The sequence below is a fragment of the Mesorhizobium sp. IMUNJ 23232 genome (assembly GCF_044326205.1).
GTDB lineage: Bacteria > Pseudomonadota > Alphaproteobacteria > Rhizobiales > Rhizobiaceae > Kumtagia.
On the sequence record NZ_JBIRCY010000009.1, the window covers coordinates 111,175 to 168,532 of the forward strand.

Sequence of the window (57,358 nt, forward strand, 5' to 3'; positions counted from 1 at the left end):
CGCGTTGAACTGGCGGTTGTCGTTGGCGCGGATCACCGGCCGGATCATGATCATCGAGGCGCCGGTGGTGCCGACAACTGACGCCAGCAGCGCGCCGATCACCAGCAGGCCGGCGTTGGTGAGCGGCGTGCCGTGGATGTTGCCGGCGACCAATATGCCGCCGGCGATGGTGAACAGCGCGAACAACAGGATGATGAAGGAGAGATATTCGAGCAGCAGCGTGTGCAGCAGCGCTTCGGCCGAGACATGCCAGCCCTGCGTGGCGATCAGCGGCAGCACCACAAGTGCTGCCCAGCCGGCGGTGATCTTGCCGTAGTGGTGTTCCCACAGATGCGGATAGAGCAGCGGGCCGGTGGCGATGGACAGCAGCAGTCCAACGAAGGGCAGCGCCCACAGCAACGACATGGAGGCGCCCGGCAGGCCTTCCGCCGCGAAAGACGCAGTGGGGCAGAGCAGGGCGGCCGTCAGCGTGGCGCGCAGCAAGGATCGCATGAGGTTCCCATCGTCTTTTTGGCCGGCGGTGTGGCGAGCCGCATATTTTGCCGCGAAGCGCTGGTTAGCCGATAGCGTTGTGGAGACGCGGGGGCAACGGGTGAGATTGAACCTTGCTGCTTGCTGTTGGATCGATCAAGGGTGCTTGGCGATGGTCATTCTCCACAAGCCCCCACTTGCAATTTCTAACACTTAGCTGTCGCTGACGGGCTTCGCCCTGCTCCAGCTAAGGTGTTGAAATTGCTTTCTCTCCCGCAAGGGGAGAGATATCGCGCTGCGCCGTTTCTGCCAGCCTCCACCGTTCGCGATTTCCCGCTCGGCGGCGGCAGCTCCTAACCCCTCCGGGAGGGGGAGAATGGATTTTCACGATCTTAGCGGAGCGCCGAGCCGGCAGGCGAGGAACACGCGAAGCTGAGTCGTAGAATCCAAGAAAGAAGGTTCTGCGCCGGTCCCGGCTGCCTCAATTCGTCTTCAACTGCTGTCCGACCTTGTTCTCGGCGATCCAGCGGGCGGCGAGCACCAGGGCGCCCATGCTGAACTCCTTGCCGTGCCTGGCCACCATCTCCTCCGAGATTTTGGCGAGCCGTTCGAAGAAGGCGTCCTTGCTCTGTTCCTCGGGGCTGGGTTCGGTCTGCATCCTGTCCTCCTATTTGTCGCGGTTCATTTGAAGAGCTGGTCGGGGAAGGTGGCGACCGCCGCCGTGCCGTCGGCGCAGCCGATCGCCAGATGTCGGCCATCCGCCGACCAGGCGAGCACGGTGACCGCGCCGCCCAGCGGCCTCACGACGAGTTCGTCGCGCGATCCGGCCTTGGCGACGACGATCCTCCCGTTGGCCGAGCCGGCGGCGACCAGCGGTTTTGCCGGATGCGCGGCAACGGCCTCGATCGGCACCAGTCCGGCATGACCGGTCTCCAGCGCGCCGCCGGTTTTTCCGTCAAGCGGCAGGGCGGATGTCGACCAGCCGGCGATGCGGAAGGCGCCGGAGGCGAACAGCGCTTTCGCCGGCGCGCTCCAGGCAATGTCGCGCACCGGCGCGGCAAAGCCCGGGACGATGCTGCAATTGCCGTCGGCGACGGAAACCAGCGCCAGGCCGCTGGTTTCGAGGCCGCAGGCAAGCCAAGCTCCGTCCAGGCTCCAGCCAAGCGCGATGGGGCGCGCCGGCAGCGGCAGGTCGCGCGGCGCGCCGCTGCCCTGGGTAGGATGGATGGACAGGCCATCGCCAAAACCCAGCGCCAGCCGCCGCCCGTCGGGTGACAGCGCCAGCACCGACAGCGGCTTGTCGAGGTCGAGGCGGCGCGTGTCGGATGCGCCGCGCCACAGGACGGCGTCGCGCTCGCAGCCAGCGGCAATGATGCCGACCTGTGCGGCGCGGTCGAGCGCGATGACCGGGCCACTTGTCTTGAACACGGGCTCGCCGATGTCGCCGGCGGTGCTGACCGGCAGCACATCGCCGCTGGCCGCGCCAACCAGGAAACCGGAGCGCGGCTGGGCAGCCAGCGGGGCGGCGGCGTCGCCAAAGGCGGTGGTGATGATCAGTGGTGCCGGCGGCCTTTCGCGCGGGCGGATCGTCGTCTGGCCGAGGTCGCCGCTCACCCGGAGGCGCACTTCCGGCGGCTCGCGGTCCTCGGCGGCGGCGATTGCGATGGTGCCGTCCGCGCAGGCGAAGGCGACCGAAAAGCCATCGCCGCTGAAGCAGAGGCCCGCCACCGGCGATTGGCACTGCCAATTGCGAGCCAGGAGGTCGAACAGGCTCAGGTTGCGCATCGACTGCTGGTTCATGGGTGTCCCTCCTCAGGCGCCGGACGCGGCGATTTCCCTGTCGACCGCCTCGACTTGTTTCTCGACGGCCTCGATGCGCTCCTCGCAGTCGGCGCGTTTTACCATTGTCGCCTCGACCGCCTGTTCCGCCTCATGCAAGTCCCGCACCAGTTGCTCGCTCGAGCCGTTGCGGCCGATTTCGAGCTCGATGCGCAGCAGATCCATTTCGAGGCCGGCCAGGATCTGGTTGTGCTTTTGCATTTCCGCCGTCAGGCCAGAGACCTCGGCGACCAGCTTAAGCCGCCGGGCAAGGAGAGCATCTCGTTCGGCGCGGGCGTTCATGAAAACCTCCGCTCAGTCCTTCTCCGCCGGCGCCGGCGGCCGTTCGAAGGCGGCGAGCAGCTTCGGCAACCCGCCGGCCTGCGAGCGGAATTGTTTTTCGGCCGTATCTATATGGCTCTTCAGCTGGTCCCAGATGTCGACGCGGATCATCGGGTCGCCGGTCAGCCGCTCGATCTCCTCGACGCGGAACTGGTGGGACAGCGACACGCCGGAAAACACGAAGTCGCGCAGCAGGATGGCGTGGTTCTCTATGAACAGGTGGATCATCGGATGCGTCTCGCCGGTCACGCCGGAGGCTTCGAGTTCGGCGCGGATGAAATCCTGGAAATGGCTTTGCAACCGATACTGGCTCTCGCCCATGAAACGCATGACGAAGACGAGGTCGCGCGGCATCAGGCGCACGAGATCCTCGCTGACGCCTTCGGCGCCGCCGGGAATCGGCCCGGATGGCGTCTGGTCCTTGCTGCCCTGGCTCATGGCTTGCTCCCGACTACGGCTGGCGGAATGGATACTTAAATAGACTAAAAAGAAAAGCGGTCAAATATTGTCGAGGCTCGAAATATATTGCATATGCGAGATAACTGTTCGCATTTGCGAGATAGAGCGTAAATATTACAGGCGTAAGTTACATCTGTAAAAGAACGTTACACTTGCCTGCTCACCAACATGTCCACGGACGCTCTTCAGGGGCACCCGTCCCGGAACCAAGCCTGCTTTTCGAATTGGCACGGCCTTTGCATTGTCTATCGGCACAAGAAGCCCATCGCGCCAGGCGCGGTGCCAGAAGAACGAAGGAACGGAGGAAGCAGGGAGAGCCCGCTTCGGTACGCCCGACGCATATGCGGACGGCTTGCCGCGGACGTCTGCGAACAATCTCCAGAACCTTTGCCGTGATCCACTTGAATGGCCGGACCATGGGTCGCGCCTTGTGGCGCAACGCGTTGCCGTGCCGCTCGCTTTTTCACTGGCGGCGTCTGCGCCGCCTCATGCCGGGACCGATGGGTTTCCGGTCAAACCTGGTGGAGGCTTATGACTATGACGTCGTTGACGCTCAACAAGATTACCTCGCAGCGCGGCATCTCCGTGGGCGAGGCGACCAAGAAGATTTCCGACCTCGGTTGGAATCCGACCTATGTCCAGGAAGCGATGACGTTTCCGACCGACTACAAGATCAACAAGGCGCCGCGCGACCCGATGAAGCAGGTCCTGCGGTCCTATTTCCCGATGCAGGAGGAAAAGGACAACCGCGTCTACGGCGCGCTGGACGCGGCCCTTCGAGGCGACATGTTCCGCAATGTCGAGCCGCGCTGGGTGGAATGGATGAAGCTGTTCCTGGCCATCATCCCCTTCCCGGAAATCTCCGCCGCCCGCTCGATGGCCATGGTCGCCCGTCTCGCCCCCGGCGAGGACCTGCGCACCGGCTTCACCATGCAGATGGTCGATGAGTTCCGCCATTCCACGATCCAGATGAATCTGAAGAAGTGGTACATGGAGAACTACATCGATCCGGCCGGCTTCGACATCACCGAAGAGGCGTTCGGTAAATGCTACGCCACCACCATCGGCCGCCAGTTCGGTGAAGGTTTCATCACCGGCGACACGATGACCGCCGCCTGCATGTACCTGACCGTGGTCGCCGAAACCGCCTTCACCAACACGCTGTTCGTCGCCATGCCGTCGGAAGCCGCCCGCAATGGCGACTACGCGCTGCCGACCGTGTTCCTGTCGGTGCAGTCGGACGAGAGCCGCCATATCGGCAACGGCCACTCGCTGCTGATGGCGGCGCTGAAGGAGCCGGAAAACCACCTGCTGCTCGAGCGCGACCTGCGCTACGCCTTCTGGCAGAACCACGCCATCGTCGATGCGGCCATCGGCACCTTCATCGAATACGGCACCACCAACCGCGACAAGAACAAGGAATCCTACGCGGAGATGTGGCACCGCTGGATCTATGAGGACTACTATCGCACCTACATGCTGCCGCTGGAGAAATACGGCATCAAGGTGCATCACGACGACGTCCAGGCGGCGTGGGAGCGCATCACCAAGAAGAACTACGTCCACAAGGTCGGCCAGTTCTTCGCGGTCGGCTGGCCGGTCAATTTCTGGCGCATCGAGGCCCAGACCGACAAGGACTTCGAGTGGTTCGAGCACAAGTATCCGGGCTGGTATGCCGAGTTCGGCGAGTTCTGGAAATGGTACGCGAAACTCAGCCACAAGGGCGAGAAGGTGCTGCTGTTCAACAGCGACGTCGGCTACGTCTATCCGCATCGCTGCTGGTCGTGCCTGGTGCCTTGCCTGATCCGCGAGGACATCGTCACCGGCGAGATCGACGGGCAGCTCTACACCTTCGCCCACGAGCTCGACCGCTGGACCGTCATGGAAGCCTTCGCCGATGAGTACCAGGGCCGTCCGACCCCGGCCATGGGCCGCTTCAGCGGCAAACGCGAGTGGGAGACGCTGTATGACGGCTGGGATCTGGCCGACGCCATCGTCGACCTGAACTTCGTGCGCAACGACGGCAAGACGCTGGTGCCGCAGCCGCACCTGCGCTTCGACGACAAGGAGATGTGGACGCTGGACGACGTGCGCGGCAACACGCTGGGCTCGCCGCTCAACGCGCTGCGCGCCATGTCGCCGGCCGATCGCGAGAAGCACCTGGCAGAGTACCGCGCGGGCTTCACGATCAACCCCTGCAACTAGACCCCTCGCCGGGCGCGGAGGCCAAAAACCTCCGCGCTCACAATCCGAGCCGAGCCCTTCCTTCCCGCGCGGAAGGAAGCCGGCGAAGCATTGGGAGGTTTTTTCCAAGATGAGCGACGCTCACAAAGTTCGCCTGGAGCCGGTCGGCGTGGAGTTCGAGGTGGCGCATGGCGAGACCGTGCTGAACGCCGCGTTCCGGCAAGGCATCGCGCTGCCGCATGGCTGCAAGGAAGGGCAGTGCTCGGCCTGCAAATGCGTGCTGCTCGACGGCGAGGTCGACATGCTCAAATATTCGACCTTCGCCCTCAACGACATGGAGAAGGACAGCGGTCACATCCTTCTCTGCCGCTCGATCGCCTATTCCGACATGGAGGTCGAGCTCCTCAACTACGACGAGGAGGTTTTGGCGAAATCGATCGCGGTCAAGACCTTCAAGGGACGCATCGCAGCGATTGAAAGGCTGACGCATGACATTCGCGGCATCCAAATCGACCTCAACTCCCCGATCAAATTCTGGGCCGGCCAATATGTCGACATCACGGTCACCACGGAAAAAGGGGAGACGATTACGCGCTCGTTCTCCATGGCAAATACGCCGGACCAAACCCAAAGCCTTTCCTTCATCATCAAGAAGTACCCCGAAGGAAAGTTTTCCGGCGAGCTCGACTCCGGAGGCATCCGGGTCGGAGCCGAGGTCACCGTCGTCGGACCCTATGGAACCTGCTTCCGGCGAGAGGACCGGCAGGGACCCCTCGTCCTCGTAGGGGCGGGGTCGGGCATGTCGCCGATCTGGTCGATCCTCAACGATCACCTGAAAAGCGCCGAGCAGCGGCCGGTGTATTTCTTCTACGGCGCCCGCACGCCGGCCGACCTCTTCTACCTCGACCGCATCGCCGAGCTTACCGGCCGGCACGAGGACGTGACGTTCATCCCGGTGCTCTCGCACGTCAATGGCGAGGCCTGGGACGGCGAGCGCGGCTTCGTGCATGAGCGCGTCGACGCAAAACTCAAGCAGCTCGCGATCGACGGGGAGGGCGACGTCTACGCCTGCGGTCCGCCGCCGATGATCGACGCGCTGCAGCCGGTCCTGTTCATGAACGGCTTCGAGACCGAACGCATCTTCTTCGACAAGTTCACGACTTCGTCCGGCGGCGGGACGCCGGGCCACTGACGCCCGCGCCGCGGGAAATTTTCGCCAGCAACTGCAACAAGGGAGTGAAGACCATGCCAGCAACGTCGAGTTCAGTGGGATCGGGAGCCGCCGGCGCGGCGATCTTCGCCGATTCGGACAGCCGCAAATACCGCTACTTCAGCCCGCGCGGCCAGCGCGCCACCCACTACGAGGACGTCACGGTCGACGTGCAGCCGGATCCGGAGCGCTACCTGATCCAGAACTGGATCATCTCCTTCGCCAACGGCAAGGGCGCCTATGTCAAGGACAATACGGCGGCGCTGAGCTCCAACTGGCACGCCTTCCGCGCCCCCGACCAGGAGTGGGAGCGCACCCATTACCAGCGCCAGTCGAAGATCGAGACGATGGTGCAGAGCGTTATCGCCAACGGCCGCAAGTCCGGCGCGCCGAAAAGCTTCGACAAGGTCTGGGCAAAGATCCTGCAGACGCATCTCGGCGCCTGGAAACATGCCGAATTCGGCCTGGGCACCTCGCTGATGCAGGCGCAGCGCTACGGCTACACCCAGATGATCAACAACGCGACGCTGACCAACAGCTCCTACAAGCTCAGGCTGGCGCAGGACATCACGCTCTACCTCGCCGAGATCGGCTTGGACATCCCGGGCTGGAACGACGAGCTCGGCAAGAAGGCCTGGCTGGAGGACGGCGCCTGGCAGGGCACGCGCGAGGCGGTCGAGACCATCATGGGCACAGCCGACTATCTCGAGCAGTATTTCGCCATCAACATCGTGTTCGAGCCGCTGGTCGGCGAGCTGTTCCGCTCCGGTTTCCTGATGCAGGTCGCCGCCGCCAACCACGACTTCATCACGCCGCCTGTGATCTCCGCCGCCGAGGCCGACTACGAGCGCAACCTCGCCAACACGATCGACCTGATCTACCTGCTGGCGCATGACGAGAAGCATGCCTCGCACAACCAGAAGCTGTTCAAGGCCTGGCTGAAGAAGCATCGCGCGCTTGCCGACAAGGCGGCCCAGGGCCTGCAGCCGATCTGGTCGATGCCGCACTCCAAGCCGGTCGCCTTCAGTGACGTGCGGGCGCAGTCGCAGGAGCGCATCGGCCAGATCATCGGCGAACTCGGCCTCGACGGCTGATCCCCAAACCATTTCAGGAGATACGCATATGTCACTGACAGCACGCGACGCCTCGCACGACAACATCTTCAAGTCGATGAAGGACATCACCTTCGAACAGACGATCTCGGACCAGTGCGGGGTCACCATGAACGACTCGGTCGAGGCCCGCGCCATCGCCGAGTTCATGGGCAAGAAGCCGAACGTCACCGTCACCTACCAGCCGGCGCTGATCCGCATCGACGGCCACGGCAAGCTGATCTTCAAGATGGATGAGATCAGCGAATATCTCGGCCGCGACATGACCGCCGAGATCTTCGAGGTCAACACCTCCACCCACTACGGCCGCATGGTGCGGGTCGACGACAACACCGTCATCCTGTTCGGCAACATGGACGACGTCTTCGAATACATCTGAGTTCCTCCCGGGGCTCCATGCCGGCGCGCCGACGACCCGGCGCGCCGGTCCGATCAACGCAAGCAATGCCGAGGGAACCATGTTCATCACACCGGAAGGCAAGGAAATCTTCGTCGTCGACGGCCACACCCATTTCTGGGACGGCAGCCCGGCGAACCAGCGCAACATTCACGGCAAGCAGTTCATCGAGTGCTTCTACGCCTACCATACGGGGCTGAGCCCGAAGGAGCAGCTCTGGCCGAAGGACAAGTTCGAGAAATACAGTGCCGACGATCTTTATCGCGACCTGTTCATCGACGGTCCCGACGACGTGGCGATCGTGCAGTCGACCTATCTGAAGGACTTTTATACCAACGGCTTCAACACGATCGAGCGCAACGCCGAGGCGGCGAAACGCTACCCCGAGCGGTTCATCGTCAACGGCTCGTTCGACCCGCGCGACGGCGAGAAGGCGCTGGAATACATCCACTTCCTGAAGGAGACCTACGACGTCAAGGGCGTGAAGATGTACACGGCCGAGTGGAACGGCGCTTCCAAGGGCTGGAAGCTGACCGATCCCGATGCCTACAAATGCTTCGAGCTGTGCGAGAAGCTGGGCATCCGGAACATCCACGTCCACAAGGGCCCGACGATCATCCCGCTCAGCAAGGATGCGTTCGACGTCCATGACGTGGATTACGCGGCGACCGATTTCCAGGGGCTGAACTGGATCATCGAGCATTGCGGCCTGCCACGCCTCGACGATTTCTGCTGGATCGCCACACAGGAGACCAACGTCTATGGCGGGCTGGCGGTGGCGCTGCCCTTCATCCATGCGCGCCCGCGCTATTTCGGCGAGGTCATCTCCGAGCTGCTGTTCTGGATCGGCCCGGAGAAGATCCTGTTCGGCTCCGACTATGCGATCTGGACGCCGCGCTGGCTGGTCGAAAAATTCTGGGCCTACCAGATTCCGGAGGACATCGCCGCCGAGCGCGGCGTGCAACTGACCGACGAGATCAAGGAAAAAATCCTCGGCCTCAACGCCGCACGCCTCTACAACATCGACATAGCGGCGAAGAAGGCGGCGCTTGCCGCCGCGCCGTTCAGCATCGCCGCGGAGTAGGGCGATGGGCGCCGCCGGACTATCGGTCCCCAGCAGCCGCCAGGCAGAAGTCTGGCGGCGCCTTGCGGAGGTCAACGACCCGGAACTCGACGAGCCGGTGACCGAGATGGGTTTCATCGAGCGCGTCGATGTCGGCGCCGATGGCAGCGTGGATGTCGACTTCCGCCTGCCCACCTACTGGTGCTCGCCGAACTTCGCCTTCCTGATGCTGGACGGCGTGCGCAAGGCGCTGGATGCGCTGTCCTGGGCGCCAGCCTATCGGGTGAAACTGCACGACCACATGTTTGCCGACGAAGTCAATCGCGGCATCGAGGCGGGCAGGAGTTTCGGCGACATCTTTGCCGGGCTGGCGGCCGACCATGATATCGGCGCGCTGCGCGAGACCTTTCGCATGAAGGCGTTCAAGCGCAGGCAGGAAGCGGTGCTCGTCGGCCTGCGCGCGCAGGGCCTGACGGACCGAGAGATCCTCGGCATGGACCTGACCGCGCTGGACGTCGCGCGGTTCGGGTCCAACGAGGCGGAGAAGCAGAAACCCCGCTACCGCGCTGCGCTGCTGGAGCGCTTTCCGGCGCGCCGGCCGGCCGAGGCCGCCTTCGTCACCTGGGAGGGTGGTCGCATACCGGACACCGCGCTCGGCGCCTACCTCGCCGAACTGAGGAGCGTGCGCATCAACATGGAGTTCAACGGCGCGCTGTGCCGTGGCCTGAAGCAGACGCGGTACAAGGAAGTCGAGATGATCGACGGCGAACCGACGCTTGTCGACTTCATCCTCGACCGCGTGCCGGAGCGGGCCGCGCCGGGCGCCTGACGCAGATTTTTCGCAACGGCCTCCGCTGAACGAGGCCCCCAAGAGACTGTTCGGAAATGGGTCAGGCGGATTTGCAACCGGCCTCATCCATCTCCAGCAAGCCTCGTCACAACCCGCCCGTAAGGCGGAAGGAGGAACCCTCATGCCCAAGATAATGCTCCACAATTCGCAGGCCCGCAGGGCGCTCGCCCGCGGTGTCGGCCGGCTTGCCGCCGCGGTCGAACCGACGCTCGGCCCGAAAGGCATGAACGCCATGATCGACAGGCCGATCGGCACGCCGATGGTGACGCGCGACGGCGTCAGCATCGCCTCCGAGATCGAGCTTTCCGACCGCTTCGAGAACATGGGTGCGCAGGTGGTGCGCGAGGTCTCGATGCAGACCAACGAGGTCGCCGGTGACGGTACGACCACGGCGATCGTGCTCGCCAACGCGCTGATCCAGGCCGGCATCGCCGCCAACGAGCGCGGCGCCAAGTCGGTGGAACTCTGCAAGGGCATCGAGCTTGCCGTCGCCGCCGTCGTCGGTGCGCTGAAGGCTTCCGCCAAGCCGGCGAAGGGCAATGGCGTGCTGGCCGCCGTCGCCAACATCGCGGCGACCGACTCGAAACTTGGCGCGCTGGTGGCGGAGGCGCATGAGCGCGTCGGCGCCGACGGCGTGATCACCACCGATTTCAGCGTCACCACCGAGACGACGCTCGACGTGGTCGAGGGCATGTCGTTCGACCGGGGTTATCTCTCCCACCACATGGTCACCGATCAGGAGAAGATGGAGGCCGTGCTCGAGCGGCCGCTGATCCTGATGACGGACCTGAAGATCAAGGAGCCGGAAGCGCTTGATGCCGCGCGCCGCATCGCCGGAGAGGCCGGCCGGCCGCTGCTGATCGTGGCGGAGGAGATGTCGCCGGACGTGGTGGTGACCCTGCTCGGAAAGCAGGGGCCGGGCAAATATCTCGTCGTCCATCCGCCGGAGTATGGTCATTGGCGGAAGGCGATGATGGAGGATCTGGCCATCATCACCGGCGGCCGGGTGATCGCCCGCGACCTCGGCGGCCGGCTGGAGGAGATTACCGCCGACGATCTCGGCTCGGCCGAGCGGGTGCGCACCAGCGCGTCCCACACCTCAGTGATTCGCGGCGGCGGCGACCCGGCGGCGATCGCCGCGCGCCGCGCCCAGGTGCAGCGCCAATACGAGAATGCGCCACCCAATATCGAGCAGGACAAGCTGCGCGAGCGTCTGGCGAAACTCTCCGGCGGCACGGCGATCCTCTATGCCGGCGGCGTCACGCCGGTCGAGCAGAAGCGCACCATCCAGCTCATCGAGGATTCGCTGAACGCGGTGCGCGCGGCCTCCGAGGAGGGCGTCGTCGCCGGCGGCGGCTCGGCTCTCGCGCAGATCGCGCCGGCACTGGACAGAGTGGCGGCCGGCGTCGACGGCGACGTGGCTGAGGGCGTGCGGCTGGTGCGATCGGTGCTGGCGCAGCCGCTGCGGCGCATCGCGGCAAATGCCGGCGCCGATCCGGAGGCCGTGGTGGCCGAGGTTACCCGCGTCAATGGCGGCTATGGCTACAACGCCTCGGCCGGCACCTACCAGAACATGTTCGAGGCCGGCATCGTCGACCCGGTGCGCGTCACCTACACCGCGCTCGCCAACGCCGCGTCGGTAGCGACGCTGATCCTCACCACCGAGACGCTGATCGGCGACCTTGCCGACGACGAGGTCGACCCGACCGTCGGCCCGGCGCTCGGCGGCGGCGCCGAAAAGCTCGGCCGCGCCTGACACGACGAACGGTTTCCACGCAGGACAAGGAACAGGACGATGAAAGCTGCCCGTCTCTACGAATACGACCCCAAGATGAACATCCAGCTTAAGATCGAGGATGTTCCCTCGCCGACCATCACCGCCCCGGACGAGGTGATCGTCCGGGTGGGTGCCGCGGGGCTCTGCCGAACCGACCTTCACATCATCGAAGGCGTTTGGAAGCCGGCTATGGACCCCAACGGCACGCTGCTGCCCTACATTATGGGCCATGAGAACGCCGGCTGGGTCGAGGAGGTCGGCAGCGGTGTGAAATCAGTGAAGCGCGGCGATGCGGTGATCTGCCATCCGTTCCGCTCCTGCGGCATCTGCCTGAACTGCCGCCACGGCGAGGACATGTATTGCGACAACGGCATGTTCCCCGGCCTGGGCATGAATGGCGGCTTCGCCGAATATTTCATCACCAGCGAGCGCTCGCTGATCAAACTCAACGCCAACATCACGCCGATCGAGGTGGCGCCGCTGGCCGACGCCGGCATCACCGCCTACCGCGCCGCCAAGCGCGCCGCGAAAATGCTCCGGCCGGGCAGCTATTGCGTGCTGCTCGGCATCGGCGGCCTCGGTCACATTGCGCTGCAGTCGCTGCACGCCATCTCCGGCTGCCGTATCATCGCCGTCGACCGCGAGCCGGCCGCGCAACTTCTGGCCAAGGATCTCGGCGCCGATTTCGTGCTGGACGGCGGGCCGAACGTCATCGAGGAGGTCAAGCAGATCACCGGCGGCGGCGCCCATGTCGTCATCGACTTCGTCGGCGAGCTCGGCGTCGAGAACATCTGCTGGAAGATGGTGCGCAAGGGCGGTCAGCTTTTCGTCGTCGGCTATGGCGGGCAGGTCAACGTGCCGACCGCGCATCTCGTCATCGAGGAGATCAACATCGGCGGCAGCCTGGTCGGCAATTTCACCGAGCTGGTCGAGTTGATGGAGCTGAACGCCGACGGCAAGGTGAAGATGCACTACACCGAATACAACCTCGCCAGCATCAACACCGCGCTCGACGATTTCAAGAACCGGCGGTTTACGGGGCGCGGGGTGATCGTTCCCTGAGCGGTGCACTCATCGGCGGATCTTCACGCACTTGCGAAAGGTCTCTTCAAGCGAAGACGAAATCTCCAACCGTTAGCGAACTCGCGTCCACGCCACGCAGGATAATCTGCTTGATGCCGAGCCCGTAATCTACCGAGATCAATGCATGGCCGGCTGCGTTCTCGTTGATGCTGACCTGGCTTTCCTCGATGGCCTCAAATCGCAACTGGTCATGCCGCACCGAAAAGTCGCGTATCGTGTCGACACCAATGTCGCTCGGCACGCGCAGTAGGCCAAAGATGAACGTGTCACGCCCTGCACCGCCCAGTAAGCGGTCAGATCCCGCGCCGCTGCGAATTTGGTCGTCGCCAGCTCCTCCGTCGACGTGCGCGTCTCCGTCGTTCCAGATCGTGTCGCGCCCATTTCCGCCGATGAGACGGTCAGCACCTCCTCCACCGTCGATGCTGTCGTCCCCGGCTCCGCCATCAAGGATATCGGCATTGAATTCGGCGCCAGTCAGCGTGTCATTGCCGGCATCCCCAAAAGCGGTGCCTCCACCGCCTCTCGTCGCGAAGCTGATGATGTCGTTCCCGCTATCTCCGTGGAGTATCGCGTCTGCGCTGACCTCGGCCCGCAAGACGTCATTGCCGCTTCCGCCAAAACCCACGCCGTTCGAGAAGCGACTAAAGACAATCTCGTCGTCGCCCGCATCACCAAAAAGGCGATCGAAACCGTCATAGCGGAAGATGGCAACGAGCGTATCGTTCCCTTGGCCACCGGACATGTAAGTGGTGCCGCCCGATTGGTCGCTACGCAGGTAGTCGTTGCCGGCGCCGCCATAGAGCTCATCGCTACCGCCGCCGGTGAATAGCTGATCATCGCCGCCATTGCCGAAGATCGTATCGTTTCCAGCTGTACCCGTCAGACTTTCGGATTCAAATGTGCCGACGATCTCCAACTCTGCCTCCAAATCCTCTCAACAGCAACCGTAGGTTGCTGTATGATGGCAAGGGTAGCGGACAAGTGTACCAATGGCAACAGCAAATAAGGAGTAGCCGGACTAAACAAACCGGCCGACTGCTGTTTTCGTGGAGCGGCCGCCAGTGCCAAAACCAAGGCGCTGTGGATGTCACGCCGACGACGCGGACTTCGTCTCCGTCACCCGCCTTGACCGCCTTGCTCGATCGACACGCGACCTGAGCGTCGGAGCGCGGGAAAACGCCATTTGCAGGACGGCCGCACGGATTTTCAAACGGTCTCTTACCGATCCGCCGGCTGGCAAGTTCAAAGCGTCCGACTCTAGACGAACCCCCGCCGGATGCCGTAGCGGTCGAGCTTGCGATAGAGCGTAGGCCTTGAAATTCCGAGCCTTTGCGCAACGCGGCTGAGATTGCCGCCTTCCGCGGCAAGCGCGTTCTTCATCATCTGCCGTTCGGCGTCGACCAGCGTGCCTTCCAGCTTTTCGCCAGTGACGTCGCCCACATAATTCGGCGGGGCTTCCGGCTTGGAACCGGACGGTGTGATCTCGGCGGGCAGGTCGCGCAGCCCGACGTTGCGGCCATGCGCCAGCACATGCAGCCGCTCGACAAGGTTCTTCAGTTCGCGGACATTTCCCGGCCAGCGATAGGCCAGCAGCGCATCCAGCGCTTCGTTGGAAAAGACCAGCGGTTCGCCGCCTGTCAGCGCGGCGATCCGCTGGTTGAAGTGCTCGGCCAGCAGCATCACATCGTCGCCCCGCTCCCGCAGAGGTGGCACTTTGATCGACACCGCGCCGATCCGGTAATAGAGATCGCTGCGGAATCGCCCGGACGCGACTTCCTGTTTCAGGTCGCGATTGGTCGATGCGATCAGCCGTACGTCGACCGGCCGGCCACGGCTGTCGCCGATGCGCCGGACCACGCGTTCTTCCAGGACCCGCAGCAGGAAAGGCTGTATTTCCAGCGGCATCTCGCCGATCTCGTCGAGACTGAGCACCCCGCCATTGGCCAGTTCGAATATGCCCGGCTTGCCATCGCGGGAGGCCCCGGTGAAGGCGCCGGCGACATGGCCGAACAACTCGCTGCCGAACAGTTCCCTTGTGATCGCCCCGCAATTCATGGCGATGAACGGATCGTTCGCCCCGCGCCGGCTTCCGGCATGCACCAGCCGCGCGAACAGTTCCTTGCCGACGCCCGTCTCGCCCTCGATCAGCAGCGACGTGACGCTGTTGGAGCGGGCGACGCGGCTGGCGATGTCGACGGCAGCCAGCAGCGCCTCGCTTTCGCCGACGATCAACGCCGCGGCATCGCGAATCGCCTTGCTGTCCTCCCTGCTCGCCACCGTGACGGTCGCCGGCCCCGATGGAAACACCAGCGCCGCGCCGCCGAGGCTTCCGTCGAGCTTGAGCGGCGTGATGTGGCAGGACCGCAGATGCGGCGGCAGCGCCTTGGCAAGGTCGGCTTCGGAACCCGACGACGGGAGGTTGAGGAGCCAGCGGCCACGGCCCGGCTCCATCGGGCCGTCCATCATGTCGGTCGTTTCGCCGTCCGGCACGTTGTTGCAGAAGATCGCCCGGCCGCGATGGTCGACGATGACCAGCCCGTCCTTGCGGCGATAATTGGGAGCAGACGAGATGAAGGCCTCGAGCAGGCGGGTCCGCCGTTCCTGCTGCTGCTCGGCGAGCGCTTTTTCGATCTGCCGGGCGGTGGCGGCGACAAGCGCGGTGTTGTGCGGCCGGAAAATCGGCGAATAGCCCGACAGGTCGACGACGCCGATGATCTTGCCGTCGAGCGGGTCGCGGATCGGCGCGCCGGCGCAGGTCCACGACTTGATGCCGGCGCAGAAATGTTCGGCCGCATGAACGAAGATCGGCTCTCCCGTCCATAGCGCCGTGCCGATGCCGTTGGTTCCGACCGCGTCCTCGTTCCATTTGCCGCCGATGGCTAGATGGATGTCCATGCCGTCATGCAGGGTCTTCTTGTCGCCGATGGCGTCGATCAGCACGCCGTCGCTGTCGGCCAGTACCAGCATGGCGCCGGTGCCGTCCAGCAACTGGCCGAGCGAAGCGAAGGACCGCTGCGCCGCCGCCAGCAGTTCGGCGTTGGTGCGGGTCAGGTATTCGATCTCGTCGCGGTCGCTGTTCAGCGGCGCCTCTATGCCTTGCGCATTGATGCCGCCCGAGGCGCTGCGCGACCAGGAATCATGGATCAGAGAGCGCACATGCACGGGGTCGCGGGCACATTTCGGCTCGTCGGCCAGGAAATTTTCCCAGGCCCGCATAGTCGCGCGTTCGTCATAGTCGATAGTGTCCAGAACCGGGTGGCCGGCAGGAAACGGGGTACGAACCGGAAGGCCATCGATCTTCATCTGATTGGGCCGATCTCACGTTTCATTCAGACATTCTGCAACCTTCGAGGCATGTCAATGCTGTATGCGATCGCGGGCCGAACCTCTCGAATGGCGCGTCTCGCGAGATACGTCAGGCGATGCCGAGTTTTTCGCCGATCTCGGCGGCAAGCTGTTCTTCGGTCCGGGCCGCATCGAGGCGCACACCGTCCAATGCGACGAGCGCTTCGGCCACGGTTTCCTCGACGGGGGCGAAGAAGCCGTTCTGCTTCGTGGCGAGCACGAACACCTCCCCGCCATCCCTTTGGCGGATGTCGCCGATATGGTGGAGCTGACGGCCGGTATTGCGGTCGACCGAGATCACCCTGCCGTTCATGGTGACACGGATCGACGGGTCGGCCTCGCCGGCGACCGGCGAACCGCCACCGACATGGATGATCAATCCCTCGGCCTTCGGCTGCTGGCGCGGTTTTCGCGAGGCGGAATAACCGCCACCGCTGATCTGGTCGGCGATGCGCTCGATGGTCGGGCGGTTCTGTTCGATCAGCCGCTTGACGGCCGCGTCTTCGCGCCTCGGGCCGTCCCGCCTGGAAATGATCTCGACCATGAATCCTCCCAGATTCTCCGGCCAACCCGCCACGGTTCCGGTCTTTCCGGTTCGTCCAGGCAAGGCTGTTGGGCCAGTATCCTTAATGGATAGACCAGAAGCAATCGCCGGGGGTGGTAGGTGGCTGCTACATGGGAGCCATGATGGCGGGGGAATGCGGGGAAGGCCAGGCTTCGCCCCGTCAGCCGGCTCTTCGGACCCGGCGCCGCCCAAAACCTCAGGCCAGCGTGACGCCGGCCTCGCGCATCCGTTCGGTCATGGCTTCGAGCGAGCCGCCGAGATCGATCGCCCGGCAGGCATCGAGCCTGACCGTCACGTCGAAGCCGAGGCGCACGGCGTCCAGCGCCGAATAGGCGACGCAGAAATCCGTCGCCAGTCCCACCAGCGTCAGCGTGCCGATGCCGCGTTCGCGCAGATAGCCGGCAAGTCCGGTCGGCGTCGCCCGATCGTTCTCGAAGAAAGCGGAATAGCTGTCGATGTCGCGGCGAAACCCTTTTCGCACGACGAGTTCGGCCTTGGTCCATCTCAGCGCCGGGTGGAAGGCGGCGCCGCCGGTGCCTTGAATGCAGTGGTCAGGCCACAGAGTCTGCTCGCCATAGGACATCTGGACCGAATGGAACGGCTCGCGGCCCGGATGCATCGAGGCAAAGCTGGAATGCTGGTCGGGATGCCAATCCTGCGTCAGCACGACGTGATCGAATGTGGCGATCAGCTCGTTGACCAATGGCAGAATCTTGTGGCCGTCCACGACGGCCAGCGCGCCGCCTGGACAGAAATCGTTTTGCACGTCGACCACCACCAGCGCTTCCTGGCTCATGTCCCCTCCGGTAACCAGCAGACAGCCTGATGCGCCCCGCACCCCAAGCTCTGGCGAGACTCGGCGGAAACAGGGGGCGGCGTCAACCCTGCGGGAGGGGATTCGCCGCCAGCCTCCTGACGTTTATGTGAATTGTCATCGAGCGACCGTTTCCCATCGCCGCCTTTGACAATCTCCGTGGTGCTGATATCGTTTGCATACGAATGAATTTCGCCGGTCCTTCCGCCGGAAAGGCATTGCGTGACCCGCTACGCGAAACCCAAAACGGTTGGGGAGGCCTTGGGCCTCCTGAAGGAGGACCGTTGGCGGTTGCTGGCCGGCGGGACGGATTTTTATCCCGCGCAAGGCGCGCGGCCGTTCCGCGACAACGTCCTCGACATCAACGCCCTGGCGGAACTGCGCGGCATCGCGGAGACGCCCGGTCATTGGGTTTTTGGTGCGCGCACCACCTGGACGGATGTCGTGCGCGCAAATCTGCCGCCGGCCTTCGACGCACTTCGGCAGGCGGCGTGCGAGGTCGGATCGGTGCAGATCCAGAATGTCGGCACGGTCGCCGGCAATCTCTGCAACGCCTCGCCTGCCGCCGACGGCGTGCCGCCGCTGTTGACACTTGACGCCGAGGTGGAACTGCGTTCACTGGGTGACGTGCGGCAACTGCCCTTGCCCGATTTCATCCTCGGCAATCGCAAGACGGCGCGGCGCGACGACGAGTTGCTGACGGCAATCCGCGTGCCGAAACAATCCGCTTCCGGCAGATCGGCTTTCCTCAAGCTGGGCGCCCGGCGCTACTTGGTGATTTCCATCGCCATGGCGGCAGCGCGTATCGAACTGGGCGCCGACGGGACCGTGGCACGCGCCGCGATTGCAGTCGGCTCCTGCTCGGCGGTGGCGCGGCGGCTGGCTGGACTGGAAGCGGCGCTGGCGGGACGGCGGCCGGGTGCGGAATTTTCGGAGGCGGTTCGCGTGGCGCCGCTGCCGGAACTGTCGCCGATCGACGACGTGCGCGGCACCGCCGAATACCGCCTCGAGGCGGCGCGCGAGATCATTTCCCGCGCCTTGATGGAGGCGGCCGGGCCTGAATTCTCCGGGGCGAGGGCGGCATGAACGTGGATCGCGCCGAGATCGCCTTCGAGGTCAATGGCCGGCCCGTATCCGTCTCCGTGCCGCCGCTGCGGCGGCTGTCTGCTGTTCTGCGCGACGATCTGCGGCTTACGGGCACCAAGGTGGGCTGCGACGCCGGCGACTGCGGCGCCTGCACGGTGCTGCTCGACGGCGAGCCGGTATGCTCGTGCCTGGTGCCGGCGGGCGGCGTCGATGGAGCCGCGGTGCGCACCGTCGAGGGATTGGCGAACGGCAAATTGTCGGCGCTCCAGGCCTCGTTCCTGGAACACGGTGCGGCGCAATGCGGCATCTGCACCCCCGCGCTTCTGGTCACCGCCACTGCGCTGCTGGAGCGCAACCCGTCGCCCAGTGAGGACGAGGTTCGCGATGCACTTGGCGGCATCCTTTGCCGCTGCACGGGATATCGGAAGATCGTCGCGGCGGTCATGGCGGCGGGGAGGGCGGGTTCGTCGGGGGATGCGTCCGAAATAGCATCGCATATGTTTGAAATGTCGCGCGAGGCACCCCCCTCTGTCCTGCCGGACATCTCCCCCTCAAGGGGGGAGATTGAGCCGGCCGCTTGCCTTTCGCTAATCGGTAATGTCGCAAGAGAGGAAGCGGGGCCGAAGCTGCCAATCTCCCCCTTTGAGGGGGAGATGTCCGACAGGGCAGAGGGGGGTGCCTCGCATCAAACGTTTGGCCTATTGTCCCCGACGCAAGGCTGCTTGAATGGAACAATAGCCACATCCACGAACGCGATACGCCTCGGCCACGCCGTCGGCGCGTCGCCGATCCGCCTCGACGGCATTCCCAAAGTGACCGGTGCGGAAGCCTATGGCGCGGATGGTTTTCCGGCCGACGCCCTGTGGGTCGCGGTCGTTCGCTCCCCGCATTATCACGCGCGGTTTTCGCTGGGTGATACCGACGGTTTCGTCAAAGCCCGTCCCGGCATCACCGCCGTGTTCACCGCGCGCGACATACCGGGCGAGAACCGGTTCGGCACCATCCCGGTGTTCGCCGACCAGCCGGCGCTGGCTGAAGATTTCGTGCGCTTCCGTGGCGAGGCGGTGGCGCTCGTCGCCGGCGAACGTGAGGCCATTGTCGATCTCGACCTTTCGGAATTTCCAGTCGCCTGGGAGCCGCTGCCGCATATGCTCGAACCCTGTGCGGCAAAGACCGGCGCGCTGATCCATGAAAGCCGTACCGACAACGTCTTGACCACCGGCCTGGTCGAGCGCGGCGACCCGGACGCGGCAATCGCGGCGGCTTCCATCACGGCGACGCGGCGCATCGAGACCTCCTATGTCGAACACGCCTATATCGAGCCGGAAGCCGGCTTCGCGGTGATGGATGACGACACGCTGGTGGTGACCGCTTGCACGCAGGCGCCCTATCTCGACCGGGACGACGTTGCGAAGGTGCTGGGCCTCAGCCCGCAAAAGGTGCGGATCGTGCCGACCGCGACCGGCGGCGGCTTCGGTTCAAAACTCGACATGTCGGTGCAGCCGCTGATTGGCCTGGTGGCGCTGAAGACGGGTCGCCCGGCCGCGCTTGCCTACACACGTTACGAATCGATGATTTCGACGACGAAACGCCATCCGGCCATCATGGAGGCGACGGTGGGCGCTGACGCCGAAGGGCGCGTCACCGCCATGGTGTTTTCAGGCGAGTTCAACACCGGCGCCTATGCAAGCTGGGGGCCGACGGTGGCCAATCGCGTGCCGGTTCACGCTTCGGGGCCTTATCTGACGCCCAACTATCGTGCCACAAGCGCAGCCATCCATACACACGGGCCGATTTCCGGCGCCTTCCGCGGTTTCGGCGTGCCGCAATCGACGATACTGCAGGAAGCGCTTTATGACGACCTGGCGGAAAATCTCGGCCAGGACCGGCTGGCCTTCCGGCTCAAAAATGCGCTGCGCGACGATGCGACGACGGTGACCGGGCAGGTGCTGGAGCGTGGCGTCGGCATCGCCGCCTGTCTCGAAGCCTTGCAGCCGCATTGGCATCGTGCGCTGGCCGAGGCTGAGGCGTTCAACCAAAGCGAAGGCACGACAAGGCGCGGCGTCGGCGTGGCGTCCTGCTGCTACGGCTGCGGCAACACTTCGCTGCCCAATCCCTCGACCATCCGCATCGGCCTGTCGCCGGATGGCGCGGTGGTGCTGCACCAGGGCGCGGTCGATATCGGCCAGGGCTCGAACACGGTGATCGCCCAGATCGCCGCCGACGCGCTCGGCCTGCCGCTTGAGAAGATCCAACTGCGCAGCGCCGACACCGGCATCACGCCGGACGCCGGCAAGACGTCCGCCTCACGCCAGACTTTTGTGACCGGCAAGGCAGCGGAAAGGGCAGCACTCGCACTACGTGAAAAAATCCTGCGCTTTGCCAATGTGTCGGCAGCGGCACGGCTTAGGCTCGACGGATCATGCCTGCTGATCCAGGAAGGCGCCGCCACTCGGCACATCGACCTTGCAAAACTGTCGCCCGACCAGGGCGGGCTGGTCTTCGCGGCGGAGGAGACCTACGACCCACCGACGCTGCCGCTCGACGAGAAAGGGCAGGGCAAACCCTACGCCGTCTATGGCTGGGGAGCCCAGATCGCCGAACTCGAGGTCGATCTGAAGCTCGGCACCGTGCGGCTGACAAAAATCACCGCCGCGCACGATGTCGGCAGAGCGATCAACCCGCTGCTGGTCGAGGGCCAGATCGAGGGCGGCATTGCACAGGGCATCGGCATGGCGCTGATGGAGGAATATATCCCCGGCCGCACCGAGAATCTGCACGACTATCTGATCCCCACCTTCGGCGACGTGCCGCCGATCGAGAGCATTCTGGTCGAGGTGCCCGATCCGGAAGGCCCGTTCGGCGCCAAAGGGCTGGGCGAGCATGTGCTGATCCCGACCGCGCCGGCGATCCTGAATGCCATCCGCCATGCGACGGGCGTTATGGTGGACAAGGTTCCCGCCACCCCGAGCCGGCTCAGGGCGGCGATACGGGAGAGGGAGGGACGATGATGGGACGGCATCGCGGCAGTCGCTCCTCTCCCCGTTCACGGGGAGAGGATGCCGGCAGGCAGGTGAGGGGCGGCGGAAACGTTGCGGCGTCAGCGCTGCCTCTCATCCGGCCCTTCGGGCCACCTTCTCCCCGTGAACGGGGAGAAGGGAAGGGGCTCGCCCCATGAGCGAACTCGCCGAACGCTTCGACACCCACGATCCCGGCGCAAAACAGGTGGCGGAGAAGATCCGCTGCGATGCCTGTCCGGTCATGTGCTACATCGCCGAGGGCCGCACTGGCGCTTGCGACCGCTACGGCAATTTCGGCGGAAAGATCGTGCGCTGCGACCCGCTGACCATTCTGGAGCATGCCGCCGAAAGCGGCGCGGCAGTGGTGCCGTTCGGCGCGGAGCGCGCGCCATGGAACGGCGAACTGGTCAATACCGGCCACCGCTTCCTCACCGCGATCGGCGCCGGCACCACCTATCCCGACTACAAGCCGGCCCCCTTCATCGTCAGCCAGGAGGTCGAGGGGGTGGACTTGGTGACGGTCGTCACCGAGGGCATCTTCTCCTACTGCGGCGTCAAGATAAAGATCGACACCGACCGCCATATCGGCCCGGAGACGGCGACGGTTCGTAGCGAGGGCGAGGCGGTGGGCCACGTCACCACCGGCGAATACGGCTCGCAGATGCTGTCGCTTGGCGGCGTGCATCATTTGACCGGCGGCTCCAAGCAGGAGGGCCGCGCCACCTGCGACGCCATGCTCAATCTGTGCAACCGCAGGCCGGTCGAACTCAGCATCGACGGCGGCGCGACCGTGGTGGTCGAGGCCGGCAAGGCGCCGGTGATCGACGGCAAGGTCGAGCACCGCATGCGCGTCGGCTGCGGTTCGGCGACCATCGGCATGTTCGCCACGCAATGGCGCGGACTGGTCGACGAGGTGGTGGTGGTCGACGACCACATCACCGGCGTCGTCTCCGAACATCAGGCCGGAAAGGTCTTGGGCTGGGAGGACACCGGCATAAAGATCCTCGGCCGCCGCTCGACGCCCGGCCGTTATTTCAAGGTGTCGGAGCCCGGCCTCGGCTGGGGCGGCACGACGATCTCCGATCCGCTGTCGATCCTTGGCGACTGGAACGTCAAAAAGGGCGCGCGACCGGGCCTGTCGTTGCTGATGGTGTCGACCACCGGTGAACAGTTCGCTTATTTCGAACTCGACGAGGCGCTGAAGCCGGTCGAAAAGCCGTTCCCGGAGCGGCTGCGCAAATCGGTCGGGCTGATCGAGGACAACTGTGAGCCGGCGCTGTGCACGGTCCTGTTCGTCGGCGGGGCGGGCGGTAGCTTGCGCGCTGGCGTGACGGAAAACCCGGTCAACCTGACCCGCTCGGTGCAAGGGCTGAAGACCTATGTGACGGTTGGCGGCGCGCCGGTCTATGTCTGGCCGGGCGGCGGCATCACGCTCATGGTCGACGTCATGCGTGTGCCGGAGGGCGCGTTCGGCTACGTGCCGACGCCTGCGCTGGTCGCGCCGATCGAGTTCACGCTGCGCCGCGACGACTATATCCGGCTGGGCGGATACGAGGCCGAGATTCGTAGCGTCGAGGACGTATTGGCGAAGGGCGGCGAATATTTCAACGACCGTCGCAAGTCGGTTGCTCCGCGCAACAATCCGTGGCCGCCGCTGGCGCAGTTGCATCGCGCAGGGTCCGCCTGATGCAGGCGGCGCAGGCAAACTGGCTGCCCGATGGAAAGCGGCTGCATCTCAACCACGGGCCGATCGACCTGATCGTCGAGGCTTTTGGCGCGCCGGATGAGGTCCAGACGGCCTATGAACAGGCGATGGCTCGATTCGAGACCGTGCTCGGCGAACTGGTCGAGGAACTTCCGGAATTGCGCCGCCCAGCAAGCCTTGGCCGTCCGCGCGATTTTTCCGTCGCGACCGCACGCCGCATGGAGGCGGCAGTGGTTCCGCTGGCTGAAAAGTTCCTCACCCCGATGGCGGCGGTGGCGGGATCGGTAGCCGACGAAATACTGGAGGCGCTGATTGCCGGGCGCAGGCTGGACCGCGCCTATGTCAACAATGGCGGCGACATCGCGCTGCATCTGGCGGCGGGGCAGGAGCTTTCGATCGCCGTCGCCGGGACGGGCCATGGGTTTGCGGATCGGCTCAAAGTCCGCGCCGGGGATCCGGTGCGGGGCATCGCCACGTCAGGCTGGCGCGGCCGCAGCTTTTCGCTGGGCATCGCCGATGCCGTCACCGTGCTGGCACGCACTGGCGCACAGGCCGACGCGGCTGCGACGGTGATCGCCAACGCCGTCGACCTGCCGGGGCATGAGGCCATTGCACGCCGGCCGGCGCGGGAGCTTGCGCCGGACAATGATCTTGGCGAGCGGCTGGTGACGGTCAATGTCGGGACGTTGACCGAAATCGAGGTCGGTTCTGCTCTGGATGCCGGCTTTGCAGTTGCCGAGGATTTGTGGGAGCGGGGTTTTATCGAGGCGGCAGCGCTGTTCCTGGCGGGAGAGAGCAGGATTTGCGGCGACGGCTTTGCGGGTCGTCGGGGCGACGTAGCGCCAAATCCTTCGGCTCCAAGTCCGTTCTTGTTGCCCGCGCAAATGCAAATGACTTCAAAGGAAATCCTGCATGCCTGACTTCCCCATCCGCAAGGTGGCAGTGATCACCGAGGAGATTTTCCACGATGGCGGCCCGGTCGTGCAACAGCCGCGTCTTCGCGCTGCTGCGCTGGCGGTCGTAAAAAACCCCTTTGCCGGCCGCTATGCCGAAGAACTTCAGCCGGCAATGGAGGGTCTGAAGCCGCTCGGACTGCTGCTCACCGACCGGCTGATCGAGGCGCTGGGCAGTGACTTCAAGGCGATCGATTCCTACGGCAAGGGTGCGATCGTCGGCACGGCGGGCGAGATCGAGCATGGCGCGCTGTGGCATGTGCCGGGAGGCTACGCCATGCGCGAAAGATTGGGCGGCGCCAAGGCGATCGTGCCGTCGGCGATGAAGGTCGGCGGCTTCGGCGCGTCGCTCGACGTGCCGCTCGGCCACACCAACGCCGCCTATGTGCGCAGCCATTTCGACGCGATCACGGTCTGCGCGGTCGACGGACCGCGCCCGGACGAGATCGTCTTCGCGCTCGCCATGGCGATCGGCGGCCGCGTTCATGACCGCATGGGCGGGCTGGCGGCGGCCGACATAAAAGTCTGGGACGGCCAGCGATGAGCCGGGACGAGAACGTGCTGAAGCTGGTTGCGGCCGACGAGCCGGTGCCAGACGGCTACCGGCTCCAGGACCAGATCGGCTTCATCCTGCGCCGTGCCCACCAGCGCCATGTCGCGATCTTCGCCGCGCGCATCGCCGACCTGACGCCGCCGCAATTTGCGGCACTCGCGCGATTGCGCGACGCCGGCGAGACCTCGCAGAACCAGTTGGGCACGCTCATCGCCATGGACGCGGCGACCGTCAAGGGCGTCATCGACCGGCTGTCGGCGCGTGGCCTGGTCGAACTCGGCAAGCACGATGCAGACAAACGCCGGCTGATGGTGCGCCTTACCGATGAGGGCCGGCGCGTGGTCGAGGAATTGATCCCGCAGGCGGAGAAGATCACCGCCGAGACGCTGGCGCCGCTCTCGGCTAGGGAGGCGGCAACGCTGGTCCGCCTGCTGGCCAGGATCGCCTGACCGGGGGGGGATCCGTCGGGGTGCTTGCAACTTTCCTCCGAGGCAACGCCGGACTCACGTGCAATTGCGGCCTGCGGCTTTCAATTTGCTGAATTCGACGCGGATATGGCCACCGAGGCCGTGGCCCTCGCGTGAGTCCGCAATCGAAGAGCCGGTAATTTCCTGCGCCCGCTCGGCCTGCGGCCGGGCGCCACGCGGGCCCTCGCTGGCGGAGCCGGACCGCGCTCCCACACCGTTGCGCTCGCGCAGCGAATCCGCGTCGAGCTGGCTCCGGTAGATGGCGTTGAGGATGTCGCAGGCGGAGCGGGCGCGCGTTTCCTCGCGTCCGCGCAAAGGCCCGCCACCCAGCGTGGCCGGTGTGTTCTGGACGGAATCCCATACGGCCCATTGACCGGAAGGCTCCCGCTTGCAGAAGAATCTCGGCTCGTCCTTGTCCACGCCGCCATTCTCCGCTTGGGCATCGGCGGCTGGAGGAATTCCAGCCACGATACACCTATGACGTGTGTTTGTTTCGATCCGATTTCGGTCGGCGCAAAAAATGTTTCGCGCTTGTTTCGGGCAGGGCCGCCCATGTCGACCCGGACGATGGCGTTCAGGCGTGGCCGCCCTCCGTCGTCTCGGCAGGCTTCTTGCGCCGGAACAGCGTGTTGGTGCGCTCGCCGAGCAGGCCGAACAGCACGTAGAGGCCGGGAATGACCAGGATGCCGACGCAAGTGGCGGCAAGCATGCCGGCGACGACGGTGGCGCCCAGCGAGACGCGGCTGGCCGCACCCGCGCCGGTGGCGATCACCAGCGGCACCGAGCCGAGGATGAAGGCCAATGCCGTCATCAGCACGGCGCGGAAGCGCATGTGCCCGCCCTCGATCGCGGCTTCCACGATGTGCTTGCCGGATTCGTGGCTTTCCTTGGCGAACTCGACGATCAGGATGGCGTTTTTCGCCGCCAGACCGATCAGAAGCACAAGCCCGATCTGCGCATAGATGTTCAGGCCGAGCCCCATCGCCTTGATGCCGAGCACCGCGCCGAGCACGGCCACCGTCACCGAGGTGATGACCGCGAAGGGGATGGTCCAGCTTTCATACTGGCCGACGAGGAAGAGGTAGCCGAACAGGATCGCCAGCGCGAAGACCACGATCGTCTGGTTGCTGACCAGCGCCTCCTGGTAGGACAGGCTGGACCATTCGAAGGCGTAGCCGGCCGGCAGCGACTTCGCGGCGACCTCGGCCAGCGCGTCCATCGCCTGGCCGGACGATACGCCAGGCGCCGGCGTGCCGTTGATGTTGGCGTTAGTGAACTGGTTGTAGCGGGTGAGCAGCGTCGGCTGCAGGGTCGTAGTGGCGGTGGCGAAGGCGCGCACCGGCACCATCACCCCGGTGGAACTGCGGACATAGAGTGTCAATATGTCCTCAGGAGTCCGCCGGAATTGCTGGTCCGCCGCGACATTGACCTGGTAGACTTGGCCCAGAATGTTGAAATTGTTGACAAACGCGGAGCCGAGCTGCGCCTGCAGCGTGTTGAAGATGGTCGAGATCGGGATGTTCAGCCGCTCGGCGCGCACCCGGTCGATATCGAGGAAGATGCCCGGCACCTCGGACGAGAAGGTCGAGTAGGCCGAGCCGATCGACGGATCGGCGTTGGCCGCGACGATAAAGGAACGCATGACCTGCGCGAGGTCCTGCGGCGATTGCCCCCCAAGCGCCTCCAGGCGGAAGTCGAAACCGTCCGCGTTGCCGACGCCGGGGATCGCCGGCGGCGGGAAGGCGATGACGTTGGCTTCGGACAGTCCCGCAAATTGGCGGCTGAGGTTTGTATAGATGCCGCGCATGCCAGTCTCCGGCGTCTTGCGCTCGTCCCACGGCTTCATGACGATCAACGCCAGGCCGGCGTTAGGCTGCGAGGCGCCGGTGAGCAGGCTGTAGCCCGACACCGTGACGACGTTGGCGACGCCGTCGATGCTTCGCCCGATGTCCTTGACCCTGTCGAGCACCGCCTGGGTACGCGGCAGGGAGGCGGCGTCCGGCAGTTGCACGTTGACGAACAGGATGCCCTGGTCCTCGTTGGGGATGAAGGCGGTCGGGGTCTTTGTGAACATCCAGTAGGCTGCGCCGCCGACCAGCACCACCAGCAGGCCGGCGACGAGCGAGCGGCGCGCCAGGAAGCCGGTTATGCTGGTATAGCCGTTGCGGGTGCCGTCCAGCCCGATGTTGAACCAGCGGAACGGCCCCCGCGCCGGCTTGGGATGCCGCAGCAGAACGGCGCACAGCGCCGGGCTGAGCGTCAGCGCGTTGATCGCCGAGATGGTGACCGACGCCGTGATGGTGATGGCGAACTGGCGGTAGAGCTGGCCGGTGATGCCGGGCAGGAAGGCTGTTGGCAGGAACACCGCGATCAGCACCAGCGTCGTCGATACGATCGGGCCTGTCACCTGCCGCATGGCGAGGCTGGCCGCCTCGGCCGGCGTGGTTCCTGGCTGCTCCTCCATCACGCGCTGCACGTTTTCGACCACGACGATGGCGTCGTCGACGACAAGGCCGATAGCGAGGATGAGCGCGAACAGCGTGACTGTGTTGGCCGAGAATCCGAACGCCAGCAGCACCGCGAAGACGCCGATCAGCGAGACGGGGATGGTCACCGCCGGGATCAGCGTGGCGCGCCAGTCTTGCAGGAAGACGAACACGACGATCAGCACGATGACGGCGGTGATGATCAACGTATGGATGATCTCGTCGACGGTGGCGCGCACGAAGTCGGTCGAATCGTAGATCACCTGGTAGGAGACGTCGTCGGGAAAGCGGCTTTTCAACTGCTCCAGCTCGGTCTTTACGCCTGCGGCGACGCCGAGCGCGTTCGATCCGGGCGACTGGTAGATGGCGATGGTGGCAGCGGGTGCGCCGTTCAACTGGCTGACCGAACTGTAGGTCTGTGCGCCGAGTTCGATGCGCGCGATATCGCGGACGCGGACGATGCCGCCGGCCTCGCTGGTGCGCACGATGATGCTGCCGAATTCCTCCGGACTGTCGAGCAGGCCGAGCGCGGTGATCGAATATTGCAGCACCTGGTCGTCGGGGATCGGCGGTGCGCCGATGAGGCCGGCCGCCGCCTGCACGTTCTGCTGCGAGATCGCGTTGGTGACGTCGTCGGTAGTGATCCCGAGTGCCGCCATGCGCTCGGGGTCGAGCCAGATGCGCATCGAATAGTTGAGCGGCCCCATCAGGTTGGCCGAACCAACACCGTTGACGCGCGACAGCGGGTTGACGACGTTGATCTGCGCGAAGTTCGATAGGAACAGGCCGTCATTCGTGCCCTTGGGCGAGAACACGTTGATGATCAGCAGGAAATTGGGCTGTTGCGCACGCACGTTGACGCCCAGGCGAGTCACGGCGGAGGGCAGTTGCGGCTGGGCCAGGGCAACACGGTTCTGCACGTTGACCTGCGCGATGTCGGGATCGGTTCCGACGGCGAAGGTCACCGTCAGCGTATAGGTGCCGGTCGAACTCACGGTCGAGGCCATGTAGATCATGTCCTGGACGCCGTTGACCTGCTGCTCGATGGGGATCGCGACCGTGTCGGCCAGCGTCTGCGCGTCGGCGCCCGGATAGGTCGCGGTCACCTGGACGGTCGGCGGCGTGATGTTGGGATACTGCGCGACCGGGATGTTGAGCAGCGCGATGCTGCCGGCCAGCGTTATCAGGATGGCGATGACCATCGCCAGGCGCGGGCGCTGGATGAAGATGTCGGCGAACATTGTTTCAGTTCCCCGTCTTGGCCGGCGTTGGGTTCACGACCATGCCGGCCTGCACCCTTTGGATGCCGGAGACAATGATGATCTCACCGCTGGCCAGCCCCGACTGCACGGACCAGTCTACGCCGACCCGCTCCCCCAGGGTGACGCGGCGGATCACGGCACGGTTGTCGTCGCCGAGCGTGAACACATAGGCGCCGTCCTTGTCCTGCAGCACGGCCGAGGCGGGCACCAGCGGCAGCTCCACGGATTGACCGACCTGCACGGTTACAGAAACAAACTGACCGGGGACGAGCTGCAGCCCGGGGTTAGGAAACTCGGCATAGACGGCGATGGTGCCCGTGTTGGGGTCGATCGCATTGTCGATGAAAGCGATCTTGCCGGGCTGGTTGTATGCGGTGCCGTCGGAGAGCGTGAGCGCGGGCTGGTATTTTGACGCGCCTGCGATGAGGCCCTTGTTGTTCGGCTTTAACGCGTCGACGACCTGCAGATATTCGCGATCGGAGATGGAGAAGACGACGCGGATCGGATCGGTCTGGACGACGGTGGCGAGCGTGCCGCTCGACGGCGAGACGAGGTTGCCGACAGTGATCTGCGCCTTGCCGATGCGGCCGCTGATCGGCGTCTTGACGTCGGTGTAGGAGAGGTTGAGTTGGGCGGTCTTGACCTGCGACTGCGCCTGCGCGACCTGCGCCTGTGCCTGCCCGAGTTGGGCGGAAGCGGTGTCACGCGACGCGGTCGCCTGGTCAACCGTCGACTGTGGAACATCCTTGGTCTTCAGCAGTGCGATCTGACGGTCGAGCGTGATCTGCTGTTGCTTGAGGTTGGCATCCGCACCGGTCACGCTGGCTTGCGCCGACTGCAGCGTGGCCTTCGCTCCGTCGAGCGCGGCCTGGTAGGTGTCCTTTTCGATGCCGAAGGCGAGGCTGTCGGCCTTGACGAAACTGCCTTCCTGGAAGTCGACCGAATCGAGGAAACCCTCGACACGGGCCATCAGATTGACCTGCTGGATCGCCTGCACCGTGCCGACGAACTTGCCCTGGCGTGTCACTTCCCCGAGCTTCACAGCCGCCGTTTCGACGGCTGCCGCCGGCTTTTGCGCGGCTTCCTGCGCCGATGCCATTCCCAGGGCCGTGCAACACAACAGGGCCGCGGCGAGCGACGAACGCAATCCGGACAACAGCACGATTTCGGTCCCCTTGAAACGAGTCGAAATACCGCAATGACGGCAAGCGGTTAACAAAGCTTTTGAGCGGGACTGTAGGACAGGCTTGTGACGAACGGTAGGCCTCGCCAGGCAGATCGTTGGCGGCGGCGGCAAATTTCCTGTCTGAGGGCGGCGGCTGGCACGGCGGGACGGCCTCCTCGTTTCAGGCCCAAGGGAGCTTCGAAGCGCTGAAATACAGGAACAGTTTTACCCGGTCCGTCTGGAAACCCGGAACCGGTTGGAAGGCTTGTGGCCGGGACGGCGCAAAGATTGGGGACAGTTTATTACACCCACAGTAATAAGCGTGATGGCAAGGTAACCCCATCCCAGTCTCGTCCGAGTGCGGCGTGGAGCCTGCCTATGTCCGAAATGGGGTGGAGGCTGTGTGAAAACTCAACCTGGACCTTGCGCACGAGAATGTCGCTCCTGACGGGGGCGTATATTTAGAACGTTGATGCTATCAAGCGCTGCCAACAACAGATTTTGAGAACAGAATTTTACACTTTTAGGCATGAGAAGCGTTTTCACACAGCCTCGGGTGAGAACCTGACCGACCGCTTATCGGCGGCTGAGTAGGGAAAGCGGCCACCCAGGTGGCTGTCCGAGCTTGCCCGACGAATTTCGAGGAGGGATTGAGCTTCTTGTTCGTACCTTCGTCACTACGGCGAAGCCCGAACCCTCCTCAAACTACACCCCTAAAGGCCATAATCGATGAGAGTTGTGGTTAAGGCCTGATGAACGAGAGCAGGTCGGGGTTGAGGACATCCGCATGTGTGGTTAGCATCCCATGGGGGTAGCCGGAATAAGTCTTTAGCGACCCGTGCTTAAGCAGCTCGACCGCGCGCGGCACTGAACTTGCGAACGGGACGACTTGATCAGCCTCGCCGTGCATCACCAGTACCGGCACGGTGATCTTCTTGAGGTCTTCGGTATAATCTTCGAGCCAAGAGTCGACAGTCGCGTAGTGAGCCAGGGCTCCGCCGGCCATGCCTTGGCGCCACCAGTTCGCAATGATCGCCTCCGAAGGCTTCGCCCCATCGAGGTTGTAGCCGTAGAACGGATTCTCTGGGACAAAACGGTAGAACTCCGACCGGTTGCCCAGCACGCCTGCCCGGATCGCCTCGAACCACTCAGGCGGTTGACCGGACGGGTTTTCCTCGCTCCGGTACATGTTCGGCGTAAGCGAAGCGACCAGCGCCGCCTTCGCGACTCGCTCTTGGTGGCGAGCGACATAGCGAGCGACCTCCCCCCACCTGTCGAGTGCCCTATGTGGATGGCGTCGCGCAGGTCGAGGTGTTCAGTCAGGGCCGCGAGGTCGGCAACCCAGTGGTCCATGTTGTTGCCGCTGCTGGGCTGGTCGGACCGGCCGTGGCCGCGCCGATCATGGGCGATGACCCGATACCCGTGATGAAGGAAGAATGTCATCTGGGCGTCCCAGTCGTCCGCTGAGAGCGGCCAACCGTGGCTGAAAACGATCGGCTGACCTGATCCCCAATCCTTGTAGAAGATGTTGACACCGTCTGTTGTTGTGATCGTGGACATGGCTGTAATCTCCTTTGGTTGAGCCCCTGCGTTAAGTCTTGCTTTCGCTGAAGACAAGGACCTTGTAGGCTGCGATGTATGCCTTGGAAGCATATCGGGGGAAGAATGGAACTTCGGCATTTGCGCTACTTCATTGCAGTCGCGGAGGAAGGTAGCTTTTTGAACGCTGCCCAACGGCGCCTGAACACTTCGCAGCCGTCGCTGAGCCGGCAGATTCGTGATTTGGAATCCGAAGTTGGCGTGCAGTTGCTAGAGCGCCAGACGCGTGGCGTGGCGCTTACCGATGCCGGAAGAGTTTTTCTCGATCACGCGCGGCTGGCGCTGGCGCAAGTCGAAGCGGCGAAAGATGGTGCGCGGCGGACCGCACAGCCGCATAAGCCAGCACTTTCCATGGGGTTCATGGTCGGACTGGAGGTAATGTGGCTCCCCCACTTGTTGCGTATCCTCCGTGAGGAAGAGCCTGAGATCGAAGTCACCTTGTGTAGTCAGTCCTCGCCAGAACTCGCCCTCGCCTTAGCTCGCGGGAAGCTGGACATTGCCTTTCTCCGCCCTGAAAAACAGAACGCGGGCCTGACCTTCAAGTTGTTGGCGAAGGAGCCCTTGATCGCAGTTCTGCCGGCAGCCCATCGCTTGGCCTCGCGCAAAAGGATTCGCCCACAGGATCTTGTTCGCGAGGTCTATGTCAGCTCGGCGAGAACATCTCCCGTATTGCACAGTGTCATTCAGGACTATGCGTCGAAGGTTGGGATCGTGCTCAAGGCAAAGTATGAAGGCGAGAACATATCTTCGGCCATGTCGCTGGTCGCATCCACCGGCGGAGTGACTCTCGTTCCGCTTTATGCGCAAAATATGCTGGCGGCAAACGTTGTTGCTAGAGCGCTCGAGGGCGTCCCACCAACCGTCGATCTCACTCTCGGCTACAACCAGGCAAATTCCTCTCCTTTGCTCTGCCGGCTTTTGTCCCGCGCGGATGAATTGGTTGCAAGTGTTCAAGATCAGAGCATCACTCGCTACGTTGAAGCTGGCTAAGGACGTGGATCACTCCTGCGAAGCCTTAACGTGATCGAGGCAAGCTGAACGAAAGCAAAGTAGTTCGGCGCCAGCTTGTCGTAGCGCGTCGCCACCCGGCAGCATTGTTTAATCCCTGTTGAATAACCGCTCGACTTGGTTGCGAGCGCGGTGGAGATACGGGTTGAAGCATATCGGATCACTTCGATTGCTCTTTGGCGAGATATCCGTCCACGAGCCTTACTTAGCTACAAGCTTCCTAATCCAATCTGCGTCGTCACCACATGCGGACCTGCTGCTTCCGGCCCCGTCTTTGCCATCGGACGCAGCCGAACGAACGGCAGGTTTCGGCAGCGATCGTATCAACCGTAAATGGCCGCAATGGGGTCGAGGCTGTGTGAAAACTCGACGTCGAGCCATGGATGAAGAATGCTATTCCCAGATCGACCTAGACCGAGAATTGCATAATCGTTTGGGTGGTTCCAAGCGTACTCATGGAGAACAATATTCTGTGCTCTCGATGAGGAGTCGTGTTTTCACACAGCCTCGGGTCGAAAGCGGACATTCAGCGTCGGCATCAAGCGTAAGACGCGCCAAGGCGGGTTCGGCCGGCTTCTCCCCGCCAAGACGACGGATTCAATGTCATCCGTCGCGACAAGCGAAGTTCCCGCTTGCCCTCGCAGAGGCTTCGGCTTCCAACCGCTTGCGCTGCCTTCATTGGGCACGCATTCTCCGCGAAAATTGGCGTGCAGAGCCTGGCGCTCTCCTCTCGGTCGATATTGCAGATGGCCCGGAGGCCGGTCGATCCGAAAGCCGCTTTTGGTAGCTCTCGGTCATGCTTGTTACGCCAGAATCCACCAGGCTTGCCGTCAAGGCTCTGATTTAACTTGTTTTTACAGGCATGACATTCTTCCGGACCGTGCCCTTGCATTCAGCCGGGAGGCACTCCGGGCAGGCCGCTGCGCCTCGAAAAGTCGAGCCTTTTCAATGTATTGTGCGAGGGGGGCGTAAAGAGATAGGATTATTATCCTGGGATTATTTACATCAAAACCGATCTGTGCGATACTCCGTCCGCGTGTGATGGAGAAAGGCGGTGGAGTTGATGGACGAGATACCGCAAATCGAGCCGGGAGGCGCTGAAGCGCATCCTGGCTATGCTCGTCGGCATGGCCGAAATGGCCGGCGGTGCGTCAACCCTCCCCCGCCACCTCTACCGCGCCATATTGCGGCTGCTGCGCCCGGCCGAATCCGCCGCCAGGCGCCTCGTCATCGCGGCGGCGCAAGGCATCGTGGTGACGCTGCCGCCGCTGCGGCCGCGCAAGCCGAAGCCGAAGATTGCCGACACGGTGGCCGCCATGCGCCGCCTCGGCCTCGCCGTCACCCTGTCGCGCGAGGATTTTGCCCGCTACGAAGCAGAGCGCAAAGCCGCCGAACGCCGCGCCGCCAGGCCCCGCACAATCAGCCTGCCGCTGTTCGATCCCCAAAAGTATCCGTTCCGCGTCCGACGCCACTATCTCCCGGCGCGCGGCGTGCCGCGCATCTGGGTTCCCGGCTTCAGCGAGCGGGCTCCGCTGCCGCCGCCGCCAGCGCTCGACGACCCGATCGATGCGGCGCGGCTCTCCTTGCGGCTCGCAGCACTTGGTGCGCCCTCGACGACCTGCCAAGACAGGCAAGACGGTTCGCCCGCTGGAAGGCGCGCTGCGACGCGGCGGTCGCGGAGATGCGGCAGATCGGCAGCGCCGTGGTCGTGCGCGGCAGGACGAAGCGAGGCACGGTCCGCTTCCAGCGGACACGGCCGTTGTGGCTGGGGCGTCCGCCGGGCAGCCGGCTGTCGCCCTACGATCCCACCGCGACGCACCGCCGCGGCATCCGTGAGATCGATGAGATTCTGGCGCATGCCCATGCGCTGGCCCTGGAAGCGCTGGAACAGCCGCGACCGGACAGTTCATGACGGGCGTCACCCTCGAATCTGAAAAGCTGAGAATCGACGGCCGGTGCGAATTTTTCCGCCGCGCGGCGAAGATTTGTGCTGCCTGAAAAATGCCGTTTCTCACCTGTTGGCGAAGCCATGGCGGAGGGGCAGATTTGTCGACCGGACCGTTGCCCGCAACCTTCCCCACCCGACAGGGGCGCGTCCTTACCTTGTCCTGAAAACAGTTTCCGCCGGGGCCGCTTGCCACAATCTCGGCTGTTGCCGGATAATGTCCTCGGGTTCATCTCGGGGTCAGGCAGGCTCATGCCCATCGAACGTTTAGGTCCGGACTTCATCGTCAACACCACCACGGCCGGCGCGCAGATCGTGCCAAAAGTCACCTGCCTCGCCGACGGTCGTTTTCTGGTGTCGTGGCGGTCCGATACCCCGGCCAACGGTCAGGACGTGTTCGGGCGGTTGTTCGAGGCAGACGGCAGCCCCTCCGGCGGCGACTTCGTGCTGAATGCGATCACCGGGAACAACCAGGTCCTGTCGACGGTGTCGGCGCTGCCGGACGGCCGGTTCGTCGCCATGTGGTCGTCCTTCGACACGGGCGACGGCTCGTCCTCCTGCATCCGCGCCCGTTTCTTCGATGCCGACGGCAATCCGGAGGGCATCGAATTCGTCGCCAACTCCACTGCGGCGGCGAGCCAGGCGCGGCCCGCCATCACGCCGCTCGACGACGGCCGGTTCGTGGCCACCTGGCAGTCCTACGACACCGGCGACGGTTCCGGGACCTGCATCCGCGCGCGGCTGTTCGAGGCCGACGGCAGCCCGGTGGGCGCCGATTTCATCGTCAATACCACCACGCTGGATCTGCAGATCTCGCCGGTCATCGTGACGCTCGCGGACGGCCGCTTCATGGTGTCGTGGAATTCGTCCGACGGCGGCGACGGCGAGGGCGAGTGCATGCGCGCGCGGCTCTTCAATGCCGACGGCAGCAACGTGGGGAACGACTTCATCGTCAACACCACCGTCTCGGGCGGCCAGACCAATCCCGGCCTCGCGACGCTCGCCGACGGACGCATCCTGGCAATCTTTGAATCCGACGACACCGCGGACGGCTTTTTCGGCTGCATCCGCGCCCGCTTCCTCGATGCCGACGGCAATCCGATTGGCGACGACTTCATCGTCAACACGACGGCCGAGAGCAACCAGGCGGATCCGAAGATCATCGCGCTCGCCGATGGCCGTGCGCTGGCACTCTGGTATTCCGGGGACACCGGCGACGGCTCCGGCCTGTGCGTCCGCGCGCGGATCGTCAACATCGACGGCAGCTTTTCCGGCGACGATTTCATCGTCAACACCGTGGCCGCCGGCAAGCAGTTCAATCCTTCCGCGACCGCGCTGCCCGATGGACGCTTCGTTGTCACCTGGCAGTCCGAGGATATTGGCGACGGCGACGGCAGTTGCATTCGCGCCCAGATTTTCGACGCAACGGTCTTCGACGGAACCGCCGCCGCCGATAGCTGGACCGGCGGCAATTTCGCGGACGCTATTCATGGCGGCGGCGGAGACGACACGCTGTCGGGTCTCGCAGGCAACGACGTCATCAACGGGGAAGCGGGCGACGACGTGCTCAACGGCGGCGCAGGCGCCGACACCCTGGCGGGCGGCTCCGGCAATGATATCTTCTACGTCAACAGCCAGGCGGATATGGTCATCGAAATTGCCGGACAAGGCGACGCCGACAGGGTGACCGCGTCCGCCGACTACGCTCTGGCGGCCGGCGCCGAGGTGGAGCAATTGCGCACCACGTCGAGCGGCGGCACGGCGTCGATCGACCTGACCGGCAATGCTATGAGCCAGACAATCACCGGCAATGCCGGCGCAAACGTGCTCAGCGACGGCGGCAAAGGTGCGAGCGACACCCTGATCGGCCTTGGCGGCAACGACACCTACCGCATCTACAACTCCGGTGACGTCATCGTCGAGACCTCCTCCCAGGGTGCATCCGACCGGGTGATGGCGGCGGTGGACTACAAGCTCGGCGCGGGCGTGCATGTCGAGGTGATCACCACCAACGGGACATCCGGAACCTCCGGCATCGACCTGACCGGCAACGAATTCGCGCAGGCGATCACCGGCAATGCTGGCGCCAACATCATCGACGGCAAGGGCGGCTCGGACACGCTGCGGGGCAGCAACGGCCAGGATTTCTTCGTCTTTTCCACGGCGCTCGGCGCAGCCAATGTCGACACGCTGGCGGATTTCAGCGTGGCGGCCGACACGATCCGGCTGGAGAACGCAGTCTTCACGGCGCTTGGCACGACCGGGCTTCTGGCGGCGAGCGCCTTCTCCGCGAATGCGGCTGGTGTCGCGCAGGATGCGGACGATCGCATCGTCTACGACACCGCGACCGGCGGCCTGTTCTACGATGCCGACGGCACCGGCGCGATGGCCGCCGTTCAGTTCGCGACAATGGCGGTGGGGCTGGCGGTGACCAACGCCGATTTCGTCGTGATCTGACGCGCGCCCGGACGTCTGTCAGTCCGGCATCGCTTGGGAAATGGTCCTGGCCATGTCAATCGCCGCCATGCGAATCTCCTCCATGCGGCTTGGCTCGGCGCCGGCGAGGAAGGGTACGCTCAGCGCGCCGACGACCTTGCCGCCCCCGGTGACCACGGGTGCTGCGAAAGCGTGGATGCTGGGTGCGTTCTCGCCCTTGTCCTGCGCCCAGCCGAGACGTTTTATTTTCGCAAGCTCGGCGCGCAGCCGTTTCGGGTCGGTGACCGTTTTGCTGGTGTAGGCGATCAGCGGCTTGGCCAGCCAGTATTCCAACTCGTCCGGCGGCAGGTGTGCGAGCAGCAGCTTGCTCGCCGCGCCGGCATGGATCGGCATGCGCTGGCCGGGCGCCACGGTCAGCGCGTATTCGCGGCGGCCCTGTGCGGCCGACAGCACCAGTATGCCGTCCTGGTCGATGACGCTGAGTTTTATGCCTTCGCCAAGCTCGGCGGCGAGCTTGTCGAGGAAAGGCTGGGCGATTGCGGCGAGATCGACTTCGCTGGCACGCGAGGCGACATGCGCGGCGAGCGACAGCAGGCGACGGCCGAGATGATAGGCGCCGCCTTCGTCGCGGCGGACCATGCTGTGCTGCTGCAGAGAATTGAGGATGCGGTATATAGTTGTGCGTGGCAGCCGCAAGGTCTCGGTGAGCTCGCGGATGGTCAGGCCGGAAGCGTGGTGCGCGAGTTCGCCCAGCACGTCCATCATCCGGTCGATGACCGGGATGGTGTGCTTGCTGGCCGCGTCCTCGTTGATGTCGTTCATGCGTCGCCCTTGCGGTTGACAATCACCTGCCTGTCACTAGCATAGGAAATTGAACTGTCAAAGTTCATATTTGGATAGAAGGTCGAACCAACCGTCCAATTTGGCGTGACAGAGCCGGGAGGAGTTTTGGCCGATGACAGGGTGTAGACTATGCCCGTTGCACCTGCGCGCGACATGCGACGCCGTGCGATACGGCCGGCTTCTCATCTCGAACAGCCATTCATAGGGCACATTTCATGCTGACCGTTTCATCGATCGCTCACGTCGCCATCCGGGTCAAGGACGTGGAGAGGACGCTTGATTTCTATATCAACAAGCTCGGTTTCGCCGAGATGTTGCGGCTCGATCGCGACGGGCGGCTGTGGCTGGTCTATCTGCGCATCACCGACGACCAGTATCTCGAAATTTTTCCGGAAGGCGAGGGCGAGCGCGCCGCCGAACGGGAGGCCGTGGGCTTCAACCACATGTGCCTTGCCGTGCCGGATATCGAGCAGACCGTGCGTGAACTCGACGCGGCGGGCGTCGAGATGATCCGGCCGAAAGTGTTGGGCGCCGACGGCAACTGGCAGATCTGGATCGAGGATCCGGACGGGCATCGAATCGAGCTGATGCAGATGATGCCGGATGCTATGCAACCCGCCGCGATCAAGCGTCTGAAGGGGCTTTGACATGGCGCGCATCACCTATCTGACGGCAATCGATTTCGGACCGGGCGAACTGAAGTTGCTGCCGGCGGCGCTGGCCGAACTGAAGATCGCGCGGCCGCTGCTGATCTCCGACCATGGACTTGCCGCCTCGGGCCTCGTCGGCTCCGTGACTACAATGCTGCCCACCGGCGCACCGGTCTTTCTCGACACGCCGACCAACCCGCCCGAAAGCGCCGTGCAGGCGGCGCTCGATGTCTACCGCGCGCAAGAGTGCGATGGGATCGTCGCGCTAGGCGGCGGATCGCCGATCGACCTCGCCAAGGGCGTGGCGCTGCTGGCGGCGCATGCCGGGCCGCTGGAGCAATATGCGGCCATCTATGGCGGCATCGAGCGCATCTCGGCAAACGTCGCGCCGGTGATTGCCATCCCGACGACGGCGGGAACCGGCGCGGAGGTCGGCCGCGCCTCGTTGCTGACGCTGGACGATGGACGCAAGCTCGGCTTCATCAGTCCGTTTCTTATTCCGCGCCGCGCCATCTGCGACCCCGAACTGACGCTGGGGCTGCCGCCCTACCTCACCGCTGCGACCGGTCTCGATGCGCTGTCGCATTGCATCGAGACACTGTTTTCGCCGCGCCTGAACCCGCCCGCCGAGGCGATCGCGCTGGATGGCGCCGGGCGGCTCTGGCGAAACCTGCCGAAAGCCTTCGTCGACGGGTCCGACCTCGCGGCGCGTGGCGAGGTGATGATGGGCGCGCTGCATGGCGGCCTGTCGTTCCAGAAGGGGCTGGGCGCCGTGCATTCGCTGAGCCATGCGCTGGGCGGGCTGAAGGATTTGAAGCTGCATCACGGCACGCTGAACGCGATCCTGATGCCGATCGTGGTGCGCTTCAACGCCACCGATGTCGGCGACAAGCTGGCGCGGCTGAAGGCGACGATGGGATTGCCGGCGGATGCCGATCTGGCGGCCGAGCTGGAAGCCCTCAACCGGCGCTTCAGCCTGCCGCCCGGCCTTGCCGCGATGGGCGTCTCGCGCGCGCATTTCGACTGGGTGATCGAGCGGGCGCTGGCCGACCACAGCCATGCCACCAATCCACGCGCCGCCTCGGCGGAGGACTATCGCGCCATGCTGGAAGAGGCTTTTGCCGAGAACGCCACCGAAGGTGCGAAATGAAGATCGTCGCCCAAAAGGTGTTCATCGCGAATGTCTCGCGCACCAATTTTGTTTTTGTGAACTCTACACGGACGACGGTATCGAGGGAGTCGGCGAGGCGACGCTGGAGTGGAAGACCAAAACGATGGTGTCGGCGCTCGAGGAACTTGAGCGGGTGCTGGTCGGCCGCGATCCCCTCACCCGAGTTCCTGGGCGAGTCCGATGAGAAGTCCTTCCGGCCCGCGTATGTAGCAGAGCCGATACGCGTCTTCGTACCTGACGACTTCGCCGACGAGCTCGGCGCCGCATGCGCGGAGCCGTTTTAGCGTGTCGTCGATGTCGTCCACAGCGAACATGACGCGGAGATAGCCCAAAGCGTTGACCGGGGCGTTGCGATGATCCGCGACGACCGCCGGCCTAATAAAGCGGGAGAGTTCGAGCCGGCTATGGCCGTCCGGTGTGCGCGTCATGGCGATCTCGACATGCTGATCGCCCAGTCCGGTGACGCGTCCCGCCCATTCTCCTTCGATCATGGCTTGCCCTTCGAGTTCGAGGCCGAGTTCGCGAAAGAAATCGATCGTCGCGGCGAGGTCCTCGACGACGATTCCCACGTTATGCATCTGCTTGATCGCCATGCTTTCCGGTCCCCAAGGTGTCATTGCAATCCACACCGCCAGCCGGTTCTCAAACGGTCTTCCAGGCAGGCGGCGTATCGAAATTCCCACAAAACATTACCACCGCAACTGCGCGGTTGACAGGCAGGGTCATTGCCATCATAGTTATCCATAGAATTGACAGAGTTCAAATGTGAACTGAAGGACAAAGAGCCGGCGTCAATCGGGAGGAGACGGACGGAGGATGGCGTTGCGGGTCGGACTTTCTCTGCATGGCGCTTCGCTGAGCGAACAGGGCGCGCGTTTTGCCGCCCAGCTCGGCGTGCGCGACGTGGTCGTCCATCTCACCAACTACACGCGCAACGCCGACAGCTCGGCCTATCTCGCGGGTGGTGTCGGCCCGATCAACGGCGAGTGCATCGACGCGCCGCTGTGGAGCTACGACTATATGGCCGGCATGGTCGCCATGCTTGACCGCCATGGGCTGAGCATTGCGGCGATGGAGAATATCTCGCCGAATTTCTGGTCCGACATCCTGCTCGACGGGCCGCGCAAGCTGGAGCAGATGGAGGCGATGAAGGCGCTGGTGCGCGATGCCGGCCGTGCCGGCATCCCGGTCATCGGCTACAATTTCTCGCTGGCCGGCGTCTGGGGCTGGCAGCGCAAGCCGATAGCGCGCGGAAACGCTGTGACCGCCGTGTTCGCCGCCGACGAGATCGACATCGACAGCCCGCTGCCGGACGGAATAGTGGGCAACATGCGCTACCGCCATGCGGTGGCGGGCGCGGCTGCGCAGACGGTGGACGAGGCGACGCTGTGGGCGCGGCTGGAATGGTTCCTGCATGAACTCGTGCCGGTGGCGGAGGAGGCGGGCGTGCGGCTCGCCGCGCATCCAGACGATCCGCCGGTGGAGCGGCTGCGCGGTACGGCGCGGCTGGTCAACAGCCATGCCAAATACGATCGGCTGCTGGCCATCGCGCCGAGCCCAGCCAACGCGCTGGAATATTGCGTCGGCTCGCTGGCCGAGATGCGCGATGGCGACATTTATGAAACGACCCGCCGCTTCGCCCGCGCGGGCGCCATCGCCTACGTCCATTTCCGCAATGTGCGTGGCAAGGTGCCGAACTATGTCGAGACCTTCGTCGACGATGGCGACGTCGACATGGCCGAGATCGTGCGGGTGCTGCATGAGGAGGGTTTTGACGGCGTGCTGGTGCCCGATCACGTGCCGGACCTCGACTGCGCCGCGCCGTGGCACGCCGGACATGCCTATACGGTCGGCTACATGAAGGCGCTGGTGGTGCATGCCGCCGCGCTGTCGGCGACGCGCCCGGCACCTGTCCGCAATCCTGCAATCGCCGCCGTGGGGCGGTGACGACGATCCGGCCGGCGGGCCGGGCGCGACGCTTGTGTCGCATGGGAGGAAATGACGATGAGACTGAAGACGACAGCATTGCTGAGCGCGGCCATCGCAGCGCTTTCGGCCGGCATGGCATTCGCCGGCGAGGTGACCTGGTGGACGCCGAATTTTAATGAGGCGCGGGCCAAGACGCTGGTGGAGAAATTCCAGGCGGCGCATCCCGACATCACGGTGAAGCTGGAGATCACCACCACGGACGGCCTGCCGCAGCGCGTGCTGACCGCGCTGCAGTCGGGTGCGGCGCCCGATATTGTTGACGTGCAGCATGGCTGGGTGAACGGCTACGCGCAGAACAAGCTGGTGCTGCCGCTGGACGACGTGCTGAAGGACCGCGAGGATTATATCCCGGCCGCGCTCCAATACGTTACCTGGGACAATAAGCTCTGGGGCATCCCCTACCGCATCGAGACGCATGCGGTGATTTTCAACAAGGGCGACTTCACCGCTGCCGGTCTCGATCCGAACAAGCCGCCGCAGACATGGGACGAGCTGGTCGCGGCCGCCGAAAAACTGTCAGTCAACGGCAAGTCGGGCTTCGCCATCACCGGCGGCGGTGAGGTCGGCAACACCATATTCCGCTCGCTGCCGTTCATGTGGATGGTCGGCGGCGGCATCATCTCCAACGACGGCAAGACGGTGCTGGTCAACACGCCCGAGAGCGTCAAGGCGGTGACCTTCTACACCGACTTCTTCAAGAAGAAGCTGTCGCCTGCCTCGACGCTGGAAAATGACGGCACGGCCAACCGCCGCCTGTTCATCGCCGAAAAGGTGTCGATGTATCAGTCGGGCCAGTTCGATGTTCCGTCGATCCGCAAGGAGAACGATAAGATCGATGTCGGGGTGATGGCGATCCCGCATCCGGAAGGCGGCAAGACCGCCGCGATCCTCGGTGGCTGGAGCCTCGTCGTGCCATCCTCGGCCAAGAACCCCGACGACGCCAAGACCTTGATCTCCTTCCTCGCCGAATCCGAGAACCAGGCAGTGCTGACCGACACGTTCCCGGCGCGCATCTCGGCCATGAAGGCGGAGCGCTTCAACGATCCGATCCTGCAGGTGTTCAAGGAGATGCTGCCCTACGGCCGTCCGGTGCCGGCGCATCCGAACTGGGTGCAGATCAGCCAGGCCTATTTCGACGGCATCCAGCGCATCCTGCTCGGTGACGAGGACGTGCAGAAGGCCATGGACGGCGCCGCCGCGGAAATCGAGTCGCTGCTGTAACCAGAGCGCTCCTCCCCGGTGCCCCGGCGGCATTTTTTGGCCACCGGGGCGCTGCCTTCACGCGGGAAGCACCCACGAATGCAGAGACAATCGACAGGCTATCTGTTCGTGTTGCCGGCGCTTCTGCTGCTGGCGATGCTGATCGCCTATCCGGTCGCCTATACAGCGCTGCTCAGCGTGACGGATAACCAGGGCGAATATGTCGGGCTGGAGAATTTCCGGCGCATCCTGGCCGCGCGCGCCACGCCCATCGCCTTCTGGAACACGCTGTGGTGGGTGTTCGGCTCGATCGTCTTCCAGGTTGTGCTCGGCGTGCTGACGGCCATCCTGCTCAATCAGAATTTCAGGGGCAGGGCGCTGGTGCGTTCGGTCACGCTTGTTCCGTGGGTCGTGCCGGGCATCGTCGCGGCGACCACCTGGGCGTGGATGTTGCACACCGAGTTCGGCATCATCAACTACATGCTGACGGCGCCCGGCGTCATCGACGAGCCGGTCGGCTGGCTGACCAATGGCAGTACCGTCATGCCAGTGATGATCGCCATCAATGTCTGGAAGATGTTCCCCTTCGTCGCCATCATGGTGCTGGCGGGCCTGCAATCCATCCCCAACGACCTCTACGAGGCGGCGCGCATCGACGGCGCGAGTTTCTGGGAAGAGGTCTGGTATGTGATGCTGCCGCAGGTACGCATGGTGATCGTCGCCGTCACCCTGCTGCTGGTGATCTGGGCGCTGAATCACATCACCATCATCTACGCCATCACCAGGGGCGGGCCGGCCAACCGCACGCTGATCACGCCGATCCAGATCTTCCGCACCGCGTTCGAGGGCGTGCAGTTCAACCAGGCGGCGGCACTTTCGGTGATGTTCTTCGGCGTCGCGATCGTGGTGGTGTTCGTCTACATCAAAACCCTCGCCTCCAGCGGTGACCAGCCATGAACGCCAAGGCGGAAACCCTGAAGCGACCCGGCCTTTCGCGGCCGTTGATCGTCATCGGCTCGCTGCTGGTGGTCGTGGTCTGCCTGTTCCCGTTCTGGTGGATGGCGCTGTCGTCGGTGAAGACGCTGCGCGAGCTCTATACGATCCCGCCGATCTGGTGGCCGGAAATGCCGACGCTCGACAACTACCGCAAGGTTTTGTTCGAATCGAACATCCCGCGCTATTTCCTCAACAGCCTGGTGATCTCGATCGGCGCAACCGCGCTGGCGCTGGTGCTTGCGGTGTTCGCCTCCTACGGCTTCGCCCGCTTCAACTTCAAGGGCAAGCCGCTGCTGCAATCCTTCGTGCTGGTCGGCCAACTGCTGCCGACCGCGGCGATCATCGTGCCGCTGTTCGTCACGCTGCGCGTGCTCGGACTGGTCAACACCTACTGGGGCCTGATCCTCGTCTACATGATCATCACCCTGCCGCTGTCGGTGTGGATGCTGACCAGCTATTTCAAGGCGATCCCGGTCGAGCTTGAGGAGGCGGCGATCATCGACGGGGCGAGCCGGCTCGGCTGCCTGCTGCGCATCACCCTGCCGCTGTCGCTGCCGGGCATCGTCTCGGTGCTGGTCTATGCCTTCGTCACCACCTGGAACGAGTTCATCTTCGCGCTGTGCTTCGCCACCGATTCCTCGGTGAAGACACTGCCGATCGGCCTTGCCGAGTTCTCGACCGAGTTCAACACCGACTGGGGGGCGGTCATGGCGGCCTCGGTGGTGATGACGCTGCCCATCGCGCTGCTGTTCCTGTCCATGCAGCGTCTTTTCATCGGCGGGCTGACCGCCGGCGCCACCAAAGGCTGATCAAGGAAATTTTTTATGACCTACAACTCTCCAATCCCGCAACTCGGCCTCGGCACGTTCGGCCGAACCGGCGAAGCCGGCATCGAAGCGCTGCTGACCGCCATCGAGGTCGGCTACCGGCATATCGACACCGCGCAAAGCTATGACACCGAGAGCAGCGTCGGCGCTGCGATCCGCCGCTCCGGCCTGCCGCGCGGCGACTTTTTCGTCACCACCAAGGTCGCTGACACCAATCTCGACAGAGCGAGCTTCATGCCGAGCGTCGAGAAGAGCCTGGAAACGCTTGGCATAGACCGGGTCGACCTGCTGCTGATCCACTGGCCGTCGCAGCACGATTTTGTGCCGTTCGAGGACTACATGCTGGCGCTCGCTGAAGCGAAGGCGAAGGGGTTTACGAAACATATCGGCGTCTCGAATTTCCCCATCGCCGACCTGGAACGGACCCGCGCGCTGCTCGGCGACGACGCCATCGCCACCGACCAGGTGGAGATCCATCCCTACATGCAGACACCAAAGCTGCGCGACTATGCGCGCTCGCGCCGGCTGACGCTCACCGCCTACCAGCCGCTGGTCAAGGGCAAGGTGCATGACGACCCGGTGCTGGCGGCGATCGGCAAGGCGCATGGCGTCAGCGCCGCCGCCGCGGCGCTGGCCTTCCTGATGGGCGAGGGCCACGTCGTCATTCCCGCCTCGTCCAGCAAAGCCAATCTGGAAGCGAACTTCGCCGCTCTCGGTGTTCGCCTGACCGACGCCGAGATGGACCAGGTCCGCGCCCTGAACCGGGGCGACCGCCGTATCAACCCGGCAAAATCGCCGCGCTGGGACGATTGATTCCTTCAATCTGGAGATCATCAGTGGGATCAGTATCGATCAGGGACGCCCGAAAAGCCTATGGCGCCGTGGAAGTGCTGCACGGGGTTTCGGTCGACATCACCGACGGCGAGTTCGTCGTGCTCGTCGGCCCGTCCGGCTGCGGCAAGTCGACCTTGCTGCGCATGCTGGCGGGGCTGGAGGACATCAGTTCGGGCGAGATCGCCATCGACGGGCGAGTGGTCAATGCCGTCCAGCCCAAGGAACGCGATATCGCCATGGTGTTCCAGAGCTACGCGCTCTATCCGCACATGACGGTCGAGCAGAACATGGGTTTTTCGCTAAAACTCGCCCGCGCGCCGAAGGAGGAGATCCGCCAGCGCGTGGCGAAGGCGGCGCAGATGCTCAGCCTAGAAAACTACCTGAAGCGCTATCCGCGCCAGCTTTCCGGCGGCCAGCGCCAGCGCGTCGCCATGGGCCGCGCCATGGTGCGCAATCCGAAGGTCTTTCTGTTCGACGAGCCGCTGTCCAACCTCGACGCAAAGCTCAGGGTGCAGATGCGTTCGGAAATCAAGCAGAACCACCAGCGGCTGAAGACCACCACCGTCTATGTCACCCATGACCAGATCGAGGCGATGACCATGGCAGATCGCATCGTCGTCATGCATGACGGCATCGTCGAGCAGGTCGGCACGCCATTGGAGCTCTACGATTTTCCGGCAAACCTGTTCGTCGCCGGCTTCATCGGCTCGCCGGCCATGAATGTGCTGAAGGGCAGGATCGTCGAGGGCCGCTTCGTTCCCGCTGCCGGTGTGGCGATAGCCGTCCCGTCGCTCGGAGGTCGGCACGAAGGCGAGACGATCAGCCTCGGCGTGCGGCCGGAGCATCTTTCGCTCGATACGAACGGGCTGGCGGCCGAGATCCTGACGGTGGAGCCGATGGGTTCCGAGACGCAGGTGCTGATGCGGCTGGCCGGCCACGACATCGTCGGCGTGTTCCGCGAGCGCATTCGCCAGAAGCCCGGCGAGACGCTGCTCGTGTCGATGTCGCCGGAGCATCTGCACCTGTTCGACGCTGCCGGCCAGCGTATCGCGACGACCTGAAACCGGCCGCGCCCAACCATCTTACTCCAACATCGAGGTTCTTCCGTGCAATCCCCCTCAGATATCAAGGACATCGTCCGCCCGCCCCGCCATCTCTCCGACGCGCTTGCCGCCATCGGCACCGCCACCGCCAGCAGTGAGCTCAGCCTGATGGGCATCCGCGACCCGCATATCCACGGGCCGATGCCGCTCAAATCCGGCCGCTCCGTGGCCGGCCCGGCGCTGACGCTGCAGATGATGCCGAAGCGCGAGGACCTTTACGGCGCCAACGAATACGACAATCCGGAGCTGCAACTGCACCGCCACGTGCTCTATCCCGCACAGGCCGGCGACATGGTGGTGGTCGACGCGCGCGGCGACATGGCGAGCGGCATCTTTGGCGAGATGATGCTGACCTTCTTTGCCGGCCGCAAGGGCGCCGGCGTCGTCGTCGACGGCTGCATCCGCGATTCGGCAAAAGCTAGGGAACTCGACCTCGGCATCTGGGTGAAAGGCGTGACGCCAAACTACCACGCGCAGACCAGCCTCATTCCCTTCGCGGTCAATGTGCCGGTCGCCTGCGGCGGCGCGCTGGTCATGCCCGGCGACATCATCGTCGCCGATGACGATGGCGCGGTAGTGGTGCCCGTTGCGCTGGCGCCCGAACTCATCGAGCGGGCGAGCGAGCATGCCGAGTGGGAGGAGTTCTCGCGTTTCCGCCTGTCGCAGGGCGGCGACCTGCGCAAATATTACCCGCTGACGGCGGCGGTGCAGGACGAATACATCGCCTGGCGCAACGCGCAGGACAAGGCGTGATCCAGGCTGCGGGTTGCCGCCGGCCCGCGCATCCGGCACCTTGATCGCTCACATCAGGGAGACGAGGTATGTACAAGAACATGGCGGGGTCGGCGCATCGGCTTGCCCCGCCCGAGATCGCGGTGAAGGCCGAGCCGGACGACGAGCGGGTCTGGGTGCCGCAGGCCGACCGCGTGTGGTTCCGGCCGCTGATGCTCAACACGCTGCAGGGCCAGTGGTGCAACCTGTTGCGTGTGCGCCGCGCCGGAGTTCTGTCGCGGCACCTGCATCCCAACCCGGTGCACGGCTATGTCATCAAGGGAAGGTGGCATTATCGCGAGCACGACTGGATCGCCGAGACGGGCTCCTATGTGTTCGAGCCGCCGGGCGAGATCCATACGCTGCTGGTGCCGGAGGACTGCTCCGAGATGATCACCTTCTTCAACATCACCGGCTCGATGGTCTATCTCGACGAGAACAACAAGCACGTCGGCTATGAGGACGTGTTCACCAAGATCGACATGTGCCGCGCGCATTACGAAAGCGTCGGGCTGGGAGCCGACTATGTCGACCAGTTTGTCCGTTGAGCGGAAATGGCCGAGGACGGCACCATGAGCGAGGCTGACGCGGATTACCAATGGGCGTCCGGCTGGTTTACCGGCAGGAGCGTGCTGGTGACCGGCGGTACGTCGGGTATCGGCGCGGGTGTGGCGCGCGCCTTCCTGCGCGCCGGTGCGACTGTGACCGCGACCGGCGTGGCGCAGGCCGAAATCGACGTGCTGGCCGACGACGCCGATTTGAGCGGAGCGTCGCTGAAAAAACTCGACGTGCGCGATGACGAGGCCGTCAAGGCGCTCGTGAGTGGACTGGGCGAACTCGACATCGTCGTGAACTGCGCCGGCATCATCCGGCGCGGCGAGGAGCTCGACCCAAAAGTGTTCGACCAGGTGGTCGACATCAATCTCGGCGGCACGATGCGGGTCTGCGCCGCTGCCCGGATGCTCCTGGCGCGGTCGGGGCAGGGCGCCATCGTCAACCTCGCCTCGATGCTGTCGATCTTCGGCGGAGGCCTCGTGCCGGGCTACGCGGCGAGCAAGGGCGGCATCTCGCAGCTCACCAAATCGCTGGCCATCGCCTATGCCGGCGACCCGATCCGGGTGAACGCTGTCGCGCCGGGATGGATCGAGACGCCGCTGACCGCAGCGTTGCGCGACGATCCGGCCCGCTCCGGCCCGATCCTGGCGCGCACTCCGCTGAAGCGCTGGGGCAAGCCGCAGGATATTGCCGGTGCGGTGCTGTTTCTGTGCTCGCCGGTCGCGTCCTTCATCACCGGCACGACGCTGGTCGTCGACGGCGGCTACTCGATCACCTGAATGAAGATTGCCGGGCTTTATCTCGCGTCCGGCCGCAGCGCGCGAAGATAGTCGGCCAGCACCGCGATGTTGCCCTCGCGGGTAGCCGCGGCGAGGTAGCCGTCAGGCCGGGCAAGCCACAATCCGCCGTCATGCAGTGTCGGCCGCACCTTGGGATCGAGCAGGTCCGGAAACTCCCGGCACAGCCGGTTGGCATCCTCTCCGGCTTCCGCGAACAGCGTGAAGCGCGGTGCATCGCCGACAGTCCAGCGGGCGCCATCCGCCGCCGGCGGGATACGTTCGCCCGGTCCCGGCCCGCCATGGCCGCCGGTATCCGGCCCGTTGAGCGGACTGCCGGGATAGCCGATCGACACTTCCGTCAGCTTCTCCGCCATCGCCTCGCGCAGCGGCCTCAGGCCGAGCAGCATATGGCCGACCGTGTTGCGCATCGTCTGCAGGATGGGGTTGCGCAGTGTCGCGATGGCCGTCAGCCGGCCCGCATCGGCAAGCACCTGGTCGCCGATCGCACTGCGCTCGCTCGAATAGCTGTCCAGAAGTGCATCGGGGCTGCATATATCCCGGCAGACCAGCGCCAGTTTCCAGGCGAGGTTGAAGGCGTCCTGCATGCCGGTGTTCATGCCCTGGCCGCCGGCGGGGCTGTGCACATGGGCGGCGTCGCCGGCGAGGAAGACGCGGCCCCTGCGATAGTCGCGCACCTTGCGTTCGTTGATCCGGAAGGCCGACAGCCAGATCGGGTCGGACACGGTAATGCCACCCGGCCCGCGCCGGTCAGTGATTTCCTGGATCTGCTGCAAGGTCGGATCTGCGGGCTTTGGCCCCTTTGCTTCGCCCAGATCGGCGATGACCCGGTAGCGGTTGGCCGTGATCGGGAAGAATACGAGCACGCCTTCGCGGTGCAGATGGATATTCAACTCGGGAGGATCGTTGCGCATCCCCGAAACATGGATGTCGGCCAGCACGAAATCGTTCTGGATCGTATTGCCCTGGAACTCCAGGCCGAGCCCATGGCGGACCGTACTGTGCGCGCCATCGCACCCGGCCAGCCAGTCGCTCTCGACGGTTTCCTCGCGGCCGTCCGGGTGCCGCAGCACCGAGACGACCTTTTCGCCTGTCTCTTCGAACCGCACCAGCTCGACCTGGCGCTCCACCGTGATGCCGAGGCTTTCGAGCCGCTCTCCCAAAACCCGCTCCGTCTCGGATTGCGGCACCATCAGCGCATAGGGATAGGGTGTGTCGACGACATCGAGGCGGATGTGGGCAATTGAGGCGCTGCCCGACCACATGTTGGCCGTGACGACCTTCTGGCCTGCGGCGAGGAAATCGTCGACCGGCGCCAATTGCTGGAGCAGTTCCAGCGTGCGCGGCCAAAGCACCAGCGCCTTCGACCTGTCGGTGCGCTGCGCCGCCTTGTCGACCACGCGCACCGATATGCCAAAGCGCACCAGCTCCGACGCCATCGTCAGGCCGACCGGCCCGGCACCCGCCACGAGAACCTGCAACCCCATGCCGTCCCCCAGAATGACCTGCAAAGTCACTACGGACCGGAGCGTTATCCGATCGCCGCAGAAGTCACCACCTTGCCGTTGAAACGCTGACGGCGACGCGGTCCGGCGTCCGCTGCAAGCCGTGCTACTTCAGATCGGAAGCTTCACATTTCGCATAGGTATAGGTTACGTCCGGAAACGACGGATCGGAGCGTTCCAGCGTGCCGTCCGGCAACAGCTTGAAGGACACCGACGTGCTGCTGAACATGAGCGAGTCGGCACATTCGAGCAGCGCGGTGAAGTGATCCTTCTCCGATTTCACCCGCTCGACCGTGCACGTTGCCTGAGGTGCGATGACCTTCTTGCCCTCGATGATGAGGCCGGTGCTGGTGGACGAATCACGATCAATGAATTCGACGTTCTTTCCTGCCAGCTTGAAGACGTCGCTGCATTGCATCGTGCCGGTCATCACCCATGCACCCTGAGCGTCTCCCATGCCGGCCGCGCCCGCGCCGCCGCAAAGGGCGGCCAACGCCACCGTCATCGCCGATGTCCTGAGAATTCGCTTTTTCATCCGCAGTCCCATCCCTGTGTTCAGGCTTCACGTCACGATAGTGGGGCAGGGTTATGCCAACGTAAATGCCAATCGACAAAAGACGCGCGGAAGCCGGCATCCACAACGGTAAGATCTTATTCTCTGGCCCTGCGGCGAACACCGCCGATCTGTTGCGGTGACAATTGAACCACTTGCGCAGTGGGCTTCGCGAACTCAGCGGCTATGACGGATTCCAGCAGCACGTCGAGTTTCTCGCACATTTTGCGGCTCGCTTCGTCGTTACCCCGCAGGTAGTGGTACGCCCGATCCAAATGCAGCCGCGCGGCGGAAAAATCGCTTCTCATAGGCACCTCCTGATCGCCGCCCGCAATCCTCGTCTACGAATCGGACGTGGCCAAAACCTCAATATCCACACGTGGATTTGATTCAAATCCGCGGGTTTTACTGCCGAATGTCAGCGCCATCGTCGGGCGCGACGGCGGAGGCAAGCATCACGATCGACAACGCGACATGATTTCGCTCCCACCCGGCCTCGACAGCCATTTCGATAAGGCGGCTGATCGATGGCTCGAGCGCAAAGCGGCACTCATGGGGGTATTGCGGATCGGATGGGGTATGGGTCGGTGAATTGATCCTGTTGCCGCTCGACATGCCACGCTTTGAGGTTGTCCCCGCCCCAAGCGCCAACAATCCTACGGTTACGGCTTTGCGGTCAAGCTGGCGGTTGTCTTCGGCTTCGCCGGGACAACTTGCAGCGTTGGTCGAGCAGTCAGCCCCGAGGCGGCGTCCACCGGACAGGCGTGGCCGTCGCTTACCCCGCTCGCGGCGGAACGCCCTATCGGTTGCAGCCGGCTTTTCGCTGGCTGTCCGTTCCGTCGCAATTCCTGCTCGGCGCCTTGTTGCCGGCGATTCCGGTCGGAGTATCTATGCCCAGTGAATCCACGTGATTGGCGTAATTTTCGCGGGTGTTCTGGTCGAGGACGGCGACAGGGGCGGAAATCGCCAGGCCCGCCGCGGTTCCGGCCGCCGCCGCCGCGCCCGCCGTCGCCGCCACGATCGAATCGCCCAGCCCGACCCGATTGTCCGTCAGCGTCTGTCCGCTCGACAGGCGGGTGCCGATGAGTTCCACGATCTGAGGAGATTCCGCGAACTTGCTGTGATGAAGATCGTCGCCGGCCTTGATATCGGTAAGGTCGACTACGGTTATCTTATTGTCGCTGAGTTCGGTCTTGTAGGGCTCCTGCGTGGGATCGATGGCGCCCAGCCGCGAGACGTTGCCCCAGACGCGCTTCGACACGGCAAGGGCGCGGTCATCACGCGAGACGAACAGCGTGAATTGCGGATGCGGGTCGCCCATGTCGACGATCTGCGAGCGGAAGACGTCGACGTCGACATCCGGCGCGGCCAGCATGACGTTCTTGAATTTCGGCGGCAGGCGGCCGTTGCGGATCGCCATCTGCCGCAGCGATTCCAGCGCCAGCCAGTTCCCCATCGAATGCGCCAGCACGTTGACTTCCTTGATTTTCGGATCCTTCGCAAGATACTGGAACAGGTTTTCGAGGGCGTTGCGCGTGTAATTGGTGCTTTCGCGGTCGTAGCCATAGGCGAGCAGGCTGCCGCGCGACGGCCAGGTGACCAGCACAGGGACGCTGTGCGCACCGGAGTCGTTGACGATCTGCGCGAAGCGATAGACCGAATCCTCGAAGCGGTTGTTGAAGCCGTGGATGAAGACCAGCACGCTACGATCCGGGCTCTTTGCAACGGCGTTGTTCAGCCAGACTTCCGCTCCTTTGCGATCGACTTCAGCAGCCTTGATGACGGCAAAATCGGTTGCGGGATTGGGCGGCAATTTCTTCGGCCAGGCCACCTCGCCGACCTTGCGGACATTGTTCGGCGGGATCGAGACCGTGATTTCCGCGAAGGCCGCGGTGGGCGCGCGCTCCCCGCTGAACATCTCCCCGGGGTTGGCCGCGTGGCTGCGGGTCGTCGTCACGATCATCTCCACCTTGCTGGCGGAGGGTTCGGTTTCGGCCACCGGCGTCAGCACGCCCTTCGGACGGTCGGCGCAGCCGGAAAGTTGCAGACCCCCGACAAGCAGGACACACGCGACAATTCGAGCATGGAAAGGCCAGTACCGGCTCATCGTCGTCCCACTATCCCCGTACGCGCTACTTTTCGAGACAGCCGTCGCAGGCGCGGTGCTCGTCTGCTGCAAGTCATAGCCCAACGACCAACAAAGGACCATGACAAACGAACGAACTGACATGCCTGCCGAGAAACAACATGGCGGCAGGAAAGCACCTGCCGCTCATGTCTCGATCTCTTCGCCAAGCCCGTTCGTTTCGGCGTGGCTGATTACTCCGCCAGCCCGAGATTGATCAACTGGACCCGCCGGTTGACCGCCGCTTTCGGGTCGGTGGACGCGAGCGGCAACTCCTGCCCCACGCCGACCGCGACCAGGTGATTCGCCGGCACCGCGAATGTGGTCGCTAAGGCCTCCATGATGGCGTCGGCGCGCTTCATGCTGAGCTCGAGATTGTGCTGCGCGCTGCCGGTGGCGCTGGTGTGCCCGACGACCAGGAACTTGTAGTGGCGCAGCAGCGGATGGTGGAGCGCGTCCGCGATCAGCCCGATGGTGCGATAGGATTTCGGCTCGATGGCAATCGAATCGTTCTCGAAATCGATCTCGACCGCAAACTGCGGAAGTTGTGCAAGCTGGTTCCAGTGCGGCAGGCCGGCGACGCCTTTTCCGACATTGGCATTCGCTTCCTGCAACAGGATAGCGACGTCGACGACCGGGGCGGCTCCCTTGACCTTGCCAAGGCTGGCGATCAATTGGTGGTCGCTGAGTTGCTGAGCCTCGGCGGAACCGGCGAAGACGGTAACGGCCAGCGTCAAGCCGGCAAGAATTCGACGAAGGGACATTTCGGTTCTCCTCTTGCGGTCCTGCTCAGCGCCAACCGGCATCGGTTATCGCCTGGTTGCACTTGCCGCCGTCTATACGTGTGGTCTTGATGAGGCACTGGAGGATATGTGCCTCGCCCTTGACCCCCTTGCATATTGTCGCCGCGTCGCCGCCGCACACCTTGAACACGACGGCTTGCGCCGCCAGCCTTTGTTCAATTGAGGCGGTGACGCTGGCCAGCGTCGACGTGCAGGTCGGCGAGACCTTCGCCTGATGACGTTCTAGGCAGCTCTGGATCTGATTGTTGCCGAGATTGACGCCGCTGCAGAGTTTCTTGATGTCCGCTCCGCAGTCCTTGGCCAGCACTGTCGCGGCGTCGGCGAAGCTTATGGTCTGCGCCTGGGCGACGCCCATTGCGCCGAAAGCGGCCATCAGCACCGCTCCTGCAAATATGTTAAGTCGTCTCGCCATTGATGGCTCCCTCAGTTGCGTTGGTGTTACGTGTTTGTCTGGACGTTGGCGTCGCAGCGGATCGTTGTCTGCCGCCGATCCCTTCCGGCCGCTAGTACATGACCGCGCGCCTGAACGAGCGTCTCGCGACGCCGGCATAGGACACGGGCGTCAGGGGCATGCCGATGATGTCGATGAAGACAGAAACGTCGGTTCCCTTTTCGGGCATTTCACCGCTGACCACCTTCACCGTATAGCTGAGCTTGTCGCCATTCAGTTCCGGCTGCTCCAGGACGACCACCACCTGCCGGAGTTCGCCTCCTTCCAGGATCGAAAGGTCGGCATTCGGCGGATCGGAAAGGAAGCTGTCCTTTCCCTTGCTCCAGAACGGGATGAAGGCGGCCGTCTTCATGTTGCCGGCGACCCGTTCCGGGCGATCCGAAAAGAACAGCGTCGTTCCGCCGACGCCTTCCAGCGTCAGTTTGCTCGTCGCCTTGTCGAAGCTCATCGCGTCGGCGGTCTGGACGAACAGAAAATCCGCTATCGTATCGGCCGCCAGCGCATCTCGTGTGTTCAGCACGCCGGCCGTTGCCGCGAGAGCGGAAGCGGTCAGCAAAAGTTTCCGTCGTGTCGTCATGTTTTTCTCCCGACGCGTTCCACAAGCAATATCGTTGCCTGGAGTGACGTTGGGGCATTGGCGGCGGGCACGGAAGGTAAGTAACTGTATCCTACGGGGAGATCGTGGTCAGTCGGGCGGCACCCTCAATCGGGGATGTCCAAGCCGGCTTTCCTTAGCGAAGCGATGAAAAACGCCACATTCTCGGGGTTTGCGAAGCGCATCGAGATTTCTTTCCTCGCATTCTCGATCAGCCCCGGCGCGTTCTGTTCGAGCCAGGCGCGTTCTCGGTCTGCTTCGGCCTTATGACCTCCTTCGCCGAAGATCGCGGCCGCGATCGCATGATAATTCGCGTTGCCGGGGGCGCTCACCTTCCTGATCCACATTGCCGCCTGCGCATTGTCGCCGCGGAAATAGGAGCAAAGCGCGAGCGCCGACTCGTAGTAGGAGAGCGGCCCCGGATTGCGTTCGCGCACTTCCGCCACCAGGGGGCATCCTTCGTCCCAGTTTCCGGACAGCGCCAGCCGGTATCCGTACTCGCCAACGAGTTCGGTGTCGTTCGGGTTTATGGCCATGGCTTGCTTGCCCACGGCCAGCGCCGCGTCGATCTCGCCGCCGAGATAGAGTGCGATCATTTCCGCTTGCAGGCCGCGGATGTTGAGCGGGTCGAGGCTCACGGCCCGCCTTGCCGCGGCAAGCGCGCGCTCGATCGAGGCGGCTGACGAGGCGTCGAATGGAAAGCGGAACCGAATCCCGTCGATGTAGGTCTGCGACAGGAGCCCCCAACCCGTCGCATAGTTCGGGAAGCGTTCCACCGCCTTCTCCAGGCAGGCGCGCACCGCCGGATAGGCCTTCGCGTCGAGATCCGTTCGATATGCATAGTAGGAAAGCGTACAGGAATAGGCGGCCCAGTCGTCCGGCGGGTTGTCGGCATGGATCGCGGCGTCGGCCTGGAAGATAACGCCATAGGTCTGGGCCAGGCTTGTCGCGACGTTGCGGGCGATATCGGCCTGGGCTTGAAGCAGTTTGCCGACATCCATGCCGCCGTCATAGCTGTTCGCCCACAGCACCGAGCCGTTGCTGCGATTGATCAACCTGACGCGCAGACGGAACGCGTCCGCCAACAGGCTGACACTTCCGGCGAGGACGAATCTTGGCTGCTCGGCGGCTGTGCCCGGTTCGGTCGATTCGATGACGACGATGTCCTTGAATTTGGCGAGGTGGCCGATGACCTCCTGCGTCAGCCCACTCGCCACCGCAGCGGACATTTCCGTTCCCGACAGATCCTCGAACGGCTCGACGAGCAATCGCGGTATTTCCGGCGCGGTCGCGCGCAGATTTACCGGCACCAACTCGAACGCCAGAACGGCCAGCGCCGCGACAAGCGCGGCGAGAATCACGGTCAGCCACGATGCATTGCTCCACCGCGCGGGCTTGGGACGTTCCACTGTTTCCGGAACGGGCGGCGGCGTGATCTCGACGGCGACCGGACGCGGTCGCGACGAAAATGTGGGGACGTAGGCGCCCTTCGGGATGGTTATCAGGATCGGGTCGGACTGGCCGGCGGTCAGATAGTACCGCTCCAGCGACCGGCGCAGGTGGCCAGCCTCGATGCGGACGATCGGATCGGTCTGCGGGTCGAAGGAAGCGTCGCGGCCGAAAACCTCCACGGCGATCGAATAGGCCTTGATCCGGTTAGCGCGCCCGGACAGCGTCTCCTCGACGACATAACCGAGGAAGCGCTGCTCGCGGGCGGTGGCGTCGAAGTCGGAGCTTTTCAAAATCCGCTGAAGTTGGCTGCGACAATCCTCAACGGGGGGATCGAATTCCCTCAGCGCGGATGGTTCCGCCTGGACCACAACACACCCCCATGTGTTGACAGCATGATAACCGCTGTCTGCGCATTTCTGTTCGGCGACCGGGTTTAGACCACGTAATTTACATGCATCTGCTGGTCCTAGGCAACCGTGTGCGCGTAACTTGCGCGGACGGATGGTCGTTATACGATTGCGGATGGAATCACAGATTGGAGACAGGACAATGAAAGCCGCTATCGCATGCAGCCTTCTGTGGGGGAGCCTCCTCGTCTCCGCCGCGAGTGCCGCCGACGCCGTTTCGCCGATGACCCCTGAAGCCAAGACGACGACGACCGAATCGGGATGGACGTTTACGGTAGCTCCCTACTTCTGGGCAGCCGGCCTCTCTGGCGAGACGGGTGTGTTCGGCCTCCCGCCCGTCGATATCGATTTCAGCTTCGGCGATATTTTCGATGACCTGGACTTTGCCGCCATGGCGATCGGCGAGGCGCGGTACGACCGCTACAGTATCTTCGGCGATATCATCTATTCGAAGATATCGTCCGGCGCCGACACACCAAGGGGTATCCTGGCGGACAGTGTCGATGTGACGTCGGAGACGTTCGCCGGGCTACTGGGCGCGGGCTACGCGATCCTC

51 protein-coding genes and 2 pseudogenes (2 of these 53 running past the window's edge) are annotated in these 57,358 nt (G+C 64.1%); 29 read left to right on the top strand and 24 right to left on the bottom strand.

What is annotated here, in order from left to right:
- From ACH196_RS09165 to ACH196_RS09185, 5 genes are all read right to left on the bottom strand, one after another.
- On the bottom strand, positions 1-492 hold the 5' portion of the coding sequence (locus tag ACH196_RS09165; protein ID WP_396646575.1) for a sodium:proton antiporter. The gene continues 921 nt to the left of window position 1, outside the view; the window shows 492 of its 1,413 coding nt (coding positions 1-492); its start codon is at positions 490-492; its stop codon lies beyond the left edge, outside the window.
- 460 nt (positions 493-952) lie between these two features.
- On the bottom strand, positions 953-1,129 hold the full coding sequence (locus ACH196_RS09170) for a hypothetical protein (protein WP_396646576.1): 177 nt from the start codon (positions 1,127-1,129) through the stop codon (positions 953-955).
- Positions 1,130-1,152: 23 nt separating this feature from the next.
- Positions 1,153-2,271 (bottom strand): WD40 repeat domain-containing protein, encoded by a 1,119-nt coding sequence (locus ACH196_RS09175; protein ID WP_396646577.1) that lies wholly within the window; start codon positions 2,269-2,271, stop codon positions 1,153-1,155.
- A 12-nt stretch (positions 2,272-2,283) separates the two neighbouring features.
- The gene (locus ACH196_RS09180) at positions 2,284-2,592 is read right to left on the bottom strand and encodes a hypothetical protein (protein ID WP_396646578.1); all 309 of its coding nucleotides are present in this window, start codon (positions 2,590-2,592) and stop codon (positions 2,284-2,286) included.
- A 12-nt stretch (positions 2,593-2,604) separates the two neighbouring features.
- A complete protein-coding gene (locus ACH196_RS09185; RefSeq protein ID WP_396646579.1) occupies positions 2,605-3,069 on the bottom strand; it encodes a hypothetical protein in 465 nt (154 codons plus the stop codon).
- Between the two features lie 552 nt (positions 3,070-3,621).
- On the opposite strand from ACH196_RS09185, the gene ACH196_RS09190 reads away from it, so the two are divergent.
- The 8 genes from ACH196_RS09190 to ACH196_RS09225 all read left to right on the top strand — a co-directional run bounded on the left by ACH196_RS09190 (position 3,622) and on the right by ACH196_RS09225 (position 12,745).
- Positions 3,622-5,295 carry an aromatic/alkene/methane monooxygenase hydroxylase/oxygenase subunit alpha gene (locus ACH196_RS09190; RefSeq protein WP_396646580.1) on the top strand — a complete coding sequence of 558 codons (1,674 nt, stop codon included), beginning with the start codon at positions 3,622-3,624 and terminating at the stop codon, positions 5,293-5,295.
- A 109-nt stretch (positions 5,296-5,404) separates the two neighbouring features.
- Entirely contained in the window at positions 5,405-6,466 is a 1,062-nt protein-coding gene (locus ACH196_RS09195; RefSeq protein ID WP_396646581.1) for an NADH:ubiquinone reductase (Na(+)-transporting) subunit F, read from the top strand.
- Between the two features lie 53 nt (positions 6,467-6,519).
- Positions 6,520-7,578 carry an aromatic/alkene monooxygenase hydroxylase subunit beta gene (locus ACH196_RS09200; RefSeq protein ID WP_396646582.1) on the top strand — a complete coding sequence of 353 codons (1,059 nt, stop codon included), beginning with the start codon at positions 6,520-6,522 and terminating at the stop codon, positions 7,576-7,578.
- Between the two features lie 28 nt (positions 7,579-7,606).
- A complete protein-coding gene (locus tag ACH196_RS09205) occupies positions 7,607-7,975 on the top strand; it encodes an MmoB/DmpM family protein (RefSeq protein WP_396646583.1) in 369 nt (122 codons plus the stop codon).
- Between the two features lie 79 nt (positions 7,976-8,054).
- Positions 8,055-9,077: an amidohydrolase family protein gene (locus tag ACH196_RS09210; RefSeq protein WP_396646584.1), complete on the top strand. Its 1,023-nt coding sequence runs from the start codon at positions 8,055-8,057 to the stop codon at positions 9,075-9,077.
- 4 nt (positions 9,078-9,081) lie between these two features.
- Positions 9,082-9,885 carry an iron-sulfur cluster assembly protein gene (locus ACH196_RS09215; protein WP_396646585.1) on the top strand — a complete coding sequence of 268 codons (804 nt, stop codon included), beginning with the start codon at positions 9,082-9,084 and terminating at the stop codon, positions 9,883-9,885.
- Between the two features lie 142 nt (positions 9,886-10,027).
- A complete protein-coding gene (locus ACH196_RS09220; protein ID WP_396646586.1) occupies positions 10,028-11,662 on the top strand; it encodes a molecular chaperone GroEL in 1,635 nt (544 codons plus the stop codon).
- Between the two features lie 39 nt (positions 11,663-11,701).
- Entirely contained in the window at positions 11,702-12,745 is a 1,044-nt protein-coding gene (locus ACH196_RS09225; RefSeq protein ID WP_396646587.1) for an NAD(P)-dependent alcohol dehydrogenase, read from the top strand.
- Positions 12,746-12,791: 46 nt separating this feature from the next.
- Here ACH196_RS09225 and ACH196_RS09230 read toward each other — a convergent pair whose 3' ends face one another.
- From ACH196_RS09230 to pncA, 4 genes are all read right to left on the bottom strand, one after another.
- The gene (locus tag ACH196_RS09230; RefSeq protein ID WP_396646588.1) at positions 12,792-13,682 is read right to left on the bottom strand and encodes a calcium-binding protein; all 891 of its coding nucleotides are present in this window, start codon (positions 13,680-13,682) and stop codon (positions 12,792-12,794) included.
- 341 nt (positions 13,683-14,023) lie between these two features.
- Positions 14,024-16,069: a sigma-54-dependent Fis family transcriptional regulator gene (locus ACH196_RS09235; RefSeq protein WP_396646589.1), complete on the bottom strand. Its 2,046-nt coding sequence runs from the start codon at positions 16,067-16,069 to the stop codon at positions 14,024-14,026.
- A 112-nt stretch (positions 16,070-16,181) separates the two neighbouring features.
- On the bottom strand, positions 16,182-16,655 hold the full coding sequence (locus tag ACH196_RS09240) for a hypothetical protein (protein ID WP_396646590.1): 474 nt from the start codon (positions 16,653-16,655) through the stop codon (positions 16,182-16,184).
- A 217-nt stretch (positions 16,656-16,872) separates the two neighbouring features.
- Positions 16,873-17,472, bottom strand: a complete 600-nt coding sequence (gene pncA, locus ACH196_RS09245) for a bifunctional nicotinamidase/pyrazinamidase (protein ID WP_396646591.1) — start codon at positions 17,470-17,472, stop codon at positions 16,873-16,875.
- 240 nt (positions 17,473-17,712) lie between these two features.
- Between pncA and ACH196_RS09250 the strand changes: the two genes are divergently transcribed.
- The 6 genes from ACH196_RS09250 to ACH196_RS09275 all read left to right on the top strand — a co-directional run bounded on the left by ACH196_RS09250 (position 17,713) and on the right by ACH196_RS09275 (position 25,256).
- Positions 17,713-18,576, top strand: coding sequence for an FAD binding domain-containing protein (locus tag ACH196_RS09250; protein WP_396646592.1), 864 nt, complete (start codon positions 17,713-17,715; stop codon positions 18,574-18,576).
- Entirely contained in the window at positions 18,573-21,587 is a 3,015-nt protein-coding gene (locus ACH196_RS09255) for a molybdopterin-dependent oxidoreductase (protein WP_396646593.1), read from the top strand. Before ACH196_RS09250 ends, ACH196_RS09255 begins: the two co-directional genes overlap by 4 nt.
- 163 nt (positions 21,588-21,750) lie before the next feature.
- On the top strand, positions 21,751-23,283 hold the full coding sequence (locus ACH196_RS09260) for a 6-hydroxynicotinate reductase (protein ID WP_396646594.1): 1,533 nt from the start codon (positions 21,751-21,753) through the stop codon (positions 23,281-23,283).
- The gene (locus ACH196_RS09265) at positions 23,283-24,221 is read left to right on the top strand and encodes a UPF0280 family protein (protein ID WP_396646595.1); all 939 of its coding nucleotides are present in this window, start codon (positions 23,283-23,285) and stop codon (positions 24,219-24,221) included. Before ACH196_RS09260 ends, ACH196_RS09265 begins: the two co-directional genes overlap by 1 nt.
- Entirely contained in the window at positions 24,214-24,798 is a 585-nt protein-coding gene (locus ACH196_RS09270; protein ID WP_396646596.1) for an amino acid synthesis family protein, read from the top strand. The genes ACH196_RS09265 and ACH196_RS09270 overlap by 8 nt, the downstream gene beginning before the upstream one ends.
- Positions 24,795-25,256, top strand: a complete 462-nt coding sequence (locus ACH196_RS09275; protein ID WP_396646597.1) for a MarR family winged helix-turn-helix transcriptional regulator — start codon at positions 24,795-24,797, stop codon at positions 25,254-25,256. The genes ACH196_RS09270 and ACH196_RS09275 overlap by 4 nt, the downstream gene beginning before the upstream one ends.
- A 54-nt stretch (positions 25,257-25,310) precedes the next feature.
- Here the strand turns inward: ACH196_RS09275 and ACH196_RS09280 are convergent, their stop codons facing one another.
- The 4 genes and pseudogenes from ACH196_RS09280 to ACH196_RS09295 form a co-directional block, all read right to left on the bottom strand.
- The gene (locus ACH196_RS09280; RefSeq protein WP_396646598.1) at positions 25,311-25,694 is read right to left on the bottom strand and encodes a hypothetical protein; all 384 of its coding nucleotides are present in this window, start codon (positions 25,692-25,694) and stop codon (positions 25,311-25,313) included.
- Between the two features lie 154 nt (positions 25,695-25,848).
- On the bottom strand, positions 25,849-29,001 hold the full coding sequence (locus ACH196_RS09285) for an efflux RND transporter permease subunit (protein ID WP_396646599.1): 3,153 nt from the start codon (positions 28,999-29,001) through the stop codon (positions 25,849-25,851).
- Between the two features lie 4 nt (positions 29,002-29,005).
- The gene (locus ACH196_RS09290) at positions 29,006-30,319 is read right to left on the bottom strand and encodes an efflux RND transporter periplasmic adaptor subunit (protein ID WP_396646600.1); all 1,314 of its coding nucleotides are present in this window, start codon (positions 30,317-30,319) and stop codon (positions 29,006-29,008) included.
- A gap of 610 nt (positions 30,320-30,929) precedes the next feature.
- A pseudogene (locus ACH196_RS09295) lies at positions 30,930-31,747 on the bottom strand (alpha/beta fold hydrolase).
- Positions 31,748-31,852: 105 nt separating this feature from the next.
- Here ACH196_RS09295 and ACH196_RS09300 point away from each other — a divergent pair.
- Positions 31,853-32,776 carry a LysR family transcriptional regulator gene (locus ACH196_RS09300; protein WP_396646601.1) on the top strand — a complete coding sequence of 308 codons (924 nt, stop codon included), beginning with the start codon at positions 31,853-31,855 and terminating at the stop codon, positions 32,774-32,776.
- On the opposite strand, the pseudogene ACH196_RS09305 reads toward ACH196_RS09300, so the two are convergent.
- A pseudogene (locus tag ACH196_RS09305) lies at positions 32,773-33,037 on the bottom strand (IS5/IS1182 family transposase); the annotation flags it as partial. The gene ACH196_RS09300 and the pseudogene ACH196_RS09305 sit on opposite strands and share 4 nt — an antisense overlap.
- An 872-nt stretch (positions 33,038-33,909) precedes the next feature.
- On the opposite strand from ACH196_RS09305, the gene ACH196_RS09310 reads away from it, so the two are divergent.
- Both ACH196_RS09310 and ACH196_RS09315 read left to right on the top strand, forming a co-directional pair.
- Positions 33,910-34,728: a hypothetical protein gene (locus ACH196_RS09310; RefSeq protein ID WP_396646602.1), complete on the top strand. Its 819-nt coding sequence runs from the start codon at positions 33,910-33,912 to the stop codon at positions 34,726-34,728.
- Between the two features lie 263 nt (positions 34,729-34,991).
- Positions 34,992-37,196 (top strand): calcium-binding protein, encoded by a 2,205-nt coding sequence (locus tag ACH196_RS09315; protein WP_396646603.1) that lies wholly within the window; start codon positions 34,992-34,994, stop codon positions 37,194-37,196.
- An 18-nt stretch (positions 37,197-37,214) separates the two neighbouring features.
- On the opposite strand, the gene ACH196_RS09320 is transcribed toward ACH196_RS09315, so the two are convergent.
- The gene (locus tag ACH196_RS09320) at positions 37,215-37,997 is read right to left on the bottom strand and encodes an IclR family transcriptional regulator (protein ID WP_396646604.1); all 783 of its coding nucleotides are present in this window, start codon (positions 37,995-37,997) and stop codon (positions 37,215-37,217) included.
- 236 nt (positions 37,998-38,233) lie between these two features.
- Here ACH196_RS09320 and ACH196_RS09325 point away from each other — a divergent pair, with 236 nt between their 5' ends.
- Together ACH196_RS09325 and ACH196_RS09330 are read left to right on the top strand one after the other, a co-directional pair.
- Positions 38,234-38,665, top strand: a complete 432-nt coding sequence (locus ACH196_RS09325) for a VOC family protein (protein ID WP_396646605.1) — start codon at positions 38,234-38,236, stop codon at positions 38,663-38,665.
- A gap of 1 nt (position 38,666) precedes the next feature.
- Positions 38,667-39,818 carry an iron-containing alcohol dehydrogenase gene (locus ACH196_RS09330; RefSeq protein WP_396646606.1) on the top strand — a complete coding sequence of 384 codons (1,152 nt, stop codon included), beginning with the start codon at positions 38,667-38,669 and terminating at the stop codon, positions 39,816-39,818.
- 176 nt (positions 39,819-39,994) lie between these two features.
- Here the strand turns inward: ACH196_RS09330 and ACH196_RS09335 are convergent, their stop codons facing one another.
- Positions 39,995-40,432: a VOC family protein gene (locus ACH196_RS09335; protein WP_396646607.1), complete on the bottom strand. Its 438-nt coding sequence runs from the start codon at positions 40,430-40,432 to the stop codon at positions 39,995-39,997.
- Between the two features lie 223 nt (positions 40,433-40,655).
- Between ACH196_RS09335 and ACH196_RS09340 the strand changes: the two genes are divergently transcribed.
- The 9 genes from ACH196_RS09340 (at position 40,656) to ACH196_RS09380 (ending at position 48,893) form a co-directional block, all read left to right on the top strand.
- Positions 40,656-41,786, top strand: coding sequence for a mannonate dehydratase (locus tag ACH196_RS09340; RefSeq protein ID WP_396646608.1), 1,131 nt, complete (start codon positions 40,656-40,658; stop codon positions 41,784-41,786).
- 57 nt (positions 41,787-41,843) lie between these two features.
- Positions 41,844-43,049, top strand: coding sequence for an ABC transporter substrate-binding protein (locus tag ACH196_RS09345; protein WP_396646609.1), 1,206 nt, complete (start codon positions 41,844-41,846; stop codon positions 43,047-43,049).
- A gap of 78 nt (positions 43,050-43,127) precedes the next feature.
- A complete protein-coding gene (locus ACH196_RS09350) occupies positions 43,128-43,985 on the top strand; it encodes a carbohydrate ABC transporter permease (protein WP_396646610.1) in 858 nt (285 codons plus the stop codon).
- Positions 43,982-44,833 (top strand): carbohydrate ABC transporter permease, encoded by an 852-nt coding sequence (locus ACH196_RS09355; protein ID WP_396646611.1) that lies wholly within the window; start codon positions 43,982-43,984, stop codon positions 44,831-44,833. Before ACH196_RS09350 ends, ACH196_RS09355 begins: the two co-directional genes overlap by 4 nt.
- A 15-nt stretch (positions 44,834-44,848) precedes the next feature.
- A complete protein-coding gene (locus ACH196_RS09360) occupies positions 44,849-45,664 on the top strand; it encodes an aldo/keto reductase (protein ID WP_396646612.1) in 816 nt (271 codons plus the stop codon).
- Between the two features lie 23 nt (positions 45,665-45,687).
- Positions 45,688-46,746, top strand: coding sequence for an ABC transporter ATP-binding protein (locus ACH196_RS09365; protein WP_396646613.1), 1,059 nt, complete (start codon positions 45,688-45,690; stop codon positions 46,744-46,746).
- Between the two features lie 45 nt (positions 46,747-46,791).
- Positions 46,792-47,541, top strand: coding sequence for a ribonuclease activity regulator RraA (locus ACH196_RS09370; protein WP_396646614.1), 750 nt, complete (start codon positions 46,792-46,794; stop codon positions 47,539-47,541).
- A 68-nt stretch (positions 47,542-47,609) separates the two neighbouring features.
- Positions 47,610-48,107 (top strand): 2,4'-dihydroxyacetophenone dioxygenase family protein, encoded by a 498-nt coding sequence (locus ACH196_RS09375; RefSeq protein WP_396646615.1) that lies wholly within the window; start codon positions 47,610-47,612, stop codon positions 48,105-48,107.
- Between the two features lie 24 nt (positions 48,108-48,131).
- The gene (locus ACH196_RS09380) at positions 48,132-48,893 is read left to right on the top strand and encodes an SDR family NAD(P)-dependent oxidoreductase (protein ID WP_396646616.1); all 762 of its coding nucleotides are present in this window, start codon (positions 48,132-48,134) and stop codon (positions 48,891-48,893) included.
- A 17-nt stretch (positions 48,894-48,910) separates the two neighbouring features.
- Here ACH196_RS09380 and ACH196_RS09385 read toward each other — a convergent pair whose 3' ends face one another.
- The 8 genes from ACH196_RS09385 to ACH196_RS09420 all read right to left on the bottom strand — a co-directional run bounded on the left by ACH196_RS09385 (position 48,911) and on the right by ACH196_RS09420 (position 56,685).
- Complete coding sequence (locus tag ACH196_RS09385) at positions 48,911-50,398, bottom strand: FAD-dependent monooxygenase (protein ID WP_396646617.1); 1,488 nt, start codon at positions 50,396-50,398, stop codon at positions 48,911-48,913.
- Between the two features lie 124 nt (positions 50,399-50,522).
- Positions 50,523-50,951, bottom strand: coding sequence for a hypothetical protein (locus tag ACH196_RS09390; RefSeq protein WP_396646618.1), 429 nt, complete (start codon positions 50,949-50,951; stop codon positions 50,523-50,525).
- Positions 50,952-51,067: 116 nt separating this feature from the next.
- The gene (locus ACH196_RS09395) at positions 51,068-51,277 is read right to left on the bottom strand and encodes a hypothetical protein (protein WP_396646619.1); all 210 of its coding nucleotides are present in this window, start codon (positions 51,275-51,277) and stop codon (positions 51,068-51,070) included.
- A gap of 491 nt (positions 51,278-51,768) precedes the next feature.
- Positions 51,769-53,076: an alpha/beta hydrolase gene (locus tag ACH196_RS09400; protein ID WP_396646620.1), complete on the bottom strand. Its 1,308-nt coding sequence runs from the start codon at positions 53,074-53,076 to the stop codon at positions 51,769-51,771.
- 212 nt (positions 53,077-53,288) lie between these two features.
- Positions 53,289-53,858 carry an OmpA family protein gene (locus ACH196_RS09405; protein WP_396646621.1) on the bottom strand — a complete coding sequence of 190 codons (570 nt, stop codon included), beginning with the start codon at positions 53,856-53,858 and terminating at the stop codon, positions 53,289-53,291.
- Positions 53,859-53,883: 25 nt separating this feature from the next.
- Positions 53,884-54,309: a cysteine rich repeat-containing protein gene (locus ACH196_RS09410; protein ID WP_396646622.1), complete on the bottom strand. Its 426-nt coding sequence runs from the start codon at positions 54,307-54,309 to the stop codon at positions 53,884-53,886.
- Between the two features lie 91 nt (positions 54,310-54,400).
- Positions 54,401-54,925: a hypothetical protein gene (locus ACH196_RS09415; protein WP_396646623.1), complete on the bottom strand. Its 525-nt coding sequence runs from the start codon at positions 54,923-54,925 to the stop codon at positions 54,401-54,403.
- 125 nt (positions 54,926-55,050) lie between these two features.
- Positions 55,051-56,685 (bottom strand): hypothetical protein, encoded by a 1,635-nt coding sequence (locus ACH196_RS09420; RefSeq protein WP_396646624.1) that lies wholly within the window; start codon positions 56,683-56,685, stop codon positions 55,051-55,053.
- 259 nt (positions 56,686-56,944) lie between these two features.
- On the opposite strand from ACH196_RS09420, the gene ACH196_RS09425 reads away from it, so the two are divergent.
- On the top strand, positions 56,945-57,358 hold the 5' portion of the coding sequence (locus tag ACH196_RS09425; protein WP_396646625.1) for a hypothetical protein. Its footprint extends 372 nt past the window's final position; only the first 414 of its 786 coding nucleotides appear in the window; its start codon is at positions 56,945-56,947; the stop codon falls past the right edge of the window.

What these genes read in the sequence shown, in the direction of transcription:
- ACH196_RS09170 (WP_396646576.1), bottom strand. Translation starts at nt 1,129, where the DNA reads ATGCAGACCGAACCCAGCCCCGAGGAACAGAGCAAGGACGCCTTCTTC.
- ACH196_RS09175 (WP_396646577.1), bottom strand. Translation starts at nt 2,271, where the DNA reads ATGAACCAGCAGTCGATGCGCAACCTGAGCCTGTTCGACCTCCTGGCT.
- ACH196_RS09180 (WP_396646578.1), bottom strand. Translation starts at nt 2,592, where the DNA reads ATGAACGCCCGCGCCGAACGAGATGCTCTCCTTGCCCGGCGGCTTAAG.
- ACH196_RS09185 (WP_396646579.1), bottom strand. Translation starts at nt 3,069, where the DNA reads ATGAGCCAGGGCAGCAAGGACCAGACGCCATCCGGGCCGATTCCCGGC.
- ACH196_RS09190 (WP_396646580.1), top strand. Translation starts at nt 3,622, where the DNA reads ATGACTATGACGTCGTTGACGCTCAACAAGATTACCTCGCAGCGCGGC.
- ACH196_RS09195 (WP_396646581.1), top strand. Translation starts at nt 5,405, where the DNA reads ATGAGCGACGCTCACAAAGTTCGCCTGGAGCCGGTCGGCGTGGAGTTC.
- ACH196_RS09200 (WP_396646582.1), top strand. Translation starts at nt 6,520, where the DNA reads ATGCCAGCAACGTCGAGTTCAGTGGGATCGGGAGCCGCCGGCGCGGCG.
- ACH196_RS09205 (WP_396646583.1), top strand. Translation starts at nt 7,607, where the DNA reads ATGTCACTGACAGCACGCGACGCCTCGCACGACAACATCTTCAAGTCG.
- ACH196_RS09210 (WP_396646584.1), top strand. Translation starts at nt 8,055, where the DNA reads ATGTTCATCACACCGGAAGGCAAGGAAATCTTCGTCGTCGACGGCCAC.
- ACH196_RS09215 (WP_396646585.1), top strand. Translation starts at nt 9,082, where the DNA reads ATGGGCGCCGCCGGACTATCGGTCCCCAGCAGCCGCCAGGCAGAAGTC.
- ACH196_RS09220 (WP_396646586.1), top strand. Translation starts at nt 10,028, where the DNA reads ATGCCCAAGATAATGCTCCACAATTCGCAGGCCCGCAGGGCGCTCGCC.
- ACH196_RS09225 (WP_396646587.1), top strand. Translation starts at nt 11,702, where the DNA reads ATGAAAGCTGCCCGTCTCTACGAATACGACCCCAAGATGAACATCCAG.
- ACH196_RS09235 (WP_396646589.1), bottom strand. Translation starts at nt 16,069, where the DNA reads ATGAAGATCGATGGCCTTCCGGTTCGTACCCCGTTTCCTGCCGGCCAC.
- ACH196_RS09240 (WP_396646590.1), bottom strand. Translation starts at nt 16,655, where the DNA reads ATGGTCGAGATCATTTCCAGGCGGGACGGCCCGAGGCGCGAAGACGCG.
- pncA (WP_396646591.1), bottom strand. Translation starts at nt 17,472, where the DNA reads ATGAGCCAGGAAGCGCTGGTGGTGGTCGACGTGCAAAACGATTTCTGT.
- ACH196_RS09255 (WP_396646593.1), top strand. Translation starts at nt 18,573, where the DNA reads ATGAACGTGGATCGCGCCGAGATCGCCTTCGAGGTCAATGGCCGGCCC.
- ACH196_RS09260 (WP_396646594.1), top strand. Translation starts at nt 21,751, where the DNA reads ATGAGCGAACTCGCCGAACGCTTCGACACCCACGATCCCGGCGCAAAA.
- ACH196_RS09265 (WP_396646595.1), top strand. Translation starts at nt 23,283, where the DNA reads ATGCAGGCGGCGCAGGCAAACTGGCTGCCCGATGGAAAGCGGCTGCAT.
- ACH196_RS09270 (WP_396646596.1), top strand. Translation starts at nt 24,214, where the DNA reads ATGCCTGACTTCCCCATCCGCAAGGTGGCAGTGATCACCGAGGAGATT.
- ACH196_RS09275 (WP_396646597.1), top strand. Translation starts at nt 24,795, where the DNA reads ATGAGCCGGGACGAGAACGTGCTGAAGCTGGTTGCGGCCGACGAGCCG.
- ACH196_RS09285 (WP_396646599.1), bottom strand. Translation starts at nt 29,001, where the DNA reads ATGTTCGCCGACATCTTCATCCAGCGCCCGCGCCTGGCGATGGTCATC.
- ACH196_RS09300 (WP_396646601.1), top strand. Translation starts at nt 31,853, where the DNA reads ATGGAACTTCGGCATTTGCGCTACTTCATTGCAGTCGCGGAGGAAGGT.
- ACH196_RS09310 (WP_396646602.1), top strand. Translation starts at nt 33,910, where the DNA reads ATGCTCGTCGGCATGGCCGAAATGGCCGGCGGTGCGTCAACCCTCCCC.
- ACH196_RS09315 (WP_396646603.1), top strand. Translation starts at nt 34,992, where the DNA reads ATGCCCATCGAACGTTTAGGTCCGGACTTCATCGTCAACACCACCACG.
- ACH196_RS09320 (WP_396646604.1), bottom strand. Translation starts at nt 37,997, where the DNA reads ATGAACGACATCAACGAGGACGCGGCCAGCAAGCACACCATCCCGGTC.
- ACH196_RS09325 (WP_396646605.1), top strand. Translation starts at nt 38,234, where the DNA reads ATGCTGACCGTTTCATCGATCGCTCACGTCGCCATCCGGGTCAAGGAC.
- ACH196_RS09330 (WP_396646606.1), top strand. Translation starts at nt 38,667, where the DNA reads ATGGCGCGCATCACCTATCTGACGGCAATCGATTTCGGACCGGGCGAA.
- ACH196_RS09335 (WP_396646607.1), bottom strand. Translation starts at nt 40,432, where the DNA reads ATGGCGATCAAGCAGATGCATAACGTGGGAATCGTCGTCGAGGACCTC.
- ACH196_RS09340 (WP_396646608.1), top strand. Translation starts at nt 40,656, where the DNA reads ATGGCGTTGCGGGTCGGACTTTCTCTGCATGGCGCTTCGCTGAGCGAA.
- ACH196_RS09345 (WP_396646609.1), top strand. Translation starts at nt 41,844, where the DNA reads ATGAGACTGAAGACGACAGCATTGCTGAGCGCGGCCATCGCAGCGCTT.
- ACH196_RS09350 (WP_396646610.1), top strand. Translation starts at nt 43,128, where the DNA reads ATGCAGAGACAATCGACAGGCTATCTGTTCGTGTTGCCGGCGCTTCTG.
- ACH196_RS09355 (WP_396646611.1), top strand. Translation starts at nt 43,982, where the DNA reads ATGAACGCCAAGGCGGAAACCCTGAAGCGACCCGGCCTTTCGCGGCCG.
- ACH196_RS09360 (WP_396646612.1), top strand. Translation starts at nt 44,849, where the DNA reads ATGACCTACAACTCTCCAATCCCGCAACTCGGCCTCGGCACGTTCGGC.
- ACH196_RS09375 (WP_396646615.1), top strand. Translation starts at nt 47,610, where the DNA reads ATGTACAAGAACATGGCGGGGTCGGCGCATCGGCTTGCCCCGCCCGAG.
- ACH196_RS09380 (WP_396646616.1), top strand. Translation starts at nt 48,132, where the DNA reads ATGAGCGAGGCTGACGCGGATTACCAATGGGCGTCCGGCTGGTTTACC.
- ACH196_RS09385 (WP_396646617.1), bottom strand. Translation starts at nt 50,398, where the DNA reads ATGGGGTTGCAGGTTCTCGTGGCGGGTGCCGGGCCGGTCGGCCTGACG.
- ACH196_RS09390 (WP_396646618.1), bottom strand. Translation starts at nt 50,951, where the DNA reads ATGAAAAAGCGAATTCTCAGGACATCGGCGATGACGGTGGCGTTGGCC.
- ACH196_RS09395 (WP_396646619.1), bottom strand. Translation starts at nt 51,277, where the DNA reads ATGAGAAGCGATTTTTCCGCCGCGCGGCTGCATTTGGATCGGGCGTAC.
- ACH196_RS09400 (WP_396646620.1), bottom strand. Translation starts at nt 53,076, where the DNA reads ATGAGCCGGTACTGGCCTTTCCATGCTCGAATTGTCGCGTGTGTCCTG.
- ACH196_RS09405 (WP_396646621.1), bottom strand. Translation starts at nt 53,858, where the DNA reads ATGTCCCTTCGTCGAATTCTTGCCGGCTTGACGCTGGCCGTTACCGTC.
- ACH196_RS09410 (WP_396646622.1), bottom strand. Translation starts at nt 54,309, where the DNA reads ATGGCGAGACGACTTAACATATTTGCAGGAGCGGTGCTGATGGCCGCT.
- ACH196_RS09415 (WP_396646623.1), bottom strand. Translation starts at nt 54,925, where the DNA reads ATGACGACACGACGGAAACTTTTGCTGACCGCTTCCGCTCTCGCGGCA.